Raw genomic sequence first — 57671 nt, 5'->3', positions numbered from 1 at the left:
CCCCGTGACCATGACGGGCGTTGTCGGATCGTCGTACACCGTCCCCAGTTGCTCCCCGGGCGTGAACGCTGTCTCCAGGTACCAGGCGGCCTCCGGCCCGGCCGCCAGCCGGGCGTCCCCGATCCACTTCATGACTCATCCCTCCGTCGCCACCCGGCCGGGCGGTCAAGCGAAAAGGTACGTGGGCCCGGTGACATCGGCAGTTCGCACATCGGGCCACGGAAGGTGACCGTGATCAGGTCAGCTCGCCGTGGTGCCGCCACTGCGTCGGATGCCGTCTGGCAGATCGTGGAGACGGACAGCCAGACCACAGATCAGCGTGGGTCGGCCTGGGGAATCAAGCTGAGCGACTCCGAGGCCACCGAGCAGAGGGTGGGGAGATTCAAGGCTCTGGCCGCGATTCCGTGAATGATCTTGGTGCTGCGACGGGCTGCTGCCACCGAATGGGTCCGGCCTCTCGACCGCGCTGTCGGAGCGGCACGTCGTCCGCCCGGCCGTCGGCCCGACGTTTCCCCCGTCACGGTGTGTGGTGCATGGGCTTGACGCGTTGTGGTTCCGGAGCGGCAGGGCGGGCGGGCGCCGGATTACCGATGCGGTGCTTGCCTTCGGCAGGATGGGCGCATGACCGAGATCCGCACACCCCGTCTTCTCCTCCGTGGCTGGCACGACGACGACCTCGCGCCGATGGCGGACATCAACGCGGACCCACGGGTCATGCGCTGGATCGACGACGGCTCGGTGCGCGACCTGGACCACACGGCCGAGGACATCGAGCGGTGGGAGGAGGAGCGGGACGAGGAGGGCTTCGGACTCTTCGCCGTCGAGCTGCTGGCCTCGGGCGAACTGATCGGCTTCACGGGACTGTCCGTGCCCGAGTTCCTGCCGGAGGTGATGCCCGCCGTGGCGATCAGCTGGCGGCTCGGCTCACCGTTCTGGGGCCAGGGATACGCGTCCGAAGCCGCGCACGCCACACTGGAGTTCGCACTCCAGGACCGCGGCCTGGACCGTGTCATCAGCATCAGCCGGGTGGGGGACAACGCCTCCGAGAACGTCATCCGCAAGCTCGGCATGGCGCCCGAGCGGGAGACGGCCCACCCGGTGTACGGCTACCCACTGCGCGTTCACGCCATCGACCTCACCGAGTTCCAGGCATGAACCGGCCCAGCCGTCTGTCATCACAGGACAGCCGACCACTGTCCCCACGTCCCCGAACGCACTGATCGCGGCGGCACGGACGCCCAGGAAGAGATGACCCCTCCCTGTCACCGACCTGCGCCTTCACGGAACTGCGGACAGAGCCGGATTCAAACGTCCCCATCACTGCTTGACTTCTTCAGATACCGGGATGTCTCTCGTGAACCTCGTGGACGAAGCCGCCTGACGGCATCGGGTCTCCCCCGGAGCCGCGTACGGCGGTCGCCTCAGCGCCAGTCGTCGATCACGTAGGCGTCCGGACGGCTGTAGCCGGGTTCGTTGGGCTTGTGCATGGTCACGCCTTGCAGCCAGGTACGGAAACCGCGGTCGACCATGCGCCGGTAGGCGTCCTGGCGGGCCAGGTTCGTTCCGGCGTCCAGTTGCCCCAGCCCCTTCTCGGCGGCCAGCTGCTCGCACGCGTTCAGCAGTCGTTCGAACCGGTCCGCGGCGTCCGGGCCGGGGAGTACGGCGCCGAATTTGACGAAGCACACGTCCTCACCGGCCTCCGACCCCGCTCCGCAGTGGCAGACGGCCAGACCGTCGAGGCCGGAGCCGGCGCCCTCGAGGAGGACGGTGTCACCGAGCCCCTGCGCCTGTACGGCCGTGATCTCGCGCTCCAGGCTCAGGCCCTCGTACACGGCCCCGGTCAGTGCGCGACCGAGGCCCAGCGCGTCGGACCGCTCGGCGGCGGTCAGCCCGCCGTACAGCACTCGGCCGGGGACCGCGGCACTGACGGCGACCTGTTTCCTCATGATGGCGGTGAGGAACCGGGGCCAGAAGCCGTACCGGCGGTAGAGCTCGAGGTGCTTGGGACTGTGCGAGAAGGTGAACAGGCCGAGGTGGCGGTTCTCCCAGGTGTCGAAGCAGTCCATGACCGGTTCCATGAGGCGCCTGCCGATGCCCCGGTCCCACAGGTCCGGGCGTACGGTCAGCGGGCCGAAGTATCCGACGCTGCCCCAGTCGGTGGCGAAGTTCGATCCGACGACCTCGCCCTCGACGGTCGCCGCGAAGGCCGCCCGCGGATCCGCCGCCCAGCGGGTGCGGACGTAGTCGGCGGTCCCGAAGAACGTCTCCGGCTCAGGAGCACCGAGGAAGGTCCCGAAGGCGACCCTGAAGATCTCGTCGGCCCGGTCCAGGTCCGGCTCGGCCAGCGGGCGGACCGACACCGGGGCGGCGACACTCGTTCGCTTCGCTGCGGACATGACCGCTCTCCTTTCCGCCCCCGGTTCCATGGCACCACGGACGTGCGCCGTGGGCGAAACGGCAGGTCCGGCGGCACCTCGAGGGCCGAACGGCCGCGTTCCCCGACGACCGGGCGGCCGTTTCCCTTGAGGGCGCGGCTAGAGAAGAGGGCAGGTGAGGGGCAGGACGCGTTCGGTCAGGCGGCCGGTGAGGTGGGTGTCGGTGAGGGTGGGGTCGGTGAGCCAGTCCGCTGTGGTCAGGCGGTCGACCAGGTGACGTAGTTCGTCGGGGTCGACCGGGATCCGGGCGGTGAGGGTGTCCAGGGCCACGCCCTGGCCGCCGGGGCCGAGGCGGCCCGAGGCGTCGGTCTGGGTGGCCAGCGTCAGGGCGAGCAGCCGGGGACCGGCGGGGGCCTTGGTCTTGCGGAGCTTCTTGTCCGTCACGACCCGCTGGGCCCAGCCGGAGAGCTTGGGCCGCATCTTCCTGCCGAACGTGAACGGGCCCGTCCCGTCCTCGGGGGGCACCAGGGAGGGGACGGTGATCGGGGTGGGGTTCTCCGGCCGGGAGGCGAGCAGGTCGTCGACGGTGCCGGGGAGGGAGAGCCAGCCGCAGCCGGTCAGCTTCTCGACGAGGTCCCGCGGATCGGTCAGGTTCAGCGCGTTGAGGTCCTGGCCGACGAGGTTGCCGGTGCCGGCGTGCGCGGTGCGCAGGGTCAGCATCAGCGTCAGCAGCCGTGCCTCCGGTCCGGGCAGCGGGGCGTGGTCGGCCACGTGCGCGAGGACGGAGCGCGCGTTCTCCCACTGCGTCGGTGCGGTCAGCAGCCGCGTCACGGCCGGCCCGTCGCCGTCCGTGACGCCGCCGGTGCGCTGCTGGTGCTGGCGGCGGATGGTCGCGGCGGCCTGCTCGGCGCGCCGGGCCTCCTCCCGCAGTTCGTCGTCGCCGGTGACACCGGCCCAGGTGGTGAAGGCGCGGGCCTTGCGTTCCTGGAGGTCGGCGAGGACCGCCAGGTCGGGCTGCTCGCGCCGCTGGTAGGCGCGGAAGAGGTCGCCGAGTTCGATGAGTTCGTCCCGCAGGACGTCGGGCCGCAGGTCGTGCGGGACGACCCGCTGGGCGATCTTCCCCTGCCGCGGGCGGCGCCGCGCGGGTACGGAGCGGGGGGTCGGAGCCCCCGTACCGGCGGGGGCCTGGTGATCGGAGAACTGGGGCGCGCCCGCGCCCGTGACCGCGGAGGGCTGGTGGTCGGAGAACTGCGGCGCGCCCACGCCCGTGGCCGCGGGGGCCGGACGTTCGGTGGTCCGCGGGGCGGGTGCCCGGGAGGTGCCCACGGTCTTCGCCCCGGGGGTGGCGGCCGCGCACCGCGAGCAGCACTCCATCGCCTGCCACCAGCGCCCTTCCCGGTCGGCGAGGACGGCGATGACGACCGGGCCGCCGCATCGCCAGGGTTCGGTACGCGCGGAGCGGCCGGCGGTGTCGGGCAGGTGGGCGCGGCAGCTCTCGGCCCGGCACGCGCAGTACGCCTCGGCCCTGGGGGCGGGGACGGCGCGCAGATGGGCCTTGAGGTGGTCGACCGCGGCCGCGCGGCCGGCGGCCGTGGACGGCAGGCGCTGTTCGGCGCAGGCGGGGCGGCTGCACGTGACGCGCACGGCCGTACTGCCCCGGCCGACGGCGTCCAGACGCACCGTCCACCAGCGCCCCGGCACCCGCTCGCCCGGATCGCCCACCACGGCCTGCGTCATCCCGCTCTCCCTCCCGATGTGTCCCCGATGTCCGCCGCCCACCCGCGACGGCGAAACGGCGTCAACCGGTCAACGCCTCGGGAGGGGAGGTGGTTTCTGTTCGGGGCGTGGCAGTTCGGGTGGGCACCGTGATGGGAGCGTTTCTCCCGGCGGAACACCGCGCAGGCGGCGTCATACCGGGAGAAACGCCCCTGTCACCGGCCGGCCGGCGTGCTCAGGAGGCGGTGGTGACCAGCGCCGGGACCGTCAGGCGGACCGGCAGGGCGCGGTGGCCGTTCATGATGAAGGTCGGCAGGGGCTGGAGTTCCTCCCGGGGGACGGCCAGGGACAGGTCGGGGAAGCGGGCGAAGAGGCGGGACAGGCCGGTGCGGGCGACCAGGCGGGCCACGCCCACGCCGAGGCAGTAGTGGGGGCCGAACCCGAAGGACAGGTGCTCCTTGTCCGCCCGGGTGAGGTCGAAGGAGCCGGGGTCGTCCGGGTGCAGTCGCGGGTCGCGGCCCACGGCGCTGTAGTTGACCAGGATCGGGTCGCCCTGGGGGATGGTGACGCCGTCGAGCTCGATGTCCTCGACGGCGTAGCGCAGCGGCAGGTGGGCCAGGGGCGACTCCACGCGCAGCGTCTCGTCGATCACGTCGTCCCAGGTGGCCTGCCCGGAGCGGACCAGCTCGAGCTGCGTGGGGTCCGACAGCAGCGCGGTGATGGCGTTGTCGAAGAAGTTGATGGTGGTCTCGGAGCCGGCGCCGAGGATCGCGAAGATGGTGTCGGTCAGCTCCTCCTCGGTCAGCCGCGAACCGTCCTCGTCGCGGGCGGCCACGAGGTCGCTGGTGATGTCCTCGCCGGGCTCGCGCCGCTTGTCGGCGATCAGGTCCGCCATCGCACCGCGCCAGCCGGCGAGCACGGCCTGGGCCTGCTCGGGGGTGAGGGTGGTGTCCACCATGGCGTCGATGACCTTGGCGGTCTTGGCGCGGGCCTCCTCGGGCATGCCGATCAGGTCGGCGACCAGGCGCGCGGGCAGCGGGTAGGCGAACCGCTCGCGCAGGTCCACCACCTCGCCGGGCGCGGTCTGCGCCAGGCCGTCGAGGAGCTGGTCGGTGAGTTCCTCCACGCGCGGGCGGAACGCCTCGGTGCGGCGCGGGCTGAACGCCTTGCCGGTCAGCTTGCGCAGCCGGACGTGGTTCCTGCCGTAGGCGGTGACCATGTTGTCCATGGCCACCCAGCTGATCAGCTCCCAGTCGGGCCGTATCTCACCGTTCCGGAAGGCGGGCCAGTGGTTGCGGGCGCTCTTGGTGACCCGCGGGTCGCCGAGCACCTTCTTGATGACGTCGTGGCCGTTCAACGACCAGGCGAGGACACCGCCGGGAAGTTCCACCGGGACCGCGGGTCCCCGGTCGCGCAGGACGGCGGCTTCGCCGTGGATGTCCCGCCCGGTGGTGTCGAGGGCGAAGGGGCAGCCTTGCTCCATCAGTCAGTACTCCTAGCGAGGGGACCACTGGCTTCAGCCGGTGGGGGAATCGCTTCCCTGGTCTGTGTTGCTTTCCTTTCGTCCCGTAAGGGACCGGTTCGGGCTGGACCGCAACCCTCGGGTTGGAAGCCCTCCTCCTTCGGGTGGGAGAGCGGAGTCACGGTTTTTCCCTGTCTGCAGAAAAGCCGGGGGCGGTCACTGTCCGGTGCCGAAGTGCGCGCGGGCCAGCTCCCGGCCGGCGTGCGAGGCGAGGAAGACGCCGTTGCCGGCGTGGCTGTGCAGCGTCGACAGGTCGCGCCAGACCCGTTCGACGCGCTGTCCCGCGCGTACGGAGCTGGAGCCCGCCGTCGGGAAGAGCTGGCCCTCGACGGCCCTCCAGCACAGGCGGACCACCTCACGGCTGATGGTGGCCAGCCGCAGCTCCTCCTCGCGGGTGAAGGCCGCGGCGTCCTTCAGGCAGAGCTGCTCCCACTGGCGTACGGCCTCGGTCATCGCCGCGTCGGCGGTGGTGATCATGCCGGTGGCCTCGCCGAAGCGGAACTGGAAGTCCGGGTCCTCGGTGCGCGGGACGATGGGGAAGAACGTGGTGGTACGGGTGCGCATCAGCTCCTCGTACGCGTCGAGGGCGCCCTGGGCCATGCCGACGGCCAGCGCGCCGAGTTCGAGCAGCATGAAGCTGAGCGGTCCGCCGCCGTACTCGGGGCCGTGCAGGGTGCGTCCCGGCAGGTCGTCGGTGACCGGGATCTGGCTGAGGTGGCCGGGCAGGGTGCGGTGGGCGGGGATGCGGGCGCCCTGGATGCGGATGCTGTGCGAGCCGCTGCCCTTGAGGCCGAGCTGGTCGCCCCAGTCGTCCAGGCGCTCGAACTGCGACCGTTCGGCGATGAACAGCATCGGCGCGGGCGGCCCGTCGGGGTCGTCGAAGACGAGGGTGTGGCCGATGAAGTGGGTGGCGTAGGGGGCGCCCGAGCAGTAGTTCCAGACGCCGTCCAGCAGCCAGGAGCCGTCCTCGGCGCGGGTCGCGCTGCCGGCCGGGGCGACCGTGGCCGGGCAGACGAAGTCGCCGCCGGCGAACAGCTCGGCCTGGGTGCGCTCGTCGAACAGGGTCGCGGCGACCAGGGCGTGGGCCGCGCCGAACAGGTACATCCAGCCGGTCGACGGGCAGCCGCGGGCCAGGGTCGTGGCGACCTTCATGAAGGTCGCCGGGCCGAACTCGTAGCCGCCGTACCGGCGCGGGACCAGGATGCGGTAGAAGCCGGCGCGGGCGAACGCCTCGTGGGTGTCCTCGGCGTAGTAACCGCGCCGCTCCGTCTCGGCCTGCCGGGCGGGCAGGCCGGCCGCCAGTTCCCCGGCGCGGGCGACGATCTCGTCCGGGGTGAGGTCCGGCTCCGGCACGGCCGCGCGCGGGGCGAACGTCTCGGGCAGGGTGGAAGTCATCGGGATCGGTCCTCTTGCGTCGAAGTCGGAGGCGAAGTCGGAGTCGAGGTCGGGGTCGAAGGGGTCGCCTGCGGGGCCGCCGAGGTCGTCACAGCTTCGCCAGCGGCGTCTGCGGGGCGCCGCTCAGGGCCGTGAGCAGGTGCCGGAACTGCTCCACCAGCTCGCGGGCGGTGCGCTCGTCGAAGCGGTTGTGGTCGAACTTCAGGCTGCCCGCGAGCTCTCCGCCGGGCAGGACGTCCATGGCCCACAGACCGCCGTCCGGGATGGCCGAGCTGACCCGCTGCGACAGGGTGCGGCGCCGGATCTCGGCGAAGCGGGGGCCGGCCGGCTCCCCGCCGCCCTCGCCGTCGAGCGGGAAGGCCGACTGGAGCACCTCGAAGGCGACGACGGCGAGGAAGCCGTCGGCGAACGGTGCGAGCAGGGCCGGGCTGTCCTCGGCGATGCGGGCGAAGGGGATCTCGTTGCGGTAGGCGCCCACGCAGGCCGCGCGGGAGCGGTCGAGGACGTCGGCGAGGGTGGTGCAGTCGCCGGTGTCGATGCGGATCGGCACGAAGTTGAAGAACGGGCCGACCGAGTCCGCGAACCGCTCCTCGTAGCGGCCCGAGGAAAAGGTCGGGAAGACGACGTCGGTGGTGCCGGTGCGCCGGCGCAGCAGCACGCTGTAGGCGGCGGCCAGCACCATGAAGGGGGTGCAGCGCTCGGCGCGGGCGAACTCCACGACCTTCCTGGACAGTTCGGCGTCGAAGACGAAGCGGTGCACGCCGTACGCGCTCGGCAGGTCCGCCTGGGCCGGCCGGTCGGAGGTGATGCCGGTGATCTCGGCTCCGGCGAGGCGCTCGCGCCAGTAGGCGCGGGCCCGGTCGATACGGCCGCTGTCGGCGTTCTCCTGCTGGTAGCGGGCGAACTCCCGGTACTGGACCGCCTCGCCCTGCTCGGCCGTGCCGCCGGCCGCGCGGGCGCGGTAGGCGGCCACCAGGTCGCGCATCAGGACCTGGAGGGACCAGGCGTCGGTGGACGTGTGGTGGGTGGCGAGCACGAGGACGGCGTCGGTGGTGTCGAAGCGGCCCAGGAAGGCCCGCAGGTGGGGCAGTTCGCGCACCGGGTACGGGGCGGCGTCGAGGTCGTTCAGGAACTCCTCGGCGCGCACGTCGCGCGGGGTGCCGTCCGCATCGGGCAGGTCGGTGACCTCCAGGGCGACCGGCGCGGGCGGATGGACGACCTGGTGGCCGCCCTCGTCGTCGCCGACCACGGCGGTGCGCAGCACCTCGTGCCGTTCGACCACGTCGTCGAGGGCACACTGCAGGGCGTCGGTGTCGACGGCGCCGGTGACGCGCCAGCCGCACACCAGGGTGTGCCGGTGGCCGAAGGCGCCGTCCGTCTCACCCTTGTCGAAGGCGCGCAGGAACTGCTGGTTGTACGACAGCGGGATCCGCCGGGCGGTGCCGTCGTCGGTCCGCGGCGCTGCGGTGGTGATGCTCAAGGTGACCAATCCTTTTCCCGGTCGTGGACGACCGCGTCGTACCTAGTGGGCCTGGAGGGGGGCGGGCGTCAGGTCCCGCAGCAGGGTCTCGAGTTCGGCGACGGTCGGGTGGCTGAGGATGTCCGCGGCGGACACCTCGACGCCCAGCTCGGCCCCGATGCGGCCGGCCAGCCGGATCGCCTGGAGGGACTCGCCGCCCAGCTCGAAGAAGCTGTCGTGGGGGCCGACCGCGTCGAGGCCGAGCGCACGGGCGAACAGGCCGCACAGCAGCCGCCGGCCGGGCGTGAGCTCGTCGGTCTCCGGCACCGGCGCCGGTGCGGGCCGTTCGGGCGCGGGCAGCGCGGCGCGGTCCAGCTTGCCGTTGGGCGTCAGGGGCAGGGCGTCGAGCACGACGAAGGCGGCGGGCACCATGTAGTCGGGCAGCAGGGCGGCGACCGCGGCGCGCAGGCCGTCGGGGCCGGTGCCGGTGGGGCGGCCGGGTACGACGTAGGCGACGAGCCGCTTGTCCTCGCCGGGGCCGTCGTCCCGGGCGACGACGGCGACGTCGGCCACGCCGTCCTGGCGGGCCAGGACGTGCTCCACCTCGCCCGGCTCCACGAGGTAGCCGCGGATCTTGACCTGGTCGCCGACGCGCCCGGCGAACTCCAGCCGCCCGTCGGCGGTGCGCCGCATGAGGTCCCCGGTGCGGTACATGCGCGTACCGGCGGGGTCGGTGACGAAGCGGTCCTCCGTCAGGGCGGTGTCGTGGTGGTAGCCGCGGGCCAGCCGGTCGCCGGCGACGTACAGTTCGCCGGTCTCCCCCTCGGGCACGGGGACGAGGCCGGGCCCGAGGAGCCGGAACTCCATCCCGTCCATCGGCCGTCCCACGGGGACCGGGCCGTCCGGCGGGCAGGCGGCGGTCATCGTCGCGTGCGCCGCGAAGGCGGTGAGCTCGGTGGCCCCGTACATGGCCCGTACGACGGTGTCCGGGCAGGCGTCGAGCACCCGCCGTACGGCCGTCGGGGCGATGACGTCGCCGCCGGTGAGCACCTCCCGGACCGGGGCGAAGAGGTCGGGGGCCTCCTGGGCGAAGACGCGGAAGAGCCCGGCCGTCACGTGCAGGGCGGTGATGGACTCGTCGGCGAGGAGCCGGCGGACGGTGGCCACGTCGGGCTCGCCCGGCGGGGCCAGGACGACACGGCCGCCGCGCAGCAGCGGCACCCAGATCTCGTAGGTGGAGACGCCGAAGGCGTAAGGGGCCAGGGACAGGATCCGCCGGTGCGCCTCGGACCAGGAGGAGTCGGCGGTGAACGCGAGCACACCGCGGTGGGTGACCTCCACGCCCTTGGGCGCGCCGGTGGAACCCGAGGTGTGGATGACGTAGGCCACGGCGTCGGGGTCGCACGCGATGCCCGGGTCGGTGGTGGGCGCGGCGGCCACCGCCGGGTCGGTGGCGGGCTCGACCACGAAGCCGGCCCGCGGCAGTCCGCGCGAGCGCAGCGCGGCGTCGGTCAGCAGTACGGGCGCCCCGGCCCGGTCGGTGATCTGCTGCATCCGGGCGAGCGGGTAGGCGCTGTGCAGGGGCAGGTAGGCGGCGCCGGCCTTCACCACGGCCAGCAGGGCGACGACGACCTCGGGGGAGCGTTCCATCAGCACGGCGACCGGGTCGCCCGGGCGCACGCCGAGGCCGATCAGCCGGTGCGCGAGCCGGTTGGCGCGCTCGTCGAGCCGGCGGTAGGTCAGGGTGGTGCCGTCCAGGGGTGCCGAGACGGCCACGGCGTCCGGTGTCGAGCTCACCTGCGCGGCGAATCGCTGCTGAATCGATGTGCTGACCAAGGCGTTGTCCCATCCGATCGGCCCTCCGGGCGGCGGACCCCCGCCGTGCCCCCGGCTCTGCCGGAACGGTCACACAGTGGTCCGGGACGCGGCATCTCCTGGATTGCCGCGCCCCGCGCCGGCGCGCACGACGCGCGTACTTGGTCAGGTCGGTGGCTCAGCCGATGTCGAGTCCGGCGGTGAACCAGGCCTCGGCGGCCCGGATGCGGGCCTCGCACTGAGCCCGGTCCGCGCCCGCGATCACGAAGGCGGCGAGGAAGTCCCCGGAGTGCGAGGCCTCGGGCACCCGCTCCCCGACCCGCGCGTACGTCGTGTACTTCAGGACGCCCGGCGGCAGGGTCGCCGGGTCGGGCAGGGCGCGCAGCACGCCCGGCCGCTTGGTGAACAGCAGCTGCCCGGCGATCTGCCCGGGGTCGGCCCGGCCCTCGTGGTCCACGGGCAGGCCCAGCTGGCGGCGCACCGGGTACTCCATCGGGTCGAAGCCGAACAGGGCGCGCTGGACGTCGCGCACCCCGGCCCCGCCCGCGCGCGAGGCGGCCTCGCACAGGACGAGTTCGTCGTCGTCGGTGTGGAACACCTCGATGTGGAAGGCGAAGTGCTCGGGTCCGCCGAAGGCGGCGAGGATCCGCTCGCCGAACTCGGTGAGCCTGCGGGTGAGCGGGTCGGCGACGTCGAGGGCGATGTCGACCCGGCCCGCGCGGTCGCGGAAGTTCGCCAGCGCGTACAGGTAGCGGGAGGGCCACAGGGTGGCGATCCGCCCGTCCAGGACGGTGCCGTCGATGTGGCACATGGAGCCCTCGACGAACGTCTCGGCCAGCCACTGCGGCTCGCCGTCCGGGCCGGTCAGCTCTGCGGTGTCGAGCCACGCGGCCAGTTCCCCGTCCGTGCGCAGGACGGCCACGCCGACGGACAGGGCGCCGCGGCGCGGTTTGACCACCACGGGCAGTCCGTGGCGGCCGGCGAAGGCGGTGAGGTCGGCGGCCGTGTGCGGCAGGGCGTGGTCGGCGACCTTGATGCCGGCCCGTACGGCCGCCTGCTTCATCTCCCACTTGTCGCGGTAGACGAGCGCGGTGTCCGGCCGCTGGCCGGGGAGCCCGTACCGTTCGCGCAGCGCGGCGGCGCGCTCGATGTCGAACTCCTGGCAGGCCACGAGGTCCGTGACGCCGAACTCCTCGATGAGCTCGGCGGCCCGTTCCGCGACGCGGTCACTGGTGTCGTAGTCGGGCAGTACCTCGGCGTGCAGGTAGGGCGCGGTGGTGGGCAACTCCTCGCCGAAGAGGGCGAGTTGCTCGGCCGAGCCGAGCAGGACGATCTTCTCGTCCCGGCCGGCGAGCCAGTGCTCGTAGGGGTTGGCCCGCAGGGAGCCGCGGTGCAGGACCAGGGTGGTCATGAGGGGGACCCTTCGGTGAAGATGCTGACGTAGCGCTCGCCGGTGTCGGGCAGGATCGTGACGACGGACTTGCCCGCGGACTCGGGCCGCCGTGCGAGGAGGGCCGCCGCGTACACGGCGGCGCCGGAGGAGACCCCCGCGAACAGGCCCTGTTCGCGCACCAGGGCGAGGGCGGTGTCGAGGGCGGCCTCGTCCGGGCAGGTGATCACCTCGTCGATGAGGTCGACGTCGGTGGTGGGCGACACGAAGCCGCCGTTGAGGCCGGGGATGCGGTGGGTGCCGGCGTACCCCCGGGACAGCACCGGGGAGTTCTCCGGTTCGACGGCGACGATCTTCAGGTCGGGGTTGTGTTCCCGCAGGTGGCGTCCGGCTCCGGTGAGGGTGCCGCCGGTGCCGACGCCCACGACGAGCACGTCGACGCGGCCGCCGGTGTCGGCCCAGATCTCCGGTCCGGTGCTCTCGTAGTGGGCGCGGACGTTGTCGGGGTTCTCGTGCTGGCGCACGTACCAGGACCGGGGGGTCGCGGCCTGGATCTCCTCCGCCTTGGCGATGGCCCCCGCGAACCGCTCGGCGCTGGGCGTCTGCACGACCTCGGCGCCCAGCGCGTTCAGCAGGCCGATCCGCTCCGGTGTGGCGCTGTCGGGCAGGACGACGATGCAGCGGTAGCCGCGCCTGGCGGCCATGGCCGCGAGCGCGATGCCGGTGTTGCCCGAGGTGGACTCCACCACGGTGCCGCCGGGGGCGAGGTCGCCGCGCTCCTCGGCGCCGCGCAGCATCGCCAGGGCGGCACGGTCCTTGCTGCTGGCGAAGGGGTTGGCGGACTCCAGCTTGGCGAGCACCTCGGCGCCGGGCGCGATCCCGGCGACGTCGAGACGGACCAGGGGGGTGTGGCCGATGAGCTCTTCGAGCCCGGCGGCGATGTTGCGTTCGGTACGGACGGCGGTGGTCACGGCAGTCTCCAGGAGAGGGCGGGGCAGGCGGAGCCGGGGCCGCTCACCGGGAACCGGCCGGGGCGAGCAGGCGTACGGCGTCCGGGGCGGGCGGCGCCGCCCCGGCCGGGGCGGACGGAGTCGGGGCGGCGCACCCCACGACCGCTCACCAGGAACCGGCCGAGGCGAGCAGACGTACGGCGTCCAGGGCGGGCGGCGCCGCCCCGGGCGGGTGTGTGCCGGGCGGGACGGACGTCGGGGCGGGGCGGACGGTCGAGCGGGCCGCGTAGACGCGGGCGCCGGGCGGGACGTCGTCCGTGACGGTGGCCATGGCGCCGATCAGGCAGTCGTCGCCGACCGTGACGGGGCCGAGCACGGTGGCGTTGGCGCCGAGGACGACCCGGTCGCCGACCACCGGGTGCCGGCGGGCGCCGGGCGGGCGCGCGTTGTCCGCCCACCAGCCGACCGCCCCCAGCGTGACCTGCTGGTAGATCGTCACGTCGTCGCCGACGACGGCCGTCTGCCCGATCACGACGGACGCTCCGTGGTCGATGAAGACCCGCCGGCCCAGCCGCGCCCCGGGGTGGATCTCCACCCCGGTGCGGCGGCGCGCGACACGGGCGACGAACCGCGCGGCCCAGCGGGTGCGCCCGCGGTGGAGCCGGTGCGCGACGCGGTGGGCCCACAGGGCGGACAGGCCGGTGTGGCCCAGCGCCTCCCAGCGGCCGCCGAGGGACGGGTCCCGTTCGACGACGACGCCGAGGTCCTCGCGCAGGGTGGTCAGCAGTCCTCGTCGTACGGACATGGTGGTCAACTCCTCCTGGTCGTTCAGGCCGCCCGCAGCCCCTCCTGGACCGCCGGGGCGACGTCGATGCGGATCTCCTCGCGGACCAGGTGCTCGCACAGCCGGACCGCGCTGTCGGGGTCGGCGGCCGTCACCGCGACGCTGCCGAGCCGGTCCCAGTTGTCGCGCAGCTCCCGTACGGTGTCGCCGGGCCGGACCGAGACCTGGGCGAGCAGCACCTCGGGCCGGGCGGCGACCTCCTCGACGCCGTGGACGGCGGTGACGGTGCCGGGCTCGCGCAGCACGAAACGGGTGACGGCGGCCGCGGTGGGCTCGGGGGGCGCGGCCAGCGGCTCGGTCAGTCCCAGCGGCCAGGCGGCCCCGTAGGCGATCAGGTCGATGCCGTAGGCGGCGCGCACCAGCTCCGGGATGTGGCCGCCGCCGAGCCGGTTGTGGGACTCGATGACCATCGGGCCGCGGGCGGAGAGCCGGATCTCGGTGTGGCTCGGCCCGTCGGTGACGTCCATCGCGGTGAGGAAGTCCTGGACCGCGGTGGTGAGCCGGCTCCGGTCGGTGCCGGAGAGCCGGGCGGGCACGACGTGGCCGAGTTCGGCGAAGTGGGCGTCGTCGGTGAGTTTCTCGGTGACGGCGACGACGACGTGGCGGCCGGCGAAGCTGAGCGACTCGACGCTGAACTCGGGGCCGTCGATGTAGGACTCCATGAGGAAGCCGTCGACGGTGAACATGGTGGAGCCGCGGTCGGTGCGTCCGCCCCGCATCCGCTCGATCCGCGCCCATACGGAGTCGAGGTCCTGCGGGCCGTCCACGCGCAGCAGACCGAACCCGGCGGTCGTGGAGACGGGCTTGACGATGAAGGGGTAGCCGGCCCGCTCGCCGAAGGCGGCCAGGGAGGCGCGGTCCTCGACCAGTCCGTGCTCGGGGACGGGCAGGCCGCGCTCGGCGAGGTGGCGGCGCATCAGGTACTTGTCGCGCATCCGGCGGCTGGCCTCGTAGCGCCTGCCGTCGCTCAGCCCGAACAGGTCGGCCAGCCGGCCGGCGGTGTTGAGGCCGGGTTCGGTGAGGGAGACCACCGCGTCGGCGCCGTAGACGTCGCGGGCGGCCTCGGCGAAGGGCCGTACGGTCTCCCAGTCGGTGTAGTCCAGCATCAGCAGCGCGTGGGCGGTGCGGTTCTGGTACGGAGTGATCTTGTCGGGGTGCTGGATCAGGACGGTCTTCGCCCCGAGCGCGTGGAAGCGCTCCAGGTGGGCGTCGACGCCGCCGATCAGCAGCACGGTCGGGGCGGGGTTCAACGCGGGGTTCCCTTCGGGGCGGTGGCTTCGCGCACGTCGGCGACGAGCAGGGAACGCACGCGGGCGATGCGCTCCTCGGCCTCGGCCGGCGACTGGGCGTCGACGACGACGTAGCCGTGGCGGGTGGCGGAGTTCGTGGTGGGCGGGAGTTCGTCGCCGGGGGCGTGGGGGAAGTGCAGGGTGTGCACGTAGGGCAGGGCCCGTACGGCGTCGAGGCCGCGGACCTCCGCCAGGCGCCCCGGCGGCAGCAGGAAGAAGCCGACGGACGCGGTGTGCAGGGCGGTGGGCGGCTCGGTGTCGGCCCCCGCGAGGGTGCGGAAGATCTCGGCCTCGATGTCGTACCCGGTGGCGGTCTCGATGAGCTGGGGGATGCGGTCGCCGCCCAGCCGCGTCTGGGACTCCACGACGCGCGGACCGTGCCCGGTGAGGATCACCTCCGTGTGCGCGGGCCCGAAGACCAGGCCGGCGGCGTCGAGCAGCCGGGTCACCAGGGAGCGGACGGCGGCGTCGTCGGCGGGGGCGAGGGCGGCCGGGTGGATGTGGGAGGTCTCGACGAACAGGGGTGCGCCGGTGGTGCGCTTGGCGGTGATGCCGATGACGTGGTGCGTGCCGCCGGCGGACAGGGTCTCGACGCTGAACTCCGGGCCCTGGAGGTACTCCTCCACCAGATACGGGCCGGCGTGTCCCGCGGCGGTGACGCGACCGGTCCACTCCTCAAGGTCGGCGGCGTCCCGGATCAGGGCGATGCCGCGGCTTCCGGACAGCCGGGTGGGTTTGACCACGACGGGCAGCGGCAGCCGCGACACGGCGGCGGCGACCGCCTCCGTGGTGAGGACGAGTTCGCTGCGCACGGGCGAGATCCCGTGCTCGCCGAGCAGGGCGCGCAGCGCCCCCTTGTCGTTGAGGCGGTGCACGGCGGCGGCGGGGTTGGGCGAGATCCCGAGCGCCTCCGCCTCGGCGACGACCGGGCCCATGCTGCTCTCCGCTCCCAGGTGCAGCACGGTGCCGATGTCGTGGGCCCGGACGGTGGAGGCGATCAGGGCGCGCAGCGCCGCCTCGTCGGAGAAGTCGGTCAGCAGCAGTTCGCGGGCGTGCTCGGCGACCGAGTCGAGGTAGGCCCGCTCGCGCAGGGCCGGGTCCCAGATCGCCCACACCTCGAACCCCGCCTGGGCGGCCTTGCGGACGAACTGGCTGTAGGGCATCACCATCAGCAACCGCTTGTTCGGCACGCCGTGTGTCATGCGGGGCTCCGTTCTCGTAGGACGTCTCGCGACGGCCCACTCATCGTTTTCCGCGCCGGGGAAAGCGGCATCTTCGCCCGTGCGGCGCCTCTGAAGTGTGGCTGTGACCTGCGTGTTCACCCGACTTCGCCAAGTCGAACAGCGCCGGGACGGCCTTGCCGGGACATGACGGCGCCCGGCTCCCCGCGAGGGGGAGCCGGGCGTCACGGCAGAGCCGGGCCGGGGGCGCTCAGCCCGTCAGCTGCCGGTCCAGGGCGTGCTCCAGGGGCGTCAGGGGGCGTTCGGGGCACAGCCGCTCGGGGTGCAGGGGCGCGGGGCCGGTCAGCGGCGGCCGCCGCTCGGCGAGCGGGACGGGGCCGATGAACAGCCAGCCGAAGGCGGACAGGGCTTCGTAGACGGGGTGCAGGAAGAAGACGGGACGGGTCACGGGCGGGCCATCCTTCGTTCGGCGTCGGGTCCCGGTGACCGTCACATCCGGTCCGGCCGGCGGGCATCCTCGACCGTGCGGTGCTCGCCGGCCGCCTCCAGCGCGGCCCGCCCCCGCTCACCCAGCTCCAGCAGCAGGGCGAGTTCGACGGGCACGGTGTCCTCACCGCGGTGCAGCATCCGGGCGGCGGCGGCCAGCGCGCCGGCCACCTGGTCGAGCCGGTCGGCGACCGGGCCCGCGTTGTGCGCCAGCAGATCGCTGCCGGCTCCGGGGAGGGCGGCGACGGCCCGTACGACGCCGGCCAGCTCGTCGCCGGCGAGCGGCAGCAGGGCGGGGTCGACGTCGAGGAGCCCGCCCGCGACGACGGCCGCCACCACGTACGGCAGGTGGCTGACGGCGGCCATGGCCAGGTCGTGTTCCTGCGGTGTCATGTCGCGGCGGACCGCGCCGCACAGGGCGGCCAGTTCGGCGACCGTCGCCAGCGCCCATCGGGGGGTGGTGTCGTACGGGCACAGGATCCAGGGCCGGCCGGCGAACCGGGAGGCGGACGGGCCGGCCGCCGGGCCCTGGGCCGGCAGCGGGTGGCCGGGGACGTAGCCCTTGAGGTCGCAGCCGCGCAGCTCGGCCTCGGCGGCGACGATGTCCTTGGTCCCGGCGGTGTCGGTGCAGACGTGGCCCAGGCCGCGGGCCTGGGCGTCGTGCAGGACGTCGACGACGGCGGACGGCGGGGTGGCGACGACGACGAGGTCGGCGGGCGGACGGTCGGGGGTCCACGCCGTGCCCGCCCCCAGCCGCCGCGCCCTGTCGACCGCGTCCGCGTCCTGGTCGGCGAGGGCCACCTCGACCCCGGCCCCGGCGAGGGCGAGGGCGATCGAGGTACCCGTGACACCACAGCCGATGACGACGGCGGTGCGCAGGAAGGCGGGTGTCATGTCGGCTCCTGGTGGGGTGCGGGCGGGACGGCTGGTGGGGAACGGACGCGGGGCGCGGGGACGGCCGGGCGGCCGGTGCCCGCGGTACGGATCAGCGCTCGTCTCCCCGCTCGGCGAACTGGCCCGGGCGGCGGCCCTCTCCGGCCGGGCCGCGGTAGGCCTGGGCGATGTCGAGCCAGCGCTCGGCCTCCGCGCCCTCGGCCTCGAGGGCCAGGTCGGCGCGGTGGCGGCGGCGGGTGACCAGGAGGCAGAAGTCCTCGGCCGGGCCGGTGATCCGGTCGGTGGCGTCCTCGGGTCCGAAGGCCCACGGTTCGCCGGCGGGCGAGGTCACCTCGATGCGGAACGGCTCGGCGGGCGGGGTCAGACCGCGGGAGAGGTAGCCGAAGTCACGGGTGAGGAAGGCGAAGAAGACCAGGTGGCGCAGGCGTCCGGTCGGTTCGCGGCGCACGCCGAGCGCGTCCGCGATGTCCTGCCCGTGGCCGAAGACCTCCATGATCCCCGCGGAGGCGAGCACGGCGGGCGGCAGCGGGTTGACCAGCCAGGGCACCACCTCGCCCTCCGGGACGGCGGCCAGCGCGTCGACGGACGCCCGGCCCGCCGCGCGGAAGCGGGCCAGCAGTTGGTCCGGCGGGAACTGGTTGAACTGGCGCAGCGCGGCGTCCACGGCCCCGTCGAAGTCGTGGGAGGCGCCGGCGGCGATCCGGGCGAACGCCTCGGGGTCGGAGGCGGCGGTGCCGGCCAGGTGGAAGATGAAGGTCAGGTGGGCGATCTGGTCGGCGATGCGCCAGCCGGGTGCGGGCGTCGGCGTGTTCCAGGCGGCTTCGTCGAGGCCTTCGACGAGGCGGGCGGTCTCCTCGATGTCGGTCGCCAGGTCCTTCAGGACGTCGTCGATGCTGCTCATGGCCGGGCTCCTTCGGGGTCGGTTCGTGCAAGGGATGCAGGGGACGCGGGAAATGCGGGGGATGTCCTCGTGGTGGGCGTGTGCCGGTCAGCCGCCGGCGGGTGCGGGGCGGGTGGGGCGGGCGTCGGGCAGGGGCACGGCGAAACGGCTTCCGGCGCGGACGGCGGCGGTCAGGGACGCCCAGGCGGCGAGCTCGACGAGCTCGCGGTCGCCGGGCCGGCCGGCCCGGAACGCGGTCACGTCCGCGTCGGTGATCTGGTACGGGGCGAGCGCGACGAGCAGGGACAGCCGTGCGGCGGGCCGCTGGTCGGGGGCGAGCCGGTCGGTGAGGGGGTCGAGCCAGGCGCGGCTCGGGCCGGGCGGCGTGCCGTCGCTGACGGCGAGTTCGGCGTGCAGCAGTTCGCGTACGGGCTCGGGGACCCAGTGTTCGGCGGACGCGTCGACGCAGGCGACGGCGCGGGCCAGGGCCCCGGCGACGGCCGGCTCGGGCCGGGCCCAGGCGAGCGCGGCGGGCAGCGGTGCCGCGGGGAGCAGGCCGAGGGAGGCTCCGGCGGTTACCGTGGTGCCGGTGTCCGGGCGCATGGCCCGTGCGACGATCCGCAGCGCCGGTCCGCGTCCGGCCCTGGGGGCCGCGTCGGGCACGGGCGAGTCGGGCAGGAACAGCCGGACCATCCGGTTGAGGTAGTGGAAGGTGACGGCGGTGGCCAGCAGTTCGGGGGCGTGCTCGGCGGGGAAGGGCGCGGGCCGCGGCGGGCCGCCGGCGGTGGTGAGGTGGCGGGCCCAGTCGGTGACGGCCGCCAGGGGCGCGGTGTCCGGCCCGGTCAGGGTCCGCAGTTTGGCCTGGTGGACGTCGACGCAGTACGCGCACTCGTTGGCCTGCGAGACACCGGTGGCGACGGCCTCCTTCGCGGCCCGTCCGGCCCGGCCGTCGACGAGGAGGGTCTCGCGCAGCAGGACCCAGCAGGCGGCGAGCGCCTCGGGCGCCGGGGAGTGCAGTGCCAGCGGCGGCGCGAGGATGCCGAACTCCCGGCCGGCCCGGTCGTAGACGTCGGCCACCAGGCCCCTCGCCTCGTGCCGCGGGACCGCGGTGACGTACCGGATCTGCTTGAGGGAGCCTTTCAGCATGGTTCTCACGAGTGGTCGCACCGCTGTCTCCTGGAATCGCGGGCCGGTTGCGTGAAGCAACCCACCGGGGAAGGGAAAGTCCTGTGAAGCAACTGACCGGCCGGCGGGAAGCGCGCCCGCCCGTACCGGTCACACGCCGGCCGGCTGCCTGGGCTTGTCGCGCAGCAGCGGCAGGACCGCGTTCCGGCCGCTCTTGTAGCCGGTGGGCGCCGGGGCCCCGTAGCTCACGGCCACTCCCCTGCGCTGGGCCTCCGCCACGATGTGCGGGACCGCGCGTTCGGCGACGGCGGCGATGGTCATCGCCGGGTTGACGGTGAGCGCCCCGGGGATCGCGGACCCGTCGGTGACGAAGACACCGGAGTGGCCGCGCAGTTCGTTGGTGTCGTCCAGGGCCGAGGTGCGGGGGTCGTCGCCCATCCGGCAGGAGGCGAGGGGGTGCACGGTGTAGGCGCCGACCAGGTCGTTGGTCCACGGCATCACCTTGGCGAGGCCGTCCTTCTCCAGGATCTCCTTCACTTCCGCGTCGGACTGGTTCCAGCCGTGCCAGGTGTTCTTCGTGGGCCGGTAGGAGAGGTTGCCGCGGCCGAGCATCTGCTGGGAGATGCGCAGGGCGTTGCCGGTCTCCGGCGGCGGGCCGAAGACGCCCTCGTTGTCGTCCTCGATCATCGAGAAGATCGTCAGCCAGGACTTCCAGTTCTTGAGGATCTCCTTCTTCTCCCTGCCGAACCAGGTCGGCCCGGTGGCGTCGGGCACCTGGGCGAGGATGGTGCCGAGGCCCGGCGGGAAGTAGAGCTGTTCCAGCGAGTAGCGGGAGTACTCGGGCAGCGAGCCGTCCAGCTTGTCCCAGCTCGCCACGGTCGGTCCTCTGCCGATCGCGTTGGCGCCGTAGGGCAGCGCGCCGTCGCCGCGGGACAGGCCGAGGAGTTCGGCGACCTTGTCCTCGTCGAGGATGGCCGTGTTGAGCCGCTCCCCGTTGCCGGAGAAGTAGCGGCCGACCGCGTGCGGCATCGACCCGAGGTGGGCCTCGCTGCGCTGCAGGATGACCGGGGTGGCCGCGGCGCCGGCCGCCATCACGACGATCTTGGCCTCGATGACGCCGGACTCGTGGTGCACCCGGTAGTCCTGGTCGTCGACGACGTTGTAGTGGATCCGGTAGTCCCCCTCCGCGGTCCGGGTCAGGTGCTGCACCTCGTGCAGGGGCCGTATCTCGGCCCCGTGGGCGAGCGCGGCCGGCAGGTAGTTGACGGTGAGCGACTGCTTCGCCTCGAAGCGGCAGCCGGCCATCATGAAGTTGCAGTTGGCGCACTTGGAGTTGTCGATGGCGACGGCGAGCGGGTTGGCGGTGCGTCCGGCGTGGTGGCAGGCCGCGGCCCACAGGCCTCCGGCGTAACTGACGTCGCTCCATTCCTGCTTGCTCACCGAGAGGGATTCCTCGATCCGGTCGTACCAGGGGTCGAGGGTGTCGCGGCTGAGGGCGGCGGGCCACATCCGGCGGCCGATGCTGCCCTTGCGGTCGAAGACGAAGCGCGGGGCGCGCGGCATGGCCGCGAAGTAGACGACGCTGCCGCCGCCGACGCAGTTGCCGCCCAGCACGCTCATCCCGTCGCCGACGACGAAGTCGAAGGCCCGTGTGTAGGAGGACCCCAGCTTGTAGTCGTGCTCGAAGTCCGTGCTGCGCAGCCATGGGCCGCGCTCCAAAATGGTGACCTTCGCACCGCCGGCGGCCAGGTGGTAGGCGGTGATGGCGCCGCCGAAGCCGCTGCCGATGACCAGGACGTCGGTCTTCTCGATCGCGTTGCTCATGCCGGGCTCCCGGTCGGGGTGGTGTCGGGGTGGAGGTCGGCCAGCTTGCGGCCGTAGCCGAAGTCCGCGAACCGCCACAGACCGTCGGCGTCGGGGGCGGTGATGCCCATCGCCGTGAGGCCGGGGTGGCCTTCCCTGACGGCCTGCGCGGTGTGCAGGTGGGCGGCGGAGTCGAAGGCCATGTTGCAGAACAGGGAGAGCAGGACCCAGAAGTCCTTCTCCGGGTGGCCCGGGGTGGTCAGGGTCTGGATCAGCCGCACCCGGTTGTCGTAGTCGAGGGCCACGAAGGGCGGCACCGTGTCGTCCAGCTCCAGGCCGGTCTCGGCGGCGTGGGCCCTGGCGTGACCGTTGACGAGATCGGCCAGGTCCTCCAGGCCGTCGGCGACGCCGGTCGCGTCCCAGCGCAGGAGGTCCAGGGCGCCGGCGGCGACCGCCCCTCCGCCGGTGCCGGCGCCGGCTATCGCCCGGTCGCCGGGCCCGCGCTTCTCGCCGGGAACGATGGTGTCCGCATAGGCCTCGAGGGTGAGAGTCGCCTCGTCCCCGATGTCGACCCTGCGCTCGGGAATTCTTGCCGATGTCTGCAACGCGTCCTCCCGGTCTCGTTGGTGGGATTCGCCTGGGGTGTGAAAAGAACGTAGAGCTGCCGAGTCTTTTCAAACAACTGACACCGGCGGCGTTCAGCGAACGGTGAGTTGCATGAATGAACTAGGCGGAGTCGAGGCATCGCCACCGCCGGCCCGTACAAATGGCCGTTCGATCGCTTAACGTTCTTGCCGACGTATTCCTCTTCCGTCGGACACGGGACCACCGTCCCGGAATGAAGAGGAGCCGGAACAATTCGTACCGGTCCAGGGGGGTGTCAAGGTTGGAAAGCACGGACAAGGCTCTGGAACTGCCGACGAACTTCACCCAGCGGGTCCGTATCGCGATGCTGCGGCCGGCCGACTCCCCCCGGCTGAACGGGGTCGACCCCCTGCACGTGCAGCGCCTGGCCGACGTCCTGGCCTCGCTGCCGCCGATCCTGGTCCACCGGCCGACGATGCGGATCGTCGACGGTTCGCACCGGGTGGCCGCCGCCGCCCTGAAGGGGCAGGACGCCGTCGAGGTGCACTACTTCGACGGACCCGAGAAGGACGCCTTCCTGCGCTCGGTGTCCGCGAACATCGCCCACGGGCTGCCGCTGTCGACGGCGGACCGCAAGGCCGCCGCCGAGCGCATCCTGCGCTCCCACCCGGACCTCTCCGACCGGACCGTCGCCACCTGCACCGGCCTGGACCCCAAGACGGTCGCGGCCGTACGGCGCAGTTCAACCGTGGACTCTCCACGGTCGAACACCCGGACGGGCAGCGACGGCAGGGAGCACCCGCTGGACCGCACGCTGGAGCGGCTGCGGGCCGCGGAACTCATGACCAGCCGGCCGGAGCTGCCGCTGCGGGCCGTCGCCCAGCAGTCCGGCCTGTCCCTGGGCACCGCCCACGACGTGCGCAGACGTCTCCAGCGCGGGGAGACCCCGGTGCCGAGCCGACGGCGCGGCAAGGCGCCGGAGGACCGGCCGGCGGACGCCGGCTCCGCCCCGGCCGCCCCGGCCGCCCCGGCCGCCCCGGCCGCCCCGGCCGCCCCCGCGGACCGGGAACCCGCACCGGCCGAGCCCGGCCGCCCGGCGGCAGGACGGCCGACGGCGGGCGGACGGCCTGCCACCGGCGGACGCAGCCGCACACCACTGGAGACACTGCGCAACCTCGCCGCCGACCCGTCGCTGCGCCAGTCCGAGTCCGGCCGCCACTTCCTGCGCTGGCTGCACACCCACTTCGTGGTGGACGAGGCGTGGCGGCAGCAGGCGGGCGCCGTCCCCCCGCACTGCACGGCCACCGTGGCCGAACTGGCTCTGCAGTGTTCGCACACCTGGCGCAGGTTCGCCGAGGACCTGACCAGCCGCCGGCTGACCGACATGGGGCCGGCCGGCCCCGTCCGGCCCGCGCCGACGTCCCGGAACTGACAGGCGCGGTATCGCCATTCTCGACCACCAGGGAGAAACGGTGACCTCCACCACGATCGAGCGTGCGGTCCACAGGGTGATCGTCGATATGCAGGCCAATCTGGGCCAGGATCTCACCATCGACGACATGGCGCGCACCGCGATGTTCAGCAAATTCCACTTCACCCGGGTCTTCCGGGATGTGACGGGGACCTCCCCGGGGCGTTTCCTCTCCGCGCTCCGGCTGCAGGAGGCGAAACGCCTCCTGCTCGACACCACATTCAGCGTGGCCGACATCAGCAGTCAGGTCGGATACAGCAGCGTGGGCACGTTCAGTTCTCGCTTCAAGGCGTGTGTGGGTGTTTCTCCGAGCGTATTCAGAGAACTCGGCGGATTCACCTCGGCCATCGACTCCGACGCGGGCCCCGAGGGCGACGGCCCGCGCACCACCCTGCGCGGGCAGATCTCCCTGGCCGAGGGCCGCTCCCCCGGCCACTGCTTCGTCGGCCTCTTCCCCACACCGGTCCCCCAGGGACAGCCGGTGCGCTGCACCGTCCTGGACGGACCCGGCGGCTTCGAGCTGCGCGACATACCCGCGGGCACCTGGTACGTGCTCGTGCACTCCGTCCCGTACGGCAGCGAGGACCTCCCCTCGGGCCTCGGGGACGAGGACACCGTCTCCGTCGGCTGCTACGGGCCGGTCACCGCGCACACGGACACCCTGCTGCTGCCCGCCGAGATCACGCTGCGCCCGGTCGGGGAACTGGACCCGCCCGTGCTGATGGCCCTGCTCGACCTGCGGTCCAACGCCCTGGAACAGGCCGCCGGCTGACACACACGGGGCCCGCCCTCCCCGGGATCACGCCGTCGCACCCCGCCACCGGACACCGAGGGGCGACCGAGGGGCGACCGGGAGGCGTCGGCTTCCGGAGGTATCGATTCCTCATGTACGTGAGGTCAATGAGTACCGGTCCTGGCATCGTTGCTCATTGACCTCACGTACATGAGTTCCCGTCTCGGAGCCGTTCAGGTCGCGCGGCGCAGGGGGACGACGACGTCCTCGCCGGTGCTCTTCGCGCTGAGCCGGTAATAGCTGATGTGGGCGAGCCGCTCGGACTCCTCGAGCCATCCGGCCTCCACGACCTGGCGCCGGGTGCGGGAGAAGACGGTCGGGGACATGCCGACGAGCTCGGCGAGCTTGGCACCGGTTTCGACGACGGCACCGGCGCGGTCGGTGGGGTGCATCGCGTAGAGCATGATGACCAGGCGTTGGTTGGCGGTCATGCCCGCTGTGCGGTGCAGGACGTCCAGAAGCCTGTGCTTGTCGTCGTTGTTCACTGGGCCTCCCACAGCGAAGGAGTCGTGTTGTTGAAACCTGGGATGTCCGGCGGGTTGCATGTCCTGATCGCTTCCCGTTGTTCGATGCCGGTCCCGTGGAAGGCGATGTACGGGCTGATCCGGTAGAGCCTGTAGTTGCCGATGCGTCCGCGCTCGATCAGGATGCGCTGTTTGAGCAGCTTCCGGTTGATCCTGCCGACGGCATCGGCGGTCATCCCCACCTTCTTGGCGATGTCCGCGCCGGTCGCCCTCAGTGGTGCCATGCCTTGAGGGGAGACGCCGATCCACCACAGCACCATGTACTTCTGGCTCGGGGTGAATTCCTTGCTTTCGGTGATCGCTTCGACTCTGGCCTTGTCCACCTGGATGTGCTCGCCCGAGAAGGCATAGGGCGCATAGGGGATCGCCTCGCCAGTGTCGGCGTCGACCAGTCTGCGTACTGCCCCCAACAGACCCTCCCGTGGTCGGACATCGCCTCGACGTCGATGAGCGACGGCCCTCAGGCCGACCAGATGAACTTAACGTACATGAGCGTGAAGTTCATGTAGTGCGCTTCCAGAGCGTGTCGCTCCACCAGGAATCGATCTGCGGACGGGAGTCGCCGCAGGAGAAACGGTGCCTACTCATGAACGTGACGTCAATCTGGTCAGATCCTGCGGACGTGGTCACAGTTCCTGGGATACGGGTACAACGGTCCCTGGAACTGCCTGCCCTGATCCCAGGAACGGGGTGCACGATCCTCAGAACCGGCTGCCAGATCGTCAGATCCGTATGCGGAAGGGCATCTTCGCAGGTCAGAGCGTTCTTCCGCCGCGCGCCCTCTCTTACAGCAACACAGGCTGTCCCTACGGCGGCTCCCGCCCTCGCACCGTGTTCCCGCAAGCGGTCGCGCGAGGCACCGCTCAGCACCTCTCCATGAAGCGTTGACAGCGGAGCCCACTTCCAACCCGCCGACGAAGAACCCGGTCCCCTCCCCCGTCCTCAGCCCGCGAAAGCACGCCACGACGCGGCCGCGGCCGACGAACCACCCGCCACGTATGCCTCCATCAGCCCGCGCCGGCCTCAGCCACGCATGCGTGGAAATCGTCGACGACCCGCAGTCGCGCAGGCACCCGCGGCCCCCGTCGGTGCACCGGAGGCCCCCAGGGGCCGACGGCGTACCGACCCGTGAGCGAGGAGAGCCGCGCCCGGCGGTGTACGGAGCCCGGGGCGGTACGGCAGAGCGCCCGCCCCTCCCCGTGTGCGTCAGCCGGCCTCGCGGACCGTCATCGGCAGTCCGCCGCGCATCCGCAGCGACATCATCGGTTCCGGCACGCCCCGGTGTCCCGGTACGACGTCCAGGTCCAGGTCCCGGGTGACCAGCGCGGTGACGAAGACGGCCTCCATCATCCCGAGGCCGCTGCCCACGCAGAACCGGGGTCCCGCGCCGAAGGGGATGTAGGCGTACCGGGGGCGGTTGGCGGTCCGCGCCGCGTCGAAGCGGCCCGGGTCGAACCGTTCGGGGTCGTCCCACAGGTCCGGGTGGCGGTGCAGGGTGTAGGGGCAGACCAGGACGTCGGCCCCGGCCGGGACCGGGAAGCCGCCCACCTCGTCGGCCTGCTGCGCGATGCGCGGCAAAATCCACACCGGCGGGTACAGGCGCATGGCCTCCTGGATCACCTGGGTGGTGTACGTCAGCTTGTGCAGGTCGTCGGCGTCCGGCGGGCGGCCGTCGGCCAGGACGGCGCGGGCCTCGTCCCGCAGCAGGTCGCGCACGTGCGGGTGGCGCGCCAGCAGGAGCAGGGTCCAGCCCAGGGTGCTCGCCGTGGTCTCGTGCCCGGCCAGGAGCAGGGTGACGAGCTCCTCGCGCAGCAGCCGGCGGCCCACGGCGGGGTCGTCGTGCCGGCGCGCGGCCAGGATCATCCGGGCGAACGCGTCGTCACCGGGAGCGGCCTCGTCCAGCCGGGAGGCGCGGTCGGCGACCAGTGCGTCGACGGTCCGGGTCAGGTCCCGGCGGGCCCTGCGGAACCGCCGCTGGGTGGCCAGCGGCACCCAGGTCGGCACCAGTCCTTGCGTCACCATGTCGAACATCGCCTGGTCCTGGACCGCCTCGAAGGCGTGGGCGATGCCGCCGTGGCCGTCCAGGGACGTGTCCATGAGGGTGCGGCCCAGCACGCCGAGGGTCAGCCCGGTGAGCTCCTTGAGCACGTCGACGGGTCCCTGTCCGGCCCGGGTGCGCAGCAGGGCGACCAGCGCGGCCGCCTCCTCGGCGACCGCTCCCGCCTGTTCGGCGATGCGGCGGGGCCGGAACGCGGGCTGGACGTTGGTGCGCTGGGCGCGCCACAGCTCGCCCTCGCTGGTGAGCAGCCCGTCCCCGAGGATCTTGCGGGACTCCACCAGGCCGATGCCCTTGTGGTAGTTGGCGGCGTTGTCGGCCAGGACGTGTTTGGCGTAGTCGGGCCGGTTGAAGATGTACATCTTCTTCGGCCCCATGGCGACCCGCACGGCGTCGGACAGCCGGGCGGCGTCCTCCATCATGCCGAGCCGGTCCACGGCGAGCTTGCGCAGCAGTCCGGGCAGGGCCCACACCGGCGGGCCCGGGGGGTGCACGCTCATGTCACACCTCCGGCGCCCGGTCGGAGAGCTGCCGGAAGCGACCCCCGTGGAACACCAGCGGCTCGCGCTCCGGCGCCTGGTCCAGGGCGAGTACGCGGCCCAGGAAGACCGCGTGGTCGCCGCCGTCGTACGTCCGCCAGCTCGCGCACTCGAAGTGGGCCGCCGCCCCCGCGATCAGGGGGGCGGAGCTCCGGTGTCCCGGCAGCCAGCCGACGGCGTCGAACTGCCGCGCGCCGGCGGGCCGCGAGCGGCTGGCGAAGTACCGGGCCACGTCCTCCTGGTCCGCGGCCAGTACCGACACGGCGAACGTGTCGGCCTCGGCGAGGCTCCGGTACATGCCGGCGTCCCTGCCGACGCACAGCAGGACGAGCGCCGGGTCGAGGGAGACGGAGGTGAACGAGTTGGCGGTCATGCCCCGCGGGGAGGCGCCGCCGACCGTCACCACGGTCACCCCGGTGGCGAACGCCCCGAAGGCCCGCCGCAGCCGGGTGGCGTCGCCCGCGGAGGCGGTCCACGGCGGCGCGGCGGTCAGGGTGCTCATGCGGTCCGTCCCGTCAGGGAGGCGGGCCGCGCGCCGTACGGCTGCAGCGCGCGGGCCAGGGCCTCCGGGATGAGGGAGGGCACCGTGTTGGTGTTGGGGCCGCGCATGCAGGCGATGCGCTGGCGGCCGCGGGCCACCAGGACCTCGGCGCCGCCGGTGACCTTGATGTAGTCGAAGCCGAACTCGAGCTGTGTCTGGCCCAGTTCGGTCAGGCGCATCCGGATGGACAGCTCGTCGAACGCGGTGATCTCGGCGAAGAACTCGCAGTCCACCTTCAGCGTGAACAGCTTGAGGTCGTCCTGGAGGTCCGCCAGGATCTCCGGGGCCTTGTCCTGGAGGAACATCTCCCGGCAACGCCCCTGCCAGCGCAGGTAGTTGACGTAGTAGACGTTGCCGACGAGGTTGGTCTCCTCGAAGCCGACGGTGTGCCGGTACTCGAAGTAGTCTTCCGCCATGGTCTAGGGCCGCCCTTCGGTTCGGTCCGTGTCGTGCACGAGGAAGGCGAAGACCGCGGGCTCCAGGGCGTCGCGCAGCGCGGTGACGAAGGTGGCGATGCGGATGCCGCCGACGGCGAACTCCACCCACGCCTCCTTGCGTCCGGGCAGCACGGTCAGCGGCGCCCCCGCCATGATCCCGGCCTTCTGGAGGCACTCGACGGCGCTCCACACCCGCGTGGCGGCGGTGTCGGGCGCCTCACCGGTCTCCTTGGCGACCAGCCGCGCCACCGGGGCGTGCTCGCCGAGCAGCCCCTGCCATTCGGCCTCCGAGCGCATGCTGACCGCTTCGATGTCGCAGGCCACCTCCGAGCCGGAGACGGCGCTGAGGGTCACCCCGAGCCCGTGTGCCGCGGACATCGACAGGTGTCGGTCCGCCGGGAGTTCGGGGCGTCCGTCGGGCCGGTGGCTGACCGTCACCGGGGCGCCCAGGGCACGGGCCGCCGCGTCCGTGGTGAAGCCGCGGCGCTGGGTCACCGAGCCGGCGGGCTGTCCGCCGTGCGGTTCGACGGCGACCGCGATCCGGGCGTCCAGGACGTCCTCGAGCGTGCGCTCCAGGTACGGGCCGAGCAGGGGCGCGACCCAGGGTCCCGCCCCGTCGGTCCGGCGCACGGCGTGCAGGGTCAGTCCCTCCCAGCGCTCGACGACGGTGCCGTCCTCGTCCCGTACGGCGATGTCGTAGACGTAGGTGTTGCCGTCCCGGCCGCGTTCGACGGCCGTGTACCTCAGCCGTTCCGGCACGTGGTCGCCGGAGCCGAGCGGGTGGATCCGCTCGACGCCGGACGGCAGCAGGGTGGCGTCGGGCACGCAGACCTGGTTGCCGTGCATGAGCGCGTCGCGCATGCCCGGGTCGGCCAGCAGCAGCCGCCCCGGCAGGAATCCGGCGAACCAGCCCTCGGGCCGGCGCCGCACGTCGACGTCGGCGTCGACGTGCCGGGCCGCGGCCCGGTGGAAGCGGCGCAGCCGCTGGAAGCGTGCGCCCTGGAAGAGCAGCCCGCCGTACAGGTCGGCGGCCGGGTCGAGCGGGACCGGGACGGTGCCCTCGGGCACCTGCTCGGGCGGTCCGTCGGGGGCCTGGGCGCCGTCGAAGACGAGCCGGGCCCGGAAGTGCTCGGCCACGAAGCCGGTGTCCTCGGCGTGCACGGCGACGTCGACGGTGGCGCGGCCGGTGACGGTGGCGGCGACGCGGATCCGGGTGCTGCCGTCCGGCGGCACGACGATGGGCCGCAGGAACTTCGCCCCCTCGATGACGGGGGTGCCGTCCCAGCCGGTCGCGGCGGTCGCGACCTGTGTCATCGCCTCCATGCCCATGACGGCGGGCAGCAGCAGGTTGCCGTCGAGCAGGTGGTCGGCCAGGTAGGGGTCGGTGCCCGCGTTCAGTTCCACCTCGGTGACGAGTTCGACGCCGTGGTAGCGCACCAGCGGGTTGCCGGTGAACCGCAGCAGCGGCAGCGGCGGCAGGTCGCGGCGTACGGTCTCGATGCCCTCGGTGCGGCCGCTGACGACCGTGACCACGGGAGCGTCCGGGTCGGAGATCAGGCGCAGCAGGATCTCCACGCCCTGGTCGGGCGAGACGGGTGTGATGCCCTCGCGGGAGAGCGACTCGACGACGGAGAGCTTCTCGCCCATGCCGACGCCGGACCACACCGACCACTCCACGCACCTCGCGCGCAGCCGCGGATGGGTGCGGGCGGTCTCCTCGGTGAGGTCCGCCAGCCACTCGTTGGCGGTGGCGTAGTGGGCCTCGCCGCGCAGTCCGGCCCGGCCGATGATGCTGCCGAAGGAGACCAGCAGTTTCAGCCCGCCGGCGCCCACCGCGTCGAGGACGGTGCGCAGGCCGTCGACCTTCGGGGCGAAGGTGCGGCGGAAGTCCCGCGGGTCCAGCTCGGTCAGGGGTGCCGGTTCGTTGCGGCCCGCTCCGTGCAGTACGCCGGTGATCTTCCCCAGCGCCTTCTCCAGCTCGGCGACGGCCGCCGCGGTCCGCTCGGGGTCGGTGACGTCGGCGCGGGCGTAGTGCACGCCGACGCCGCTGTCGGCCATCCGCGCCAGGTTCTCGGCGAGTTCGGTGTCGGCGGCCGGGTCCGACCGGCCGAGCACGGCCAGCTTCGCCCCGGTCCTGCGGGCGACGGCCAGGGCGCACTCGGCGGAGATGCCCTTGCCGCCGCCGGTCACCAGCAGGACGTCCGTGGCGTCCAGCGGGAGGTCGGTGTGCTCCTGTTCGACCGGCAGGGCCCGCAGGGTCGGCACGCGCCGCACTCCGGCCGTGTCGTAGTGGGCCTCGCTGAACCGGGCGGTCGCGCGGACCTCGGCGACGACACGTGCCACCGCGTCCCCGTCCAGCGGGGTCTGGACGATCGTGGTGCGCAGGTGCGGGGCCTCCTGGTGCAGGGTCTTGGCCAGGCCCGCCGCGCCGCGTCCGTCCTGCACCAGGACGAACCGTCGCTCCCGCGCCCCCGCCAGGGCGTTCCTGGCGGCGGCGAGTACCTCGTCCACCTGCTGCGGGGTGCAGCCCCGGGGCAGGACGGCGAGGACGCCGGCGCCGGTGCCGGCGCCTTCCAGTGCCTTCTTCAGGTCCTGGCAGAAGGTTCCCTCGGCGGTGCCGAACAGTTCCCACACGCCGTCCGCCTCGGCGGCGCCGGCCGGCGGCAGGGCCACCTCCGCCAGGTCCACGGCGAACGGCCGCGCCCAGGGTGCGGCGCCCGTCACCGCGGCGGCGACGGCCGTGTCCTCGGCCGCCGTGGCGCCGGTGCTGACCAGGGTGTCCAGGGCCTCGGCGAGTTCGGTGAGGCTGGCGGTGGCGAAGTTGGTCGACAGCTGGGTCGGCGCGATCCCGAGGCGGGTCGCCGCGAGGTTGACGATCTGGCCGACGGTGATGGAGCTGAGGTGCAGGTCGTCCAGGAGCCGGCTGTCGGGGTCGACGAGTTCGGCCGGGAGTTCGGCGCGTTCGGCGACCAGGGCGCGCAGCACGTCCAGCGCCGGTTCCCGCTCCGCGGCCGTCTCCTCGACGGCGGGGGACGCCCCGCCCGTGGAGGCCGCGGGCACGGTGGCCGGAGGCGCCTGGGCGGCGGACGCGCGTGCCGGTGCGGCGGACGCGCCTGTCTGGGCGGTGGACGCGCGTGCCGCGGACGTACGTGCCGGTGCCGCGGTCGCGCCGGCCGGGACCCGTGCGGCCGCCGGGCGTGGCGCGCGGACGGCGGGCGGGCCGTCGTGGGGTGCCTGCTCGCACGGGCTGGCGAGGAAGGAGAACTCCTGGCCCACCTTCAGCGGCCGGATCAGCCGGCCCCGGAAGAGGACCTCGAGCGCGACGGGCGCGCCCGCGACGAACGCGGCGCCCGCGACGCCCAGGAGGCCGCGCAGCGACTCGTCGTCGGTGTCCAGCGCGACGGCCGGTACGTCCGTGGCCGCCCGCGCGATGCCGCTGAGCACCCGGCCAGGGCCGACCTCGACGAACAGGTCGACGTGCCGGGCCGCCTCGCGCACCGCCTGGGTGAAGCGGACGGGAGCGGTGATCTGGCGGCTCAGCAGCGCCGGGAGGTCGGTGTCCCGGTCCAGTTCGCCGCCGGTGACGGTGGAGACGACCCTGCCGTGGACCTGCCCGAGGTCCGCCCCGGCCAGCCAGGTGCCGAACGACTCGGCCGCCGGGGCGACCAGGGGCGAGTGGAAGGCGTGGGAGACGGCGAGCCGGGTGCAGCCCACGCCGGCCTCACCGGCCCGGCGCTCGACGTCACCGACCGCCTCGACGGTGCCGGCGACCACGGTCTGTCCGGGGCCGTTGTATCCGGCGACGACCACGTCGAGGCCGGTGACGAGTTCCTCCGCCCGCTCGGGGGACGCCTGCAGGGAGGCCATGGTGCCCGAGGCGCTGTGCCGGGCCATGGCCCCGCCCCGCACCCGCGCCGCCTCCAGCAGCGTCCGCTCGTCGAGGGCTCCCGCCCAGTGCAGGGCCGAGAGCTCGCCGAGGCTGTGCCCGACGGCGACGGCCGCCTCCAGGCGCAGCGTGTCGAGGACGCGCAGTCCGGCGGCGGAGCCGGTGGCGATGCGCGGCTGGGCCACGTCGGTGGCGACCATGTCGCCGCTGCTCGGCAGACCGGCCCGCTCGAAGACGTCGGCGGCCTGCGCGAAACGGCGGCGCAGCGCGCCTCCGCCGGTGCCCTTGCCGGAGCCCTGCCCCGGGAAGAGGAACCCGATCCGGGCCGGGCCGGTGACCTTGCCCAGGAAGCCGCGCGCGTCGGCGGCGGTGTGGGTGCTCTCGCCCTTCTCCAGCAGGCCGGCCAGGTGCCGCAGGCGCCGCTCGGCGTCCTCCGGGGAGGAGACGACGACGGCCGCGCGGTGCGTCCTGCCCCGCAGTTCGCGCTGGAGGGTGGCGGCCAGGTCGGCGACCTGCCCGTAGGACACACCGGCGACGAAGTCGGCGACCTCGGCGATCCGGGTGCGCAGGTGCCGGGGCGACTCGGCGTCGAGGACGAGCAGTTCGCAGTCCTGCGGGGAGTCCGCCAGTTCGACGGGCCGGCGGTGCGCCGGCGGCCGGCGCCGGACGGCGGGTTCGTCGAGGACGACGTGCGTGTTGATGCCGCCGAAGCCCATGGCGGTGATGCCGGCCCGGCGCGGCACGCCCTCGGGCCAGGGTTCCGCCTTGCGCAGCGCCTTGAGGTTGGCCCGGTCGCCGGTGAGTACGTCGTGCGGGTCGACGGTGCCGATCGACGGCGGGACGGTGTGGTGGTCGAGGGCCAGGGCGGCCTTGATCAGGCCCGCGACGCCGGCGGCGGCCTTGGTGTGGCCGATCATGCCCTTGACCGAGGTGATGGCGGCGACGGGGACGTCCGGTCCCGCCGCGGCGCGTTCCTCGGTGAGCGCGGTGAGTTCGGTGGTGTCGCCGACGGGGGTCCCGGTGCCGTGGCCCTCGAAGAGGCGGACCGTCTCGATGCCGAAGCCGGCCCGTTCGTAGGCGCGCCGCAGGGCCAGCCGGTAGCCGCTGACCTCGGGGCGGGTGATCCCGCCCTGTCCGTCCGAGGAGACGCCCCAGCCCGCGATGGTGGCGTAGATCCGGTGGCCCGCCGCGAGGGCGTCCTCCTCGCGCATCAGGACGACGATCCCGCAGCCCTCCCCCGGCCAGAAGCCGTTGGAACCGCGGTCGTAGAGCCTCATCTCGCCCTTGGCGAGGGCGCCCGTCTTCGCGAAGCCGATGATCTCGAACGGGTCGATCGACAGGTCCACGCCGCCGGCGACGCCGACGTCGATGTCGCCGGAGAGGAGCGCGGTGCCGGCCGTGGTGACCGACAGCAGGGAGGAGGAGCACGCGCCGTCGACGGTGTACCCGCCGCCGCCCAGGTCGAAGTGGTTGCAGATGCGGCCCGCGATGGTGTTGGCGAGCCCGCCGGCGAGCGAGTCCTCGTCGACGGCCGGGAACGGCTCCTTGTACGAGGTCTCGACCTCGGCGAGGAAGTCCGCGATGCGGGCGTCGTCCCAGCCGTCCTGCCCGGCGAGGGCGGAGGCCATCACACGCCGTACGTAGGGCCAGCGCAGCCGCATGACGTTCGCGCGGGAGAACTCGCCGGTGAGCGTGTTGCCCACCACCACTCCGGTGCGTTCGCGCGGCAGTCCCTCGCCGCCGGGGAACCCGGCGTCGGCCAGGGCCCGTCCGGCGGTGTCGAGGGCGAGCCAGTGCGTCATGTCCGTCGAGCGGAAGGTGCTGCCCGCGATGCGGTGGGCGACCCGGTCGAACGCGTAGCCCTCGATGACGGCTGCGTTGCGGGCGTAGAAGGTGTCGGGGGTGGACGGGTCGGCGTCCCAGTAGTCGTCCAGGTTCATCCGGACGTCGGGCAGCCGGCGGAAGGCACGCCGTCCGGCGACGGCGTTGTCCCACAGTTCCTGGGGCGAGTCGGCGTCGGGGTAGCGGCACGCTATGCCGACGATGGCGATTCTGCTGCTCATGCGGTCACCGGTACCTTCCGCGTCTGCGCCGGGTCCGCGGGCGGGCAGGCGCAGGCGTCCGCCGGGCAGTCGCAGGCCGGGGCGGGCTCGGTGTTCTGGTCCGTGGTCCGCCCGGTCGCGTCGTCCCGGTCCACGGTCTTCTCGACGGTCTGTTCGACGGCGGCCAGCGCCAGGGCCTCCTCGGCGCGCCGCTTGGCCACGATGTCCGCGGTCCACAGGAAGGCGCCCCGGATGGCGCAGACGAGCGCGGTGGCGAAGAAGAGGCCGTAGGCCACGCTCATGGCGGTCAGGACGCCGTACATGGCGGCGACTCCGCCGCCGAAGGCGATCTGGCCCCACTTGGAGGACGGGGTCGTACCGGGGTCCGTGATCATGTAGTTGGTGAAGAGCACGAACGCGACACCGGTCATCATCGCCAGGGCCGCCGGGATGGAGGTGCCGAACACCAGGCCGCGTACGACGGCCTGGAGGGCGAAGCCGCCGACCCAGGCGAGGATGAGCCACATGCGCTCGGTGAGCTTGGCGTTGAGCATCGTGCCGAGGGTGATGATGATCGCCGGGACGAGCCAGTCGAAGCCGCCGTCGAGGTACTCGGTGAACTGGTACGGCGGTGCGATGGAGGCCCACGGGAACAGCAGCAGGATGACGGCGATCCCGAAGTTCGATGGGTTCATGACATGCCGCATACGGCCCTTGACCGGGGCCCTGAGCACCCACTTGGTGCCGACGGCGACGATGACGCCGAAGAGCATGACCCAGATGACGTCGTTGACGTAGGAGAGCATGTTCACCGCGAGGGCGGTGATGTGGGCCGGGAGCAGGAACTCCATCAGGCCCTTGAGGCCGTTGCCCTGGAAGCGGGGGGCGCGGCCCTCGGCCCGGGCGCCGATCGCCTCCAGGGCGATCTCCAGCGTGTAGGCGACGGCCAGGGCGATGAAGGGCCAGGTCCAGGGCTGCTCGAAGCCGAGCACGGTGTAACCGAAGATGTTGAGTACGGAGATCGAGATGGCGAATCTCCGCAGCGCCGTGACGACCTTCGTACTGTGGCGCGGGCTGGCGGTCTGGGACGGGGACATGATCACTTCTCCTTGGCCTGGGTGCCGAGCTCGAGGCCGTGCCGGCCGGGCTCCAGCCGCAGCTTCTGCTCGTGGACGTCGCCGCCCCGGTCGCGCCAGGTCAGCACGGTGGGCAGCGGTCCCTGGACGCCCTTGCCCAGGCCGATGTGCACGTCGGTGCTGCGCTTGCCGGAGTGGCCGCCGCCGCCGTCGAGACGGGCGACGCGCATGGTGCCGTCGGGCAGTTCGACACAGACCTCGGCGCCGACCACGGGCGCGCCGTCGGGGTGGGTCAGCTCCAGTTCCAGGGAGGAACCGGCGTTCTCGCTGACGTTGCGGAAGAAGGCCGGCTCGTCCCACTGGCGGGCGACGGCCATGTCGAGGCGGCCGTCGCCGTCCACGTCGGCGGTGGCGATGCCGCGGGTCGGGACGGGCTCGCCGATGCCGAGCTCCTGGGAGAGGTTGGCGTACCGGCCGGTCTCCTGGTCCTTGGCGAAGAACCGCATCCGCTGGCTGCCGGCCAGGTCGTCGCCGACCTCGACGTTGGGCCACCACTGCGGGTTGGCGACCAGGGCGTCGTTGGCGGTGGCCAGCTCCTGGAGCTGCGGCCAGCGGTTGTGCTTGCCCTTGACGAAGCCGAGGGCCTGGGTGATCTCCAGGTTCCCGTCGTTGTCGAAGTCGCCCATCTTCACGTCCCAGCCCCAGCCGGACCAGGCCAGCCCGAGGGGGGCGGACTCGTCCTCGTAGGGCGCCTCGCCCTCCAGGAAGCCGCCCCGCAGCTCGGCCTTGCTGTCGGCCCGGTTGACGAAGGCGAAGTTGGACTCCTGGATGCCGAACGACGTCGTGATGTTGCTGACGAACATGTCGAACAGGCCGTCGTGGTTCAGGTCGCCGAAGTCGACACCCATGCCCTTGAACGAACTGCGGCCCAGCTCCTTGGACTTGGGGACGGTGCCGGAGTGCTCGGCCTTGACCTCGCGGAACTCGATCTCACCGGGGCGGGAGACGTTGTGCAGCAGGGCCGAGGTGCCGAAGTCGTGGGCGAGGTACACCTCCGGCAGCCGGTCGCCGTCGAGGTCGGCGGCCGAGACACCGAGCGACCAGCCCGTGGCCAGGTCCTGCGGGAGGGCGTCGTCGGTCTTCTCGTACCCGTCCGGCGTCCAGCGGAAGAAGTGGCCGCCGCCGCCGTTGCGGGCCTGCGAGAGGGAGTCGTTCATGGTGACGCCGCCGTCCTTGGAGGGGTCCAGGACGGGGCTGTCGGGGAAGTAGTTGCCGATGTAGATGTCGTCGTGGCCGTCACCGTCGAAGTCGGCGACGGCGGCGGTGTTGGAGTTCCACAGCGGCCCGGTGTACTTCGCGCCGGGCTTGCCGGGCAGCAGCTCGGTGGGCCGGAAGGAGTCCGCCGTCAGCGGCGCGCCCTTGGCGCCCTCGTTCTCGAAGATGACCGGGGTGCGGCCCCAGTAGTAGACGAGGAGGTCCATCGCGCCGTCCTCGTTGTAGTCGCCGGGCACACAGCCCATCGGCGCCATGGTCGTGCTGACGCCGAGCGGCGCCGGGTCGAGCGCGAAGGCCGCGTAGGCGTCCTTCCGCGTCGGCGCGGGGGTGACCACCGCCTGGTCGATGCGCGGGTCGCTGACGCACAGGTCGTTCGGCAGCCCGTCGCGGTCGAGGTCGTTGAGGGCGATGCCCGCGCCGACCGAGGAGATCCACGCGTCGATGTGCTCGAAGGCCTTGTTGACCTTGCGGACCTCCTGCTTCTCGAATCCGGCGGGCATGGATATGGACATCGGCTCGAATGCGAAGTTCTTCGCGAGTGCGTCGACCTCGGAGGCCGACGATTCGGGAAGCCGCACCCCGTAGAAAGTTCCCACCATCAGGGTGAGGGCGACAATTCCCGGTGAATTTCTGCGCACCCAGTTCTTTGTGACCGTCACAGGTCGGCACCTTTCCGGAGCAGCGAAAGAGAGGAGAGTTCGGCGGAGACGTCCCGTCGCCATGTCTCGTAGGCCGGGGAGGCGGCCCGCGGGTCCGCCGTACGCGGTCTGAGCGCCCGGCACACGAGCGCGGCCCGCTCGGCCGTCGTACCGCACACGACGCGGGCCGCGAGGTGGGTGTGCTCGATGACGGTGTCCGCCTTGATGCGCGCCTCGACGGCGAACGCGGAGCCCTGCGCCAGCGCCCAGCGGTGTTCGCCGGCCCCCTCGGCGAAGCTCCGCAGCTCGGCCTCGTCCGCCCCGCCCGCGTAGGCGCAGGCGAGTCCGGCGCCCGCGTACAGGTCGCCGTGGCGGCGCTCCGGGTAGGCGCGGATCAGGCCGGTGACGACCTCGGGATCGGTGCCCCCGACGAACCACAGGGCGCGGCCGATGCCCTGGTCGATGGCGTTCGGCGTGTAGTGGTTGTGCCCGCCGCGCCAGCGGAAGGGGTGCTGGACCTCGGGCGTGCGGACGTAGGAGTCCGTCTTGAAGTACGCCTGGTGGAAGCCGTATCCGTCCAGGGCCAGCCAGCGCAGCAGGGGGTCGGTGGCGCTGATGTCGGGCCACAGCGGCTTGGGCAGCCGCGCCATCGCCCAGCCGATGCCGACGTAGATCATGTAGTCGTGGTGCCGCCCCCGGCCGGCCAGCAGACCGGCCAGGCGGCCGTTGTGGCCCGGGAGCGCGTCGTGGACCACGGCGCCCATGCCCGCGCCCTCGTAGGCGAAGCCCCGCACGTCCCGGGGGACGGTCTCCAGCATCGCCTCGGTCTCGTCGGCCGAGGACGCCTCCACCGCGTAGGCGTAGCCCTGGAGGAATGTCTCGCCTATTCTCTCCAGCCGTGCCTTGGCTTCCTCGTTCTTCACGTGAAATCCACGCACCTCCATGGTCGTTTCCGAAACAGGAGGTGTGAACAGCTTGCGTCGAATAGCTCCAAACCCAGTGGCCACGGTGATGACCCGCCCCTCTCAGCTCCCTGGAATTTCGCCAGCAAATCAAATTGAGCCAGGGGGCGGGACCGCACGTCTACTTCATATGTGCTCAACGGGGAAGAGGGCGGCGAGCCGTTCACGCACCCCCGCGCGCCAGCCCTCGTAGGCGGGTGCTTCTGTGCTGCGGACGGCGGCCGGGGCGCAGTCGTCGGCGAGCAGGGCGGCGGCCTCGGCGGACAGTCCGGTGAACGCCTCGACGGCGGCCTCGGTGTGCTCGGGCACGAACCCCGCGTGGTGGCGGGCCTTGGCGGCGAACACCGACCCCTGCGCCAGGTGCCCGAGCTCGGAGCCCGCCTCCTCGCTCAGCAGGGCCAGTCCGGCCGGGGTGCTCCCGCCGGCGAAGGTCGCGGCGAGACCGACGCCGCTCCACAGGTCCGCCTGCCGGTCCCCGGCGAACGCCCGGACGGCCGCGGCGACGTGCCCGGCGTGACCGCCGTGGATGAACCACAGGGCACGGCCGACCCCCTGGTCGAAGGCGCGGCGCCAGTAGGAGGGGTCGCCCTCCCAGGCGTACGGGTCGTCCAGCCGCTGGCGGGTCACCCAGGTACCGGTGTCGAAGTAGGCGCGGTCGAAGCCGTAGCCGTCGACGCACAGCCAGCTCATCTGCGGGTAGAACGCGGGATCGGACAGATCGGGGACGAGCTTCTTCCACAGGGGTCGCGGCAGCTTGGCCATGGCGAAGCCGATGCCGATGTAGTTCAGGAAGATGTGCGGCCTGCCGCCGCCGGTGAGCAGGTCGCGGGTGCGGTGGCCGGAGCGGCCCATCGCGTCGCGGATGGCGCACGCCATGGTGGCGCCCTCGTAGGCGAAGCCCCGCTGCTCGGGGTCGACCAGGCTCAGGCGGCGTTCGGTGGTCGCGAGGTCGCGGTCCTCGATGCCCCATTCGAAGCCGGTGACGACGGCCTGCGGAACGGCCTCCAGCCTCTGGGCCCGCTCGTCGTCCCGTACCGCGAACCCCCGGCCGGAGAAGCTCACCTCCTCCAGCGACGGGGCCATGACCAGCCTGCGCAGGGCTCCCAGTACGGGCATGTGCGTGCCTCCTCCTACGAGCGCCGCCCCGTTCCGGCGGCCGGGGGGCCATCGTGGGCGGTCTGGCCCGCGCCGGGCATCTTCGACCATGCCCTGCGCGGCGTTCAGCGGATGCGGCGCACCTGGACCTCCTCGTCGTGCACGGCACGGCCGCACTGCGCGCAGCGCAGCTCCACGCGGACGGGGCTCTCGCAGCCGACGTGGTCCGCGCGGCGGGGCGGTCCCAGCTCGTGCGGCAGATTGCGGTCGCCCCACTGCATCAGGGCGAGGACGGCACAGGTGAGGTCCTTGCCCGCGGGGGTGAGCCGGTACTCGTACCGGACGGGCTTGTCCTGGTAGGGGACGCGCTCCATGACACCGTGCTCGACCAGCCGGGTCAGCCGGTTGGTCAGGACGTTCCTGGCGATGTCGAGGTTCTCCAGGAAGCCCTCGAAGCGGCAGCTGCCGAGCAGCGCCGTGCGGACGATCAGGAGCGTCCAGCGCTCCCCGATCACCTCGAGCGTTCGGGCGAGGTTGCAGTCCTGCCCCTCATACGTATGTTTCAGCATCTGATCACACCGGTAGGGAGGGCCTTTCGGCGGTTCCGGGGGTGGTCCGCGGCGGCGTTCCGTCACCGCGGGGGCGGGCGGCGGCGTTCACACCGCCGTCAGGAGGTGGCGTTCGGGCACCGCGGGGGCGGCCTGCCGGGTGAACCGGTCGTAGGCGTAGGCCGCCGAGACGAGGGTCATGTGGTGGTGCCAGCCCGGATACGACCGGCCCTCGAAGTCGAGCAGCCCGAAGCCGTCCCTCATCTCGCGCACGGCCTCCCCCGCCCGCGGCAGCAACCGCGCGAGGGCGAGGACGGATTCCGTACGGGCGTGGATGAGGCTGGTCAGCCAGAACCGGAGCGGGCGGCGTTCGCTGTCGGAGCGGACGGCCAGCAACCGGTAGGTGCGGTGGGCGTGGGCGCCCGACGTGCCCTGACCGGGCAGGTGGACGAAGCTGGAGACGACCGTCGCGGGGCGGCCGTCGCCGTCCCGGCGGGTCACCGTCTCGACGCGGTCCGGCATGCCGCCGCCCGCTCCCAGGAGGCTGCCGGCCGTGAGGACCAGGCCGTAGCCGTCACCGCCGCGGGGACGCTGCGTCCGCAGGTGCCGGCCGACCATCACGTGCAGGTTGCCGGGCACCGGGACGACGAAGTCCCGCCCGCGCAGGGCGAGTCCGTGCAGCAGGGTCCTGACGCCGAAACCGGCGGCCGGGTCCAGGCTGCAGACGACCGGCAGAGGGGTGCTCCCGGCGGTGGTGGCGAGGGAGTCGATCAGGTCGAGGGCGTGCTGTTCCGCCGTACGCAGTCCGGCGTCGGACGGGATGCGGGCGCGCCGGCGGCGTTCGGGGTCCTTGGCCCAGGAACCCGGCAGCAGCAGACGCCAGTCGACCGGCGCGGCCGCCCCCGCCGAGGCGAGGAAGGCGCCGACGCCGACCTGGCAGGTGACCGACCGTCCGGTGGTGGGCAGGAACCGGCGGTGCACCCCGCAGGAGTGCTCCCCCCGTTTGCGCAGTACGGCCTGGTCGACCACCCAGGCCATGGGGGGCGCCTGCCGCTCCACCCATCTGGCCAGCTCCGTGCGGACCGGGTTCCAGTCCCAGGGACTCGCGTTGACGAACTGGTGGAGCGACTGGGAGGTGGCCGGCGAGGCCGAGACCGTCGCGGCGAGGCGCCGGACCGACTTCTTGCCCGGGGTGGTGAGCAGCGCCCGCACATAGGCGTGGGCCCACCGGCGCTGATCGGCGCGCGGCAGGCATTCGAAGATCTGCTCGGTGAAGACCGGTATCGAGGTGTTCGCGTGCGTCAGCGCTCGTCCAGCCATGGCAAGTCCCCTCCCCTGGATCGGTCCGCGGCTGTCGACCGCGCTAAAATAATAGCGAACAACCTCTTTTTTTCTCGACTCCGGGGAGTTGCCGAATGCACTTCGCCAAGTTGGCCGGCTCGCCGCCCTCCGAACCGCCCTCTGACCGGGCTGTTTGCCCACCGGCCCCCTTACCGCCGGCCCTCGTGCCGCAGGGCCGGGGTCCGTCACGAGGACCGGCCGGCACACGGAGAAGACCGCCACCGCACGCGGGACCGCCGGTCTTCCGCCCGCGCCCGATGCCCCGTCACATGCCCGAGGAGGCGACATGGTGAGACAGGAGAGAGCCCTGCGCACCCGCGCGGCCGTGATCACGGCGGCCTGCGCGGAGTTCGCCCGCGCCGGTTACGACGGCACGTCGCTGTCCCGCATCAGCCGGCTGGCCGGCATGTCGGTCGGGGCGCTGACCTTCCACTTCCGGACCAAGCAGGAACTGGCCGACGCCGTACAGGCGGAGGGGCGGTCCGTGACCCTCGCCGCACTGGACGGCCACGCCTATGGGAACCGCCGGGCGCTGTGCCAGGTGGTCGGCCTCACCCTCGAACTGGCCCGGCTCATGGAGGAGGAGGCCTCGGTCCGGGCCGCCATCCGGCTGAGCAGGGAACGCCCGGGCTCGGCCTCCTGGTCACAGGCCTGGCTGCCGACCGTGCGCAAGCTCCTCGACGAGGCGCACGAGGCCGGACAGCTCCGGGGGAGCGCTCCGGCCGCCGACGTGATGACGCTGGTCGAGCACCTGACCGACGGAGCGGAGGTGTACCTGCGCGGCAGGGTCGAGGACGAGTCGGAACTCGGGAACGCCGTCGCACGGCTGCGCACCGTCTGGAAGCTCACGCTCACGGGGGTGGCGGCCGACCCGCCCGGCCCGGAGCACCCAAGGGGCGCCGAAGTGCCGTCACCCCTGGAACCCGAACCGAGGTGACCGTCCTCAGCCGCCCGTCCAGGTGGCCACGGCGCCCTGGGAACGCCGAAGTGCCGTCACCGCTGAAACCCGAACCGAGGTGACCGTCCTCAGCCGCCCGTCCGGGCGGCCACGGCCGACCGGTACCACGGAGCGGCGTCCTCCACCCACGCCAGCGGCGACGGCCCCGGGGAACACCCGGCGACCCGCCAGATCTCGTCGCTCCGGTACCAGTGGTCGGTGGCGACCAGGGCGAACTGACGCTCGCTCACGGGAATCCGCGCGGCCCTCAGCCGCTCCAGGCACTCCTGCCAGGGCAGCTCCGCCGTCACGGCGGGCAGCACGTCGTACCGTGCCAGGGCGCGCAGCAGGTCCCCCACACGCACCGGCCGGGGATGGCTCGCGTGCCAGATGCCGCCGCGGCCGTCGGCCCGCCCGTCGGCCCCGGGGGCGAGCGCGAGGCGGGCGACGAGCCGCGCCAGGTCGTCCACGGCCACGGCGGACACCCTGCCCCGTCCGCCGTCCCACAACGCGGGAACAGCGCGCAGGCACTGGGCGAGCAGCGGCACGACCCAGCGGTCCCCCCTGCCGAGCACCAGCCCCGGACGCAGCACGGTGGCGCCCGCGGCCAGGGCGTGGGTCTCCCCGGCCAGCCGGGTGCGACTGGCCGGGGACACGGGCGCGGGGACGACCTCGTTCACCCCGGTCCCCCGGTGCGGGCCGGGACCGTACACCGCCGCCGTCGACAGGTGCACGACGCGCCTCACACCGCCCCGGGCCGCCTCCCGCATCAGAGCGGCCGTCCCGTCGACGTTGACCGCGGCGCACTCCGACTCGTCCGGGCTGATGACCGCGGCCATGTGGAGGAGCACGTCGGCCCCCTCGCACACGCCGCGCAACGTACGGGGCTGCGCCATGTCCGCCCGGACCCACTCGTCGGCCGGCCCGGCGCCCTCCGGCCGCCGTCTGCCGACCGCCCGGACGACCAGGCGTTCACCCGAGCCGGCATCTTCCCCCGTGCGGTGCCCGGCGAGTTCGCGGAGCACCGCCGAGCCGATGAAGCCGGTGGCGCCGGTCAGCACCACGCGCAACGGTCTCATGCGGCCAGCCGCCGGCGGTCCACCGGGAACGACAACTTCGCCCTGGCCTGCGGGGTGGCGACGGCGGGGAGCAGGTAACGCCACATCGACACGAGGCGTTCCGGCAGATCGACGCGTTCACTGGAGACGTTGGAGAACACCTGGATGCCGCTGTAGGCGCCGACGAGCACGTTGGCGAACTCCGCTTCGTCGACGTCGGCCAGCAGCTCGCCCCGTTGCCGGGCCTCACGCAGCAGCTCGCGGAACTCGTTCACCCACTCCTGGTACGCCGTGTCGTCGCGGGCCCCGAACTCGCCCTGCTCGACGGCGAGCCGCACGCTGGCCCGGAACAGCACGTTGTTCTGCAGCTCGCGGGCGAGGAAGAAGGTGAGGTCGATCAGCTTCTGGAGCCCGGCCGTCTCCACGGAGAAGTGCACGAACTCCTGCTGATGGGCCAGCACGGCCTGCGCCAGACTCCTCTTGGACTTGAAGTGGAAGTACATGCCGCCCTGAGTCACCTGGGCCCGGTTCATGATCTTGCTGATGCTGGCTCCGCTGTAACCACACTCGTCGAAGATCTCCGCAGCCGCGTACAGGATCGTCTCCCGGGTCTTCACCGCCCGTTCCTGCTTCGGCTCAGCCATTTCAGTGCCTCGATCACTCTCGACAAAAAAAACGAACGCCCCTATTTTACAGGGCAACGCCTTCGACCGGTAGGCAGAAGGCGCCCACTCACGCTGCTTCCGGGGGATAGTCATGCTCACCACTGCTGAGAACCCTGCTGCCGCAAGACCGCTCCTGACCACCACCGTCGCCAAGGAATACGTGCACCGCGCAGCCCTGGCGGAAGTGTTCCTCACGGAGTGGACGAAGGCCGGACCCGCCTCGTTCACCGTGAGCGCCCAGTGGCCGCGCAGCCACAGCTTCTACGAGTGCGAGAACGGCCTCTACGACCCGCTGCTGCTCTGCGAGACCGTCCGCCAGACGTTCCCCCTGCTGGCCCACGTCGCCTACGACGTCCCCCTGGGCCACCAGCTGAGCTGGTCCCGCTTCCAGTACTCGGTCAACATGGACGCGATGGGCCTCGAGCGGAACCCGGCCGAACTCGAACTGCACGTCACGTGCTCGGACATCCGCTTCTTCCGGTCGATCCCCGCCTCGATGTCCATGCACATCGAGGCGGTGCGCGGCGGTGCCCTCCTCGCCGTGGCGGACACGCACTTCGGCTGCCACTCCCCCGCCGTCTACCGACGGCTGCGCGCCGGACGGGCCGGCGACTTCGGCGCCTTCCTGAACGCGCCGGCAGTGCCCCGGCCGGTCGAGCGGACCACGGTGAACCGCCACCGGCTGCGGGACATCGTCCTGTCACCCACCCAGCAGCGACAGCGCTGGCAACTGCGCGTCGACACCGGACACCCGGTGCTCTTCGACCACCCCGTCGACCACGTGCCCGGAATGCTGCTCCTGGAATCCGTACGCCAGGTGGCACACGCCATGCGGCCGTTCCCGGCCGGCGCGGCACCGGCGTCGATGGACGCGACCTTCAAGAAGTACGTCGAGTTCGACGAACCCTGCTGGATCGAGACCGCTCCGGCCGTCGAGACCACCGAGACCACCGAGGCCGCACCGACGCGCGACGGACGCCAAACGGTCCGCGTCAACGCCTTCCAGGGAGAGGAACTGGCCTTCACCGCGACGACCGAGATGGTCGACACGGCGCCGTAAACGAGCCACGGCCCGCCTTCGGGCGGGCCGTCCGCGGTTTCACCGCAACGAGAAGAGTTCCAAAGGCTGAACCCAGTGTGCCACCACTGGGCTCACAGCCATGTCACCCGTCGAGCCGTCTGCCCGACGGACGAAGGCCCGTCGGGATGCCACTCCCCAGGGCCCTCTTCGGTTCCGGACGAACCTCGAAGCCATGCGACGGCTTCGTCATGCCCCCTACCAGGAGACCGCCCCCATCATGGAGCAAAGCTGCGGCATTGACCAGCCCTCTCAGCTCGCCTCCGCGAGTACACGCCCTCTTGGGCAACTTTCCGCACCCCGCGAACCCGACCGGCCCTCGATGCCCGACGGCACCCCGCCCCCTCCTCACACGTACATACGGCAACGGGTCAAGGTCCCGATGCGGCTGGTGGAGTCGCCCCACTACTCGGACGCCGCCCTCAGCGTCTACGTGAAGGTCAAGGCGCTCGCCCAGCGCCCCGAAGGATGCACCGCCGGGATCGCCACGCTCGCCTCCTACCTGCGGCTGTCCGAGTCGACCGTGCAACGCGGCCTGGCCCAGCTCCGCGCGGCCGGCCCCGACGGCCTCGTGGAGTTACCGGAGAGCCGGCGCAGATCCCTCCCCGGCGGATACGGAACGACGGCCCGACGACAGGTCAGACCCATGACGTCGACGGAACGATTCGTCTGGCTCCCGGTGACCGCCAGCGAATGCCTCCGCCCGCGCCTGCTGCGCGCCTACGCCGTGATCGCCCACGCCGTCGCACAGAAACACCCGCTGACCTCCCGCATGCTCGCCGAAGTCCTCCGCCACCACTCGGGACCCCGGGCGGGCCTGCCCCTCACCACGGGCGCCGTCACCCGTATCGTCGAGCAGCTGGACGCGTCCGGCTGGATCACCGTCCACCGCCGGGCCGGGGAACACGGGCGGCACCTGTTCGGGATCCACGACGGACGCACCCCCGCCTCCCTTGATGACCGTTCAGGTACCCGGACTGGTGAAGGATCGCTCGCGTACAAGGAAGACCGGAGAACTGACCGACCCGATGACGACGCCGACCGCACCTCACCCGCCGTAGGCGAGAGACAGGTGGGTAAAGGGGCAGCCACCGAGGTCGCACCGCGCGGCCGTCTCGCGTTGCGCGCGGAGGACACGAACCCCTCTCCCGTACGCACCGTACGCAGGCCCTACGAGGGGCCACAGCTGACCTTCAGCCCGAGGCTCCACTCCGTACTGGAACCCGTACGTTTCCTGCTCAAGGACCTGAACACCTACGTGCAACGGCGGCTGGGGCGGGAGATCGCCCGGCAGCTCGACGCGGGCACGGGCGTCGAACGCCTGCGGACCCGTCTCACACAGCGACTCGCCGCGACCTTCGTCGAGGACATCCGCGATCCCGGACGCTGGCTGCTCGGCGTGGCCCTCCCCCGCTGGGGCTGTGCCGACCCGGACTGCGAGACCGGCACGCTCTGGTCGACCGGCAGGCGCTGCCGCACCTGCCAGGAGACGACCGCGGATCGGTACGTTCCGCCACGGAACGCGGGAACCGTACCCGCCCCGCCACCGTCCCCACGGAGCCGTTCCGCCGGTGGCCGGCCGGACCGTCCGGCGTGGACGCCGCCGAAGGCGTCGGGCCCCGTCGTGGTGGACCGCTGCCGGGGCCGTGACGGCACCTGTTCCCGCAGGGCCCCCCACGGACTGTGCTGGAGATGCCGGGTGGAGGCCGTGGGCACCGACTCGGAAGCCGGTACGGCTGGAGTTATCACGGCGTGATAACTCCAGCCGTACCGCAGCCGTCCCTCACTTCCTGCTTGCCAGCACGGACTCCCGAGGCACGTCCTCGCGGATTCCCGCGCCGGGGACGTGCGGAAGGCTGCTGTCCTGCTCCAGGAGGTAGGCCGCCTTGACGATGCGCTTCTCCCGCCACAGGTGGAGCATCGCGAACCCGAGGATGGCCGTTCCGACGAGATTGGCGACGAAGTGCCACCACACCCGGTACGTCGACAGCGCGACCCCCGGTTCGATCGCACCGAACCAGGTGGACAGCCCGATGGCCCGGCTGGCGCCCAGCGCCACGGAGACGGTCAGCACGAGGTGCTCCACACCGTGGATGCCCTGCATCCACACACCCATCCTGGCCCACTTCCGGGACTTCAGCTCACCGCTGACCCGCCGCGTGATCTGCACGACGCCGACCAGGCCGGCCAGGAAGATGAGGTTACCGATGAGGTGGAGCAGCTCCATGCCGAGCGCCGGCTTGGACGGGTCGACCTGGCCCATCCCCTGGGCGAAACTGTTCGCCCAAGGAGTCATCCAGGCCGGGGAGTACGGGTTGGCGATCCAGTAGATCGCCTGCGCCACGTGCTCCTGGAAGTGGCCGATCTGCCCGACGACTCCCAGGCCGATCAGCCCCACCGCCGTCCGGTACAACCAGGGCCGCACCGGCCCCCGGTTCGCATAGGCGAGCACGGCGACCGCCGCCCACATCGCCACGGCCCATCCGGTGAAGAAAAGGGCACCCGCGGTGTCCACGGCGGACACGGGGTCGCTCATCTCGTGCATTCCAGGCGTTCCGGGCTTGTGATCCATGTGATCCACAGGTGCTCCTTCAGCGACTCCGGACAGGTGTGGCACGGCAAGCGGTGCCGACCGGAACGCTAGAAATCCACGCGATACGTTCACCACTCCGAACATGCGGGCTTTCCCGAAGTCGCTCTCGCACGGTGAAGACGAACGGAGGGCCGGCTGAGCTCGCTTCGCGTGCGGGGCCGTGGTGCCGTGCGGGCAGTGGACAGCACCAACGGGGCCGAGTCCCGGGTGGTTGCGCCCGTGACGTTTCAAGACAACAAGCGTGGTTGAGCAAGGTGGGTGGTGCGGGTGCTTCCACCTGTCGACAGTCGGGTTCCTCGCCCATGGGGTTGGCGTTCGGTGGTGCCGGTCAGGGATGGGCAGGGGACTGGGCTGATCGGAGACAGACAGCGGAGCACTCGCCGGTGCGGACCTCTTTAGTAAGAGGGGCGCTGAAATTTAACGCTCTGACCTGCGGTTTCACCGAACCCATGTTGTCCTGGGGAGCACATTTGAACTCTAGGAATGTCAACCTGGCGGACACATTCGGGGTGGAAACTCAAGCTGTGGTTGATTCTTCCGGGAGCTCCGGAGCGATGGCAACGCCGCAGGTCGGCGACGTGTGCCTACCTCCGAAAACGCGGTCGGCGAGCGGGGTGACTCGAACGGAATGTGCTGTCATCGGGACACGGGAAATCAACCCACACTTGATTCTCGGCGCGAACGGGCCGAAAAAACCAAGCTGTGTTTGACTTTTCGGCGGCAGGGGCGAAGGGAGCCGCTCCAGGGCCCTCACGTGATGGGCCGTTGGCGCGAAAGACAACCACTGCTTGATATTTGGGCTAGTGTCTGGACCGCCTGAGTATCAAGGGAGGTCCTGTGGCACCTGATCCGCCGGCACGACCGAGACCACGCGTCGTCGCTGACGTTCCATCGGGCGACGAGGGCTTCGAGGACCTTCTCCAGGTCCTCGGAGAACAACTGGGAGAAGCGACGCGGAGCGCCGACCCCCGTGGCCGCCGCAAGCTCAAGAACGTCACCTTCGAGTACGAGCCCGACCAGACGGCCGTCCACGACATGGCGGGCGATGCCGGCTACAGCCTGGCCTCGAACTGGTTCACCCAGCTCCTGGCCCAGCTCTCCGTGGCCAACTCCATCACCAAATCCCAGCTGTGCGTCTTCCTCTACGTCGCCGGCGGCCAGCAGCACGGCACCGGCGTCACCCCGTACACACAGCAGGAGATCACCGACGGCCTCAACAAGCTCGCCGCCCAGAAGAACGGCAAGCGCATCACCCGCTCCACGGTCAACCGCGCGATCAAGGCCCTGGTCGGCTACCGGTGGATCGAGCAGCTCGGCAACGGCATGATCCAGTTGAACGTCCGTCTGTGGTTCCAGGGCAACAGCACCGCCCAGCATGCCGTCCTGGAACAGATCGCCGCCCAGCACGACCGCGACCCCGAAGCCTTCCCCCACGGGATCGGCCCGGATTCCCAGCAGGAAGAGCAGGGCCTCGACCTCACCCAGCACCCGCCCTACGACATAGGGCGGCGCATCGGGTGATACACATCCACCTGACGCCGCGCCGCCCGGCAGGAAGAAGGGATACCGATGGCTGAAGTCATGTCACCGGTCGTGTCCGAACGCATCTGGGCCCTGCCCGTCTCCGGAGCCACCGTGAAGTTCCTGCAGTACCTGCTCTACCGCTCCGACTTCGGCGGGCACCTTCCCGTACGGCAGAAGGACATGGCCCGTGAATACCGTGTCACCCCACAGGCCGTCAGCAACCTCATCGCGCCCCTGTGCGAGCTGAACATCGTCCTACGCCCCAAGAACGAGGAAGGCAGCCGGGGCAAGGGCAACTCCTACCGCCTCCACCCCCTGGCGGCGAAGTACGCCGGCTCCCAGGAGATGGAGGCCTCCTTCCGCGCCGCGATCGCGAACATCAAGGCCGGCGAGCTGCCCAACCTGAAACTTCCCGCCTACGCCGCTGTCCCGCCCACGGCGGACGGCCGCCCGAACCTACAGGTCGCCTGAGCACGAAAACCGGGGCCCCACCGACGTATCGGTGGGGCCCCGGTGCCTGAGCAAGGGATGGTTGCCCGCACTATACCCAGCCCGGGCTACAGCACGTCGGCGACGGGCAGTTGAGCCAGGGCCTCGGCGAGCTGACGCACTGTCACCGACCCGGTCTCGGGCAGGCCGGCCTCCAGCCAGGCCTGGCGGGCGGACTCCTTGTCGCCCTCGGCCGCCGCCAGCACGTTCTCCTTCGCGCCGTGCTCGTGCACGGGGTCGGTGTCCGGGCCGTAGTCGGCCAGGTGGACGACCGTGCGGACCTGCAACTTGGCGTTAGAGGCCATCTGCTCGTTGAGGCGGTACACGCGCAGCCGGTGCCCGACCAGCGCCCGAGCACGCTCGATCATCGCCCGGCCCGCGTCCGTATCACCACGGTCGGTGCGCAGACGCTCCAACTCGCCGGAGGTGTTACGGACGACCAGGAGCCCGCGGGTACTCGTCGACTCGATGCGCACGGAGAGCAGGGTCGCCGTGAACTGCTTCGCGGCGTCCAGGCGCTGGAGGTCCTGCCCCACCGTGTCCGCGAGGGTATAGAGGTGGATGGCCCTGGCCCGGACCTGCTCGGTCCAGGCGGCCTCCTCTCCTGGCGGACAGGGGCCGACGGCGCGAGCGGCGGCAAGGGTCAGTTCGAGGTCACGAGGGTTCACCGCCTCATTCTCCTCATGCGCTCACGGCACTGTCCCGGCCCTTGGAGACAGAGCAGCGTGGCTGGGACCGGAACGGGGTTGCTGGAGACACACGCGCGCCTGATCGTTCGGGTGCGGGCACCGCCGTGGCTGACTTTCGGTGGTGCGGGTCCAAGAGGGGCAGGGAGTGCTTGAGGTCCCGGTCAAGACGACTGCATGACTCCCAGGATCGGTTTCCCAGGATGGGCTCAAGCAGAGCAAGCAGACACGGACCCGCACTTATAGAGAATAGGGAGGATCACGTTTCCGCAGGTCAGAGGGGGTGACGGAGCCTCAGAACATGACTCCCACGTCATGTTGAGACTGCGGAAGTTGCGTGTGAAGTCAAGTTGCCCCGTAGTCATTGCGACTTATCTGCGCAATCTCGCGATGGCCTCCGGAACCGTCGCGAACATGACTCCGAAGTCATGTTCGATGCACGTAACGCGCAGATAGGTCGCGTCGTTGCTATCTATCTGCGCAATCACTACTGTGCTCCGCGTCTAGGTTTCGATCTTGAGGAGCATGTAGCGCCATGTCCGCACAGCCCCATGGAGACCCCCGCCGGGTCCCCGGCACATCCCCGCCCCGTGGACCGAGCCGCAGCAGCCCGTACGCGGGCGCGCTCGGTCCGAGGAAGAACCTCGTCGAGCTGCCCGTCGGGCACACGGCAGAGCTCAAGCCCCCGGTCACCGCAGGCGACTTCGTCGGCAAGTACTTCGCCCAGGACAGCCTGGAGTTCCTGCGCTGGGCCGCCAGGTACTTCAGGGACGACAACGTGACCCTGTGCGTGCTGCTCTACATGATGGGAAGCCAGGAAGTAGGAGGAGCCGTCGAGCTCAAGCAGGCCGAGATCGCCGCCGAGCTGGACATGGACCCGGCCCAGGTGTCACGGGCCCAGTCCAAGCTGAAGAGGCTGGGGCTGGCCTACTCTCCGAAGAAGGGGTCGATCCAGCTCCAGCCGGCGGTGACCCTGCGCGGCGGCTACCGGCTGATCGAGAAGCCCGTCCGCGGATCGGTGGCCAAGAGCGTCAAGGTCCAGGTGGAACAGCTGAGCCTGCTCAACGAGCTCGTACTCGACCCCGGCGTTCCGGAGGAGTTCAGAGGCATGGCCCTCCCAGGTGCGAAACTACCCGAACCGTCGTCGAGGACGCGCAAGCGCAAACGTACGGAGAAGAAGCCGGAGGCGTGAGGATGAGGACTGCAGCGTCTGCGAACCCGGAGCCGCCGGAGCTGACATACGGCACCTTCAACGGCTTCGCCTACATGCCCGCGATGCCGGGAATCGCCTACCGAGTGCTCTTCCGGCTCCTGGGGACCCAGGAGCCGGGAGGGCGCTGCCTGGTCACCGAAGAGGAGCTGGCCGAAGCCCTGGACGTACACCGCTCCATGGTGGGACGGGGCCTGCAGGCCCTGATCCTCGCCAAGCTGGTGTTCCGCCAGGCCAAGGGCATCTACCTCCTCAACCCGATGATCAGTGGCGCGCGCAGCGTCACCGAGCACCTGGAGGCCATCGGCACACTCGACCCCGCGGACCGTCTCGACGTCGACGACTACCAGGAGCGTTACGAGGCCTCCGTCGCCCGGGCCGAGCAGGAGAAGAAGGAGAAGCGCCTGGGCCGCAGGAGTTCGCCCGGCCCCTCGAAGCTGGCGAAGGCAGCGCCCGAGGGAACGGCGGAGGTACTGAGCCTCTCGACAGCCCGTGACCGCTCACGGCGGAGGCCACCCCGCCCGTGACACGACCGGCACACCAGTGAGGCCCCCGCCGAAGCGGGGGCCTCACTGTGTCTAGGTTTCGGAAGGAAGTCTACCGTCTCTCGCACGCACCGGCACCGCAGAAGACCCTGCCGCCGACACACACCGGCACTTATCACGGCGTGATAATCCGGCCCGTGACATCACCTCTGATGCCGTCCACCGGATGCCAGCGTCCTCCCCGACCGACGCGGCCGCCTCTGGGACGGCACGTGGCCGGTCAGCGCACCAGCAGGTCGACCACGCCCGTCAGGTCTTCCTCGCCGCTGCCTTCGGACAGACGGCGGCGCATCAACGCGAAGTAGGGGGAGAGCAGTTCCATGCTGACGCCCTGTTGCTCGGCGGTGCGCAGGAAGGTCGATGTGCCGGCCACCTGCATCGCGAGGCTGGAGACGACCCCCTTGGTGTAGTCGCCGCTGCGCAGCTGGTCGGCGGTCTGGTGAACGGACGGAGCCATCGCGGTGAGCCAGTCGGCGAGCAGCGGCGCGAATGACGCGGGGTCGATGTCTTCCTTGCGGATCAGGGCGAAGGCGTGCGCGGCACCGGCGAACATCCCGTACATGGCGCTGAGCAGGGCCACGTCGTGGAGCGCCGCGAAGCCCGCGTCCTCACCGACGTAGGTGGTGCCGGCCGGGACGCGCAGGGTCTCCGCATACCGCTCGAACACCTCCCGCGAACCGCTGTAGAAGACGTAGCCGCCGGCCTCGGGGACGCCGATCATCGGAGGGACGGCCATGATCCCGCCGTCCAGATAACGGGCGCCGCGCTCGCGGGCCCACTCGGCGCGGGCACGGGCCTCGGCCGGAGTGCTGGTGGTCAGGTTGACCAGGTCCCGGCCGGCCAGGTCGGTGCCGGTCAGCGTCTCCTCGACCGAGGCGTCGTCCAGCAGACAGACGACGACCAGCGTGTTCGCCGCGACGGCGGCAGCGGCGCTGTCCGCGATCCTCGCCCCCTCGGCGGCGAGCGGTACGGAGCGGGCCGGAGTGCGGTTCCAAACGGTGACCGGGTAGCCGGCGGCGAGCCAGGTACGGGCCAGTGCGGTGCCCATCGCGCCGAGGCCCAGCAGCGTGACGGACGTCTTCTCAACAGGGGTCTGTGCCATGCCGACTAGGCTGGAAGCAGGCCCGGAGGCGATCAAGTACGCACTTCGGAGTGGGTGGTTACCCCGGGGTGAGCGAGCACGTCAGAGGGGTGGGCATGACGACACTGAACCGGCCGGGCACACGGGACGGACACGTCTGCGGGATCGACACCGCGATGGAGGTGATCGGCGGCAAGTGGAAGGTGCTGATCCTCTGGGCGCTCCACGAGCACCCCCACCGCCGCTTCGGCGAACTGCGCCGGCTGCTCCCGGGGATCACCGAGAAGGTGCTCGCCTCCCACCTGCGAGAGATGGAAGCGGACGGCATCGTGCACCGCGTCTCCTACGACGAGGTGCCGCCCCGCGTCGAATACTCGCTGACCGAGGACGGCAAGCACCTCAACGACGCACTCCAGCCACTGGCCGCCTGGGGACGCGAGCGGACGACCGTCCAAGAGCTGGATGATCAGCGGGATGTCCAGGGGCGCCGAGTGCCCCTGAGTCAGAAGGGCGGACTCTCGGAGTAGCCGCCCGTCCCGTCGGCCGTCCACCAGGAGTCACGTTCCGCCTTGAGCCGGGTGTAACGCTCGCGGGCTGCGATGTCATCCGCGTTCTCCAGGCCGCCGGTGTCGTGACCCCACGCCTTCATCGCAGCCAGGGCACGGTCCCGATGGTGGCGGTCGGTGCTGGTGGCCAGCAGACGACGGGCCTGGCCGGCCAGCTCGGCCCGGTGCGTGGCGAGCGCGGGGTGCTCTGCCAGGGGGACCGCGGCGACGAAAGCGGCGTCGCGCACCTCCGCGTTGTCGTGGCCGAGAAGAGGACGGAGAGCGGAGAAGAGCGCCGGGCGCAGGTCCCGGAACGCGCGCATCGCCCTGTCCCCGTCGAGGAACCCCTCGCCGTAGTGGCGTTCACTGACGGCGACGCACTCGTCGTCGGCGTCATAGGCGGTGTCGCTGAGCCACTCGAGCAGTCTCACGACGGCCGGGCGGTGCGGTGGCATGCCGGCACCGGTGCCGGAGTCATCTGCCGCGATGACCGGATGGTGGAGGACTGCCGCGACGTAACACGCCACGGGCACCGTGGCTTCGTAGATGGTGTTCTGGTGGGTCACCTCCCTGAGCGCCTCATCGATGGCGGCCGCCCTGACGACCGGGTCAGGACCGATGATGCGTGCCAGTGTCGTCGGCAGGGACCTGCCCGTCCCGCATACGGTGGCGAGTGACGCCCAGTCCGTACCCTCCAGGAGCGCTTGATGGTGAGGCAGCTCGTGGAGACGAGGATCCTCGATCCGACTGCGGCGATGGGTCATGGGCGGAGGCTATAGCGTCGTCGGACCGGCGCTGCTTGTGACCTCATGCGCAGAGCAGGGCGCGCTTCCGTAGGAGAGGGACCCGGCGCAGTCACGCCGGACGGCAATTATCACGGCGTGATAATCCAGTGGGGACGCCCATCGGGTGAAACTGTGTCAGAACTTGCAAAGAGGGTGTCATTACACCTTCAGGAGTCAGTATGCTGACGTCATGGCTTCTCCTTACCCCGACGGAGACCGGGAAAAGGTAGCGTCCAAGCTGCCCTCGGCGCTCCAACAAGCACTCAAGGTCCGCGCCGCCGAGCTCAGCCTGGACATCCAGGACGCCGTCGAGGCGGCCATCAACGACTGGCGCGGCAGCGCGAACAGCGGTACCGAAGTGGACACCGCCGGTGCGAAGTCGTTCTCCACATGGCTTCCGCCAGGGCTGTACGAGCAGTTCAAGGAGACCTGCACCGACCGCGGCGTCTCCTACACCCAGGGCCTCGCCCAGTCGATCCGTGACTGGCTCGACGCGAACCCCTCCCCCCAGCACGGCACCCGCGGTACCGACCCCGAACGGAAGATCGTCGGCAACCAGAAGGGCGGGGTCGGCAAGACCGCCATCTCCGCCGGCATCGGCGAGGCCTACGCCGAGGCGGGCAAGCGCGTCCTCGTCGTCGACTTCGACCCGCAGGGACACCTCAGCGAACAGCTCGGAGTCCCCCAGATCGAACCCAACCACGACAGCCTGGTCTCCCACATGTGCGGCGAAGGCAGCGGGGATCTGCGCGACCTCGTCGTGGAGATAGACGATCCGCGGTTCGAGAAGCGCCTGCACGTCCTGCCCGCCTGCTTCGACGGATTCCTCCTCGACGCCAAGATCGCCGTCGTGGCGACGCAGAAGCGCGGCTTCCAGAAGGAAGCGGCCCTCGAGCTGGCCCTGCGCCCCCTGGAAGCCGACTACGACGTCATCATCGTCGACTGCCCGCCCAGCCTCGGCATCGCCATGGACGCCGCCCTCTACTACGGACGCCGGCGCCGCGGCGAGCCCGTCGGAGTCTCCGGGGTCGTCATCCCCGTACTCGCCGAGGACTCCTCCGCCACCGCCTACGGCATGCTCGCCCAGCAGATCGAGGACCTCTGCGAAGACCTCTCCCTCGAGATCGACTACCTCGGCCTGGTCGTCAACCTGTACGACTCCCGCCGCGGTTACGTCGCCACCTCGTCCCTGGACAACTGGAAGTCGCTCGGCGACCCGAAGGTCCTCGCCGTCATCGGCGACCTGAAGGAACAGCGTGAAGCGGTCCGTAAGCGGATGCCGCTGCTGACCTACGCCCCCCACAGTGACCAGGCCGAAGCCATGCGTCAGGTAGCGAAGGGAGCGACCCGTTGAGCAAGGCCGACACCCTGGGATCGGCACCCGCGTTCGGCGCAGCCCGCGGCGCCCGGTCCTCCCGACGCAGCCTCATCGACAAGACCATCACCGGCGAGGAATCGACCGCAGCGGCCACCACCGAGCTGCCGGTCACCCTCATCAGCGACAACCCCGACAACCCGCGCAATCACCTGCGCAACCTCGACGAGACGGTGCAGACCGTCCGCGAGGTCGGCATCATCATCCCCATCGCCGTGGCGACGATCGAGGCCTACCTGCGCACCCGGCCGGACCGCGCCGCCGAGTTGGAACCCGGGACGCAGTACATCGTCGTCGACGGCCACCGCCGCCTCGAGGCCGCCCGCCGCGTCGGAATGGCCACCATCCCGGTCCGCGTCGACAACGGACGGGTCGCCACCGACGAAACCCTCCTCGAGGCCGCGTTCGTCGCGAACTACCACCGCGACGACATGACGGACCTGGAGGAGGCCCACGCCCTCAAGGCCCTGGTCGACTACTACGGTTCCCAGACCAAGGCGTCCAAACGGCTGGGCATCCCGCAGAACACCATCTCCAGCAAGCTGTCCCTTCTGAAGCTCACCCCTGAGCTCCAGAAGGACCTGGTGACCGGGGTGCGGAAGGTCGAGCACGTCCGCAACCTCGGCAAGCTGTCCCCCGAGGAGCAGAGGGCCAGGGCGGACGAACGGGCGGAAGCAGCCCGCAGGAAGACGGAAGCCCAGCCGCAGGAAGTTGTCGAGCGCTCGGCAGGCCCCGCCGATTATCACGGCGTGATAATCCCGGAGGCGCCTGCCGAGCCGGCCGCTCCGCCGCCCCCTCCGATGCGGCCCGGTGCGGCCACGCCGCCCGTCGAGCACGAGCAGGCTCCCGAGTCCATCCCGGAACCACGCGTCGGCGCAGGAGAACCCGGGACAGCGAACGCAGAAGCGGAACAGCCGAAGCAGCCGAAGCGCCTCCCCTACGACGACGCCTTTTACTGCGTGCACCATCTGCACCAGAAGATGAAGCCCGAGACGTTCGTTCAAGGAGCCCGGGTGTGGATGGACGTCCTGCGGGAGCAGCACCCGGACGAGTACAAGGCCTTGCTGGCCGAACTGAAGACCCGATAGCAGAGCCCCGCCCGTCGGCCCCGCTCGCCCTCCTCCGTGGAGGGAGCGGGGCCGCACCGGTTCCGGTGAAGCGGGCAGCCGGATCTGGTGCGCGCCCGCCCGGCATGCCGTGGTCCGTGCGGATCAGCGGAGCGTGGTGGGATCGAGGATCTGGTCGGCCGGCGGCGGGGTGGTGTCGACGGGCTTGCCGTGGTCGGTGAAGGTGAGGTCCACGGGCTCGCCGCCGCCTGCGACCGTGCCTCTCAGGAGGTAGGGCTTGCCCTCCTTGGCGATGCAGACGGTCGTGGTCTCGGTCGTGGTCCTTTCGGTGAGAACGGCGACGGGTCGGCCGCCCACGAAGGCATCGGCCTCGCGGACGGAGTTTCCGTCGGACACCGGGTTCAGTTCTCCGAGCAGGACGTCAAGACCATCGCATATGCGCCCGAAAGTCTCCGACATCATCTTGGGGGGCTTGATCCAACGGCCCGTGAAGTGACCGACCATCTCCTCGGTCTGCTCGGCTGTCATCCCGCGGCTGAAGGTGGCCCGCCAGTAGTCCTCCCCGGCCTTGACGTAGACGAGGGAACCCTTCTTGACGATGGCCACGGTGCCCATGGAGTCGCCCACCGTGCCGTTGCAGGAGCCGTGGACATCCATGGCCAGGTCGACCTCTATTTGTCGGCCATCGCTGATGCCCTTACCGGTAAGGCGCATGCTCGTGGTGTTCTTGACGACTTCCCGGGCCTGCTGATCGATCTGCCTGGGCGTCATGGTGTCGAAGGGATGCTTCGCCTTGGTCGTGGACGAGATGCTTTTCGCGCCGGCCTCGGCACCGTCCGGGCTGCAACCGCTGATGATCACGGTGGTGGCGGCACACAGCAACGCGGTGGCGGCGCGGTGGGTGATGTGGTGCTTCACGTGCGGGTTTTCCTCCCCTGTTGAACCTCGCTGACTGTATGCGGTCAAGTCGTGGCATGCGCAGGGGAGTTCGGTCGGGGGTCTTCGGGATTATCACGCCGTGATAAAACACAAGAACCCCGCACGGCCGTCCACATAGGCGCCCCGCCCGTACTTAGGGGGCCATCAACATAGAGAGGGGA

49 protein-coding genes are annotated in these 57671 nt (G+C 71.6%); 13 read left to right on the top strand and 36 right to left on the bottom strand.

Annotated elements, in window-relative coordinates; genetic code table 11:
- Positions 1-621 precede the first annotated feature (621 nt).
- On the top strand, positions 622-1155 hold the full coding sequence (locus ACF1DX_RS31390; protein ID WP_391794521.1) for a GNAT family N-acetyltransferase: 534 nt from the start codon (positions 622-624) through the stop codon (positions 1153-1155).
- A gap of 266 nt (positions 1156-1421) precedes the next feature.
- Here ACF1DX_RS31390 and ACF1DX_RS31385 read toward each other — a convergent pair whose 3' ends face one another.
- From ACF1DX_RS31385 to ACF1DX_RS31305, 17 genes are all read right to left on the bottom strand, one after another.
- Positions 1422-2396: a GNAT family N-acetyltransferase gene (locus ACF1DX_RS31385; protein WP_391794520.1), complete on the bottom strand. Its 975-nt coding sequence runs from the start codon at positions 2394-2396 to the stop codon at positions 1422-1424.
- A gap of 138 nt (positions 2397-2534) precedes the next feature.
- Positions 2535-4112, bottom strand: a complete 1578-nt coding sequence (locus ACF1DX_RS31380) for a hypothetical protein (RefSeq protein WP_391794519.1) — start codon at positions 4110-4112, stop codon at positions 2535-2537.
- A gap of 214 nt (positions 4113-4326) precedes the next feature.
- On the bottom strand, positions 4327-5574 hold the full coding sequence (locus ACF1DX_RS31375; RefSeq protein WP_391794518.1) for a cytochrome P450: 1248 nt from the start codon (positions 5572-5574) through the stop codon (positions 4327-4329).
- Between the two features lie 195 nt (positions 5575-5769).
- Positions 5770-7008, bottom strand: coding sequence for an acyl-CoA dehydrogenase family protein (locus tag ACF1DX_RS31370; RefSeq protein WP_391794517.1), 1239 nt, complete (start codon positions 7006-7008; stop codon positions 5770-5772).
- Positions 7009-7096: 88 nt separating this feature from the next.
- Positions 7097-8488 carry a condensation domain-containing protein gene (locus ACF1DX_RS31365; protein ID WP_391794516.1) on the bottom strand — a complete coding sequence of 464 codons (1392 nt, stop codon included), beginning with the start codon at positions 8486-8488 and terminating at the stop codon, positions 7097-7099.
- A gap of 42 nt (positions 8489-8530) precedes the next feature.
- Positions 8531-10264 carry a non-ribosomal peptide synthetase gene (locus ACF1DX_RS31360; RefSeq protein WP_391794515.1) on the bottom strand — a complete coding sequence of 578 codons (1734 nt, stop codon included), beginning with the start codon at positions 10262-10264 and terminating at the stop codon, positions 8531-8533.
- Between the two features lie 196 nt (positions 10265-10460).
- Complete coding sequence (locus ACF1DX_RS31355; RefSeq protein ID WP_391794514.1) at positions 10461-11693, bottom strand: NikS protein; 1233 nt, start codon at positions 11691-11693, stop codon at positions 10461-10463.
- Positions 11690-12643, bottom strand: coding sequence for a cysteine synthase A (gene cysK, locus ACF1DX_RS31350; protein WP_391794513.1), 954 nt, complete (start codon positions 12641-12643; stop codon positions 11690-11692). The genes ACF1DX_RS31355 and cysK overlap by 4 nt, the downstream gene beginning before the upstream one ends.
- Before the next feature lie 145 nt (positions 12644-12788).
- On the bottom strand, positions 12789-13427 hold the full coding sequence (gene epsC, locus ACF1DX_RS31345) for a serine O-acetyltransferase EpsC (RefSeq protein WP_391794512.1): 639 nt from the start codon (positions 13425-13427) through the stop codon (positions 12789-12791).
- A gap of 23 nt (positions 13428-13450) precedes the next feature.
- Positions 13451-14716, bottom strand: a complete 1266-nt coding sequence (locus ACF1DX_RS31340; protein WP_391794511.1) for an ATP-grasp domain-containing protein — start codon at positions 14714-14716, stop codon at positions 13451-13453.
- Positions 14713-15957 (bottom strand): ATP-grasp domain-containing protein, encoded by a 1245-nt coding sequence (locus ACF1DX_RS31335; protein ID WP_391794510.1) that lies wholly within the window; start codon positions 15955-15957, stop codon positions 14713-14715. The genes ACF1DX_RS31340 and ACF1DX_RS31335 overlap by 4 nt, the downstream gene beginning before the upstream one ends.
- A 229-nt stretch (positions 15958-16186) precedes the next feature.
- On the bottom strand, positions 16187-16384 hold the full coding sequence (locus ACF1DX_RS31330; RefSeq protein ID WP_073936186.1) for a DUF6059 family protein: 198 nt from the start codon (positions 16382-16384) through the stop codon (positions 16187-16189).
- A gap of 41 nt (positions 16385-16425) precedes the next feature.
- Positions 16426-17316 (bottom strand): prephenate dehydrogenase/arogenate dehydrogenase family protein, encoded by an 891-nt coding sequence (locus ACF1DX_RS31325; RefSeq protein WP_391794509.1) that lies wholly within the window; start codon positions 17314-17316, stop codon positions 16426-16428.
- 91 nt (positions 17317-17407) lie between these two features.
- Positions 17408-18217 carry a TIGR03084 family metal-binding protein gene (locus tag ACF1DX_RS31320; RefSeq protein WP_391794508.1) on the bottom strand — a complete coding sequence of 270 codons (810 nt, stop codon included), beginning with the start codon at positions 18215-18217 and terminating at the stop codon, positions 17408-17410.
- Positions 18218-18304: 87 nt separating this feature from the next.
- Positions 18305-19363: a carboxymuconolactone decarboxylase family protein gene (locus ACF1DX_RS31315; protein ID WP_391794507.1), complete on the bottom strand. Its 1059-nt coding sequence runs from the start codon at positions 19361-19363 to the stop codon at positions 18305-18307.
- 108 nt (positions 19364-19471) lie between these two features.
- The gene (locus tag ACF1DX_RS31310; protein ID WP_391794506.1) at positions 19472-21145 is read right to left on the bottom strand and encodes an FAD-dependent oxidoreductase; all 1674 of its coding nucleotides are present in this window, start codon (positions 21143-21145) and stop codon (positions 19472-19474) included.
- A complete protein-coding gene (locus ACF1DX_RS31305; RefSeq protein WP_391794505.1) occupies positions 21142-21729 on the bottom strand; it encodes a DUF5987 family protein in 588 nt (195 codons plus the stop codon). Before ACF1DX_RS31305 ends, ACF1DX_RS31310 begins: the two co-directional genes overlap by 4 nt.
- Before the next feature lie 281 nt (positions 21730-22010).
- On the opposite strand from ACF1DX_RS31305, the gene ACF1DX_RS31300 reads away from it, so the two are divergent.
- Positions 22011-23141, top strand: coding sequence for a transcriptional regulator (locus tag ACF1DX_RS31300; RefSeq protein ID WP_391794504.1), 1131 nt, complete (start codon positions 22011-22013; stop codon positions 23139-23141).
- Positions 23142-23229: 88 nt separating this feature from the next.
- Entirely contained in the window at positions 23230-23952 is a 723-nt protein-coding gene (locus ACF1DX_RS31295) for a helix-turn-helix transcriptional regulator (RefSeq protein WP_391794537.1), read from the top strand.
- A 194-nt stretch (positions 23953-24146) separates the two neighbouring features.
- Here ACF1DX_RS31295 and ACF1DX_RS31290 read toward each other — a convergent pair whose 3' ends face one another.
- The 12 genes from ACF1DX_RS31290 to ACF1DX_RS31235 all read right to left on the bottom strand — a co-directional run bounded on the left by ACF1DX_RS31290 (position 24147) and on the right by ACF1DX_RS31235 (position 40912).
- Entirely contained in the window at positions 24147-24458 is a 312-nt protein-coding gene (locus tag ACF1DX_RS31290) for a replication initiation protein, RepL2 (RefSeq protein WP_391794503.1), read from the bottom strand.
- The gene (locus ACF1DX_RS31285; RefSeq protein ID WP_391794502.1) at positions 24455-24907 is read right to left on the bottom strand and encodes a MarR family transcriptional regulator; all 453 of its coding nucleotides are present in this window, start codon (positions 24905-24907) and stop codon (positions 24455-24457) included. Before ACF1DX_RS31285 ends, ACF1DX_RS31290 begins: the two co-directional genes overlap by 4 nt.
- A 796-nt stretch (positions 24908-25703) precedes the next feature.
- On the bottom strand, positions 25704-27053 hold the full coding sequence (locus ACF1DX_RS31280) for a cytochrome P450 (RefSeq protein ID WP_391794501.1): 1350 nt from the start codon (positions 27051-27053) through the stop codon (positions 25704-25706).
- A 1-nt stretch (position 27054) separates the two neighbouring features.
- Positions 27055-27594 (bottom strand): flavin reductase family protein, encoded by a 540-nt coding sequence (locus tag ACF1DX_RS31275; protein ID WP_391794500.1) that lies wholly within the window; start codon positions 27592-27594, stop codon positions 27055-27057.
- On the bottom strand, positions 27591-28049 hold the full coding sequence (locus ACF1DX_RS31270) for an acyl-CoA thioesterase (RefSeq protein WP_391794499.1): 459 nt from the start codon (positions 28047-28049) through the stop codon (positions 27591-27593). Before ACF1DX_RS31270 ends, ACF1DX_RS31275 begins: the two co-directional genes overlap by 4 nt.
- 3 nt (positions 28050-28052) lie before the next feature.
- Positions 28053-34019 carry an SDR family NAD(P)-dependent oxidoreductase gene (locus ACF1DX_RS31265; protein ID WP_391794498.1) on the bottom strand — a complete coding sequence of 1989 codons (5967 nt, stop codon included), beginning with the start codon at positions 34017-34019 and terminating at the stop codon, positions 28053-28055.
- Entirely contained in the window at positions 34016-35095 is a 1080-nt protein-coding gene (locus tag ACF1DX_RS31260) for an enediyne biosynthesis protein (RefSeq protein WP_391794497.1), read from the bottom strand. Before ACF1DX_RS31260 ends, ACF1DX_RS31265 begins: the two co-directional genes overlap by 4 nt.
- Before the next feature lie 2 nt (positions 35096-35097).
- Positions 35098-36948, bottom strand: a complete 1851-nt coding sequence (locus ACF1DX_RS31255; RefSeq protein WP_391794536.1) for a CRTAC1 family protein — start codon at positions 36946-36948, stop codon at positions 35098-35100.
- A 56-nt stretch (positions 36949-37004) separates the two neighbouring features.
- Positions 37005-37994 (bottom strand): DUF1702 family protein, encoded by a 990-nt coding sequence (locus tag ACF1DX_RS31250; RefSeq protein WP_391794496.1) that lies wholly within the window; start codon positions 37992-37994, stop codon positions 37005-37007.
- An 81-nt stretch (positions 37995-38075) separates the two neighbouring features.
- Positions 38076-39065, bottom strand: coding sequence for a DUF1702 family protein (locus tag ACF1DX_RS31245; RefSeq protein WP_391794495.1), 990 nt, complete (start codon positions 39063-39065; stop codon positions 38076-38078).
- 104 nt (positions 39066-39169) lie between these two features.
- A complete protein-coding gene (locus ACF1DX_RS31240) occupies positions 39170-39613 on the bottom strand; it encodes a winged helix-turn-helix transcriptional regulator (protein WP_391794494.1) in 444 nt (147 codons plus the stop codon).
- An 87-nt stretch (positions 39614-39700) separates the two neighbouring features.
- Complete coding sequence (locus tag ACF1DX_RS31235; RefSeq protein WP_391794493.1) at positions 39701-40912, bottom strand: IS701 family transposase; 1212 nt, start codon at positions 40910-40912, stop codon at positions 39701-39703.
- A gap of 307 nt (positions 40913-41219) precedes the next feature.
- On the opposite strand from ACF1DX_RS31235, the gene ACF1DX_RS31230 reads away from it, so the two are divergent.
- Positions 41220-41870, top strand: a complete 651-nt coding sequence (locus tag ACF1DX_RS31230) for a TetR family transcriptional regulator (protein WP_391794492.1) — start codon at positions 41220-41222, stop codon at positions 41868-41870.
- A gap of 89 nt (positions 41871-41959) precedes the next feature.
- On the opposite strand, the gene ACF1DX_RS31225 is transcribed toward ACF1DX_RS31230, so the two are convergent.
- The gene (locus ACF1DX_RS31225) at positions 41960-42949 is read right to left on the bottom strand and encodes an NAD-dependent epimerase/dehydratase family protein (RefSeq protein WP_391794491.1); all 990 of its coding nucleotides are present in this window, start codon (positions 42947-42949) and stop codon (positions 41960-41962) included.
- Complete coding sequence (locus tag ACF1DX_RS31220; RefSeq protein ID WP_391794490.1) at positions 42946-43572, bottom strand: ScbR family autoregulator-binding transcription factor; 627 nt, start codon at positions 43570-43572, stop codon at positions 42946-42948. The genes ACF1DX_RS31225 and ACF1DX_RS31220 overlap by 4 nt, the downstream gene beginning before the upstream one ends.
- 112 nt (positions 43573-43684) lie before the next feature.
- On the opposite strand from ACF1DX_RS31220, the gene ACF1DX_RS31215 reads away from it, so the two are divergent.
- The gene (locus ACF1DX_RS31215; protein WP_391794489.1) at positions 43685-44653 is read left to right on the top strand and encodes a ScbA/BarX family gamma-butyrolactone biosynthesis protein; all 969 of its coding nucleotides are present in this window, start codon (positions 43685-43687) and stop codon (positions 44651-44653) included.
- 340 nt (positions 44654-44993) lie between these two features.
- Positions 44994-46427: a hypothetical protein gene (locus tag ACF1DX_RS31210; RefSeq protein ID WP_391794488.1), complete on the top strand. Its 1434-nt coding sequence runs from the start codon at positions 44994-44996 to the stop codon at positions 46425-46427.
- 27 nt (positions 46428-46454) lie between these two features.
- On the opposite strand, the gene ACF1DX_RS31205 is transcribed toward ACF1DX_RS31210, so the two are convergent.
- Positions 46455-47207: a DUF6008 family protein gene (locus ACF1DX_RS31205; protein WP_391794487.1), complete on the bottom strand. Its 753-nt coding sequence runs from the start codon at positions 47205-47207 to the stop codon at positions 46455-46457.
- Positions 47208-48101: 894 nt separating this feature from the next.
- Here ACF1DX_RS31205 and ACF1DX_RS31200 point away from each other — a divergent pair.
- Together ACF1DX_RS31200 and ACF1DX_RS31195 are read left to right on the top strand one after the other, a co-directional pair.
- Positions 48102-48785, top strand: coding sequence for a hypothetical protein (locus ACF1DX_RS31200; protein ID WP_391794486.1), 684 nt, complete (start codon positions 48102-48104; stop codon positions 48783-48785).
- A 48-nt stretch (positions 48786-48833) separates the two neighbouring features.
- On the top strand, positions 48834-49259 hold the full coding sequence (locus ACF1DX_RS31195) for a hypothetical protein (protein ID WP_391794485.1): 426 nt from the start codon (positions 48834-48836) through the stop codon (positions 49257-49259).
- Positions 49260-49345: 86 nt separating this feature from the next.
- Here the strand turns inward: ACF1DX_RS31195 and ACF1DX_RS31190 are convergent, their stop codons facing one another.
- On the bottom strand, positions 49346-49945 hold the full coding sequence (locus ACF1DX_RS31190; RefSeq protein ID WP_391794484.1) for a hypothetical protein: 600 nt from the start codon (positions 49943-49945) through the stop codon (positions 49346-49348).
- 553 nt (positions 49946-50498) lie between these two features.
- On the opposite strand from ACF1DX_RS31190, the gene ACF1DX_RS31185 reads away from it, so the two are divergent.
- Together ACF1DX_RS31185 and ACF1DX_RS31180 are read left to right on the top strand one after the other, a co-directional pair.
- The gene (locus ACF1DX_RS31185) at positions 50499-51155 is read left to right on the top strand and encodes a hypothetical protein (protein ID WP_391794483.1); all 657 of its coding nucleotides are present in this window, start codon (positions 50499-50501) and stop codon (positions 51153-51155) included.
- Positions 51156-51157: 2 nt separating this feature from the next.
- Complete coding sequence (locus ACF1DX_RS31180) at positions 51158-51700, top strand: hypothetical protein (protein ID WP_391794482.1); 543 nt, start codon at positions 51158-51160, stop codon at positions 51698-51700.
- A gap of 238 nt (positions 51701-51938) precedes the next feature.
- On the opposite strand, the gene ACF1DX_RS31175 is transcribed toward ACF1DX_RS31180, so the two are convergent.
- Positions 51939-52820, bottom strand: coding sequence for an NAD(P)-dependent oxidoreductase (locus ACF1DX_RS31175; protein WP_391794480.1), 882 nt, complete (start codon positions 52818-52820; stop codon positions 51939-51941).
- A 95-nt stretch (positions 52821-52915) separates the two neighbouring features.
- Here ACF1DX_RS31175 and ACF1DX_RS31170 point away from each other — a divergent pair, with 95 nt between their 5' ends.
- A complete protein-coding gene (locus ACF1DX_RS31170) occupies positions 52916-53326 on the top strand; it encodes a winged helix-turn-helix transcriptional regulator (protein WP_391794479.1) in 411 nt (136 codons plus the stop codon).
- Here ACF1DX_RS31170 and ACF1DX_RS31165 read toward each other — a convergent pair.
- Entirely contained in the window at positions 53302-53910 is a 609-nt protein-coding gene (locus ACF1DX_RS31165; protein WP_391794478.1) for a hypothetical protein, read from the bottom strand. The genes ACF1DX_RS31170 and ACF1DX_RS31165 overlap by 25 nt on opposite strands.
- A gap of 409 nt (positions 53911-54319) precedes the next feature.
- On the opposite strand from ACF1DX_RS31165, the gene ACF1DX_RS31160 reads away from it, so the two are divergent.
- On the top strand, positions 54320-55483 hold the full coding sequence (locus ACF1DX_RS31160; RefSeq protein ID WP_391794477.1) for a ParA family protein: 1164 nt from the start codon (positions 54320-54322) through the stop codon (positions 55481-55483).
- Positions 55480-56592, top strand: a complete 1113-nt coding sequence (locus ACF1DX_RS31155; RefSeq protein WP_391794476.1) for a ParB/RepB/Spo0J family partition protein — start codon at positions 55480-55482, stop codon at positions 56590-56592. The genes ACF1DX_RS31160 and ACF1DX_RS31155 overlap by 4 nt, the downstream gene beginning before the upstream one ends.
- Positions 56593-56715: 123 nt before the next feature.
- Here ACF1DX_RS31155 and ACF1DX_RS31150 read toward each other — a convergent pair whose 3' ends face one another.
- Complete coding sequence (locus ACF1DX_RS31150; RefSeq protein ID WP_391794475.1) at positions 56716-57489, bottom strand: hypothetical protein; 774 nt, start codon at positions 57487-57489, stop codon at positions 56716-56718.
- Between the last annotated feature and the right edge of the window lie 182 nt (positions 57490-57671).

Source organism: Streptomyces sp. NPDC014676 (genome assembly GCF_043084105.1).
GTDB lineage: Bacteria > Actinomycetota > Actinomycetes > Streptomycetales > Streptomycetaceae > Streptomyces.
This window is presented reverse-complemented; position numbering and strand designations above follow the sequence as displayed.

What these genes read in the sequence shown, in the direction of transcription:
- ACF1DX_RS31390 (WP_391794521.1), top strand. Translation starts at nt 622, where the DNA reads ATGACCGAGATCCGCACACCCCGTCTTCTCCTCCGTGGCTGGCACGAC.
- ACF1DX_RS31385 (WP_391794520.1), bottom strand. Translation starts at nt 2,396, where the DNA reads ATGTCCGCAGCGAAGCGAACGAGTGTCGCCGCCCCGGTGTCGGTCCGC.
- ACF1DX_RS31380 (WP_391794519.1), bottom strand. Translation starts at nt 4,112, where the DNA reads ATGACGCAGGCCGTGGTGGGCGATCCGGGCGAGCGGGTGCCGGGGCGC.
- ACF1DX_RS31375 (WP_391794518.1), bottom strand. Translation starts at nt 5,574, where the DNA reads ATGGAGCAAGGCTGCCCCTTCGCCCTCGACACCACCGGGCGGGACATC.
- ACF1DX_RS31370 (WP_391794517.1), bottom strand. Translation starts at nt 7,008, where the DNA reads ATGACTTCCACCCTGCCCGAGACGTTCGCCCCGCGCGCGGCCGTGCCG.
- ACF1DX_RS31355 (WP_391794514.1), bottom strand. Translation starts at nt 11,693, where the DNA reads ATGACCACCCTGGTCCTGCACCGCGGCTCCCTGCGGGCCAACCCCTAC.
- epsC (WP_391794512.1), bottom strand. Translation starts at nt 13,427, where the DNA reads ATGTCCGTACGACGAGGACTGCTGACCACCCTGCGCGAGGACCTCGGC.
- ACF1DX_RS31335 (WP_391794510.1), bottom strand. Translation starts at nt 15,957, where the DNA reads ATGACACACGGCGTGCCGAACAAGCGGTTGCTGATGGTGATGCCCTAC.
- ACF1DX_RS31325 (WP_391794509.1), bottom strand. Translation starts at nt 17,316, where the DNA reads ATGACACCCGCCTTCCTGCGCACCGCCGTCGTCATCGGCTGTGGTGTC.
- ACF1DX_RS31320 (WP_391794508.1), bottom strand. Translation starts at nt 18,217, where the DNA reads ATGAGCAGCATCGACGACGTCCTGAAGGACCTGGCGACCGACATCGAG.
- ACF1DX_RS31310 (WP_391794506.1), bottom strand. Translation starts at nt 21,145, where the DNA reads ATGAGCAACGCGATCGAGAAGACCGACGTCCTGGTCATCGGCAGCGGC.
- ACF1DX_RS31295 (WP_391794537.1), top strand. Translation starts at nt 23,230, where the DNA reads ATGCAGGCCAATCTGGGCCAGGATCTCACCATCGACGACATGGCGCGC.
- ACF1DX_RS31280 (WP_391794501.1), bottom strand. Translation starts at nt 27,053, where the DNA reads ATGAGCGTGCACCCCCCGGGCCCGCCGGTGTGGGCCCTGCCCGGACTG.
- ACF1DX_RS31275 (WP_391794500.1), bottom strand. Translation starts at nt 27,594, where the DNA reads ATGAGCACCCTGACCGCCGCGCCGCCGTGGACCGCCTCCGCGGGCGAC.
- ACF1DX_RS31270 (WP_391794499.1), bottom strand. Translation starts at nt 28,049, where the DNA reads ATGGCGGAAGACTACTTCGAGTACCGGCACACCGTCGGCTTCGAGGAG.
- ACF1DX_RS31265 (WP_391794498.1), bottom strand. Translation starts at nt 34,019, where the DNA reads ATGAGCAGCAGAATCGCCATCGTCGGCATAGCGTGCCGCTACCCCGAC.
- ACF1DX_RS31260 (WP_391794497.1), bottom strand. Translation starts at nt 35,095, where the DNA reads ATGTCCCCGTCCCAGACCGCCAGCCCGCGCCACAGTACGAAGGTCGTC.
- ACF1DX_RS31255 (WP_391794536.1), bottom strand. Translation starts at nt 36,948, where the DNA reads ATGGTGGGAACTTTCTACGGGGTGCGGCTTCCCGAATCGTCGGCCTCC.
- ACF1DX_RS31245 (WP_391794495.1), bottom strand. Translation starts at nt 39,065, where the DNA reads ATGCCCGTACTGGGAGCCCTGCGCAGGCTGGTCATGGCCCCGTCGCTG.
- ACF1DX_RS31240 (WP_391794494.1), bottom strand. Translation starts at nt 39,613, where the DNA reads ATGCTGAAACATACGTATGAGGGGCAGGACTGCAACCTCGCCCGAACG.
- ACF1DX_RS31235 (WP_391794493.1), bottom strand. Translation starts at nt 40,912, where the DNA reads ATGGCTGGACGAGCGCTGACGCACGCGAACACCTCGATACCGGTCTTC.
- ACF1DX_RS31230 (WP_391794492.1), top strand. Translation starts at nt 41,220, where the DNA reads ATGGTGAGACAGGAGAGAGCCCTGCGCACCCGCGCGGCCGTGATCACG.
- ACF1DX_RS31225 (WP_391794491.1), bottom strand. Translation starts at nt 42,949, where the DNA reads ATGAGACCGTTGCGCGTGGTGCTGACCGGCGCCACCGGCTTCATCGGC.
- ACF1DX_RS31220 (WP_391794490.1), bottom strand. Translation starts at nt 43,572, where the DNA reads ATGGCTGAGCCGAAGCAGGAACGGGCGGTGAAGACCCGGGAGACGATC.
- ACF1DX_RS31215 (WP_391794489.1), top strand. Translation starts at nt 43,685, where the DNA reads ATGCTCACCACTGCTGAGAACCCTGCTGCCGCAAGACCGCTCCTGACC.
- ACF1DX_RS31210 (WP_391794488.1), top strand. Translation starts at nt 44,994, where the DNA reads ATGCCCGACGGCACCCCGCCCCCTCCTCACACGTACATACGGCAACGG.
- ACF1DX_RS31205 (WP_391794487.1), bottom strand. Translation starts at nt 47,207, where the DNA reads ATGAGCGACCCCGTGTCCGCCGTGGACACCGCGGGTGCCCTTTTCTTC.
- ACF1DX_RS31195 (WP_391794485.1), top strand. Translation starts at nt 48,834, where the DNA reads ATGGCTGAAGTCATGTCACCGGTCGTGTCCGAACGCATCTGGGCCCTG.
- ACF1DX_RS31185 (WP_391794483.1), top strand. Translation starts at nt 50,499, where the DNA reads ATGTCCGCACAGCCCCATGGAGACCCCCGCCGGGTCCCCGGCACATCC.
- ACF1DX_RS31180 (WP_391794482.1), top strand. Translation starts at nt 51,158, where the DNA reads ATGAGGACTGCAGCGTCTGCGAACCCGGAGCCGCCGGAGCTGACATAC.
- ACF1DX_RS31175 (WP_391794480.1), bottom strand. Translation starts at nt 52,820, where the DNA reads ATGGCACAGACCCCTGTTGAGAAGACGTCCGTCACGCTGCTGGGCCTC.
- ACF1DX_RS31170 (WP_391794479.1), top strand. Translation starts at nt 52,916, where the DNA reads ATGACGACACTGAACCGGCCGGGCACACGGGACGGACACGTCTGCGGG.
- ACF1DX_RS31160 (WP_391794477.1), top strand. Translation starts at nt 54,320, where the DNA reads ATGGCTTCTCCTTACCCCGACGGAGACCGGGAAAAGGTAGCGTCCAAG.